At 45.3% G+C, this 56,328-nt stretch carries 57 protein-coding genes, 1 pseudogene and 1 riboswitch; of the genes and pseudogenes, 41 read left to right on the plus strand and 17 right to left on the minus strand.

What is annotated here, in order from left to right:
- The first annotated feature begins 222 nt into the window (after nt 1-222).
- The 5 genes from IGJ05_RS14380 to IGJ05_RS14400 all read left to right on the plus strand — a co-directional run bounded on the left by IGJ05_RS14380 (nt 223) and on the right by IGJ05_RS14400 (nt 4,395).
- Nucleotides 223-537: a rhodanese-like domain-containing protein gene (locus IGJ05_RS14380; RefSeq protein ID WP_081117136.1), complete on the plus strand. Its 315-nt coding sequence runs from the start codon at nt 223-225 to the stop codon at nt 535-537.
- Between the two features lie 2 nt (nt 538-539).
- Entirely contained in the window at nt 540-2,198 is a 1,659-nt protein-coding gene (locus IGJ05_RS14385) for an FAD-dependent oxidoreductase (RefSeq protein ID WP_266166649.1), read from the plus strand.
- The gene (locus tag IGJ05_RS14390) at nt 2,191-2,490 is read left to right on the plus strand and encodes a rhodanese-like domain-containing protein (RefSeq protein ID WP_010748942.1); all 300 of its coding nucleotides are present in this window, start codon (nt 2,191-2,193) and stop codon (nt 2,488-2,490) included. The genes IGJ05_RS14385 and IGJ05_RS14390 overlap by 8 nt, the downstream gene beginning before the upstream one ends.
- Nucleotides 2,487-2,747 carry a metal-sensitive transcriptional regulator gene (locus IGJ05_RS14395; RefSeq protein ID WP_005230585.1) on the plus strand — a complete coding sequence of 87 codons (261 nt, stop codon included), beginning with the start codon at nt 2,487-2,489 and terminating at the stop codon, nt 2,745-2,747. The genes IGJ05_RS14390 and IGJ05_RS14395 overlap by 4 nt, the downstream gene beginning before the upstream one ends.
- A gap of 331 nt (nt 2,748-3,078) precedes the next feature.
- Nucleotides 3,079-4,395, plus strand: coding sequence for an MATE family efflux transporter (locus tag IGJ05_RS14400; protein WP_266166644.1), 1,317 nt, complete (start codon nt 3,079-3,081; stop codon nt 4,393-4,395).
- Nucleotides 4,396-4,460: 65 nt separating this feature from the next.
- Here IGJ05_RS14400 and IGJ05_RS14405 read toward each other — a convergent pair whose 3' ends face one another.
- Both IGJ05_RS14405 and IGJ05_RS14410 read right to left on the minus strand, forming a co-directional pair.
- Nucleotides 4,461-4,667 (minus strand): hypothetical protein, encoded by a 207-nt coding sequence (locus IGJ05_RS14405; RefSeq protein ID WP_005230591.1) that lies wholly within the window; start codon nt 4,665-4,667, stop codon nt 4,461-4,463.
- A gap of 367 nt (nt 4,668-5,034) precedes the next feature.
- On the minus strand, nt 5,035-5,775 hold the full coding sequence (locus IGJ05_RS14410; protein WP_317756172.1) for an SDR family oxidoreductase: 741 nt from the start codon (nt 5,773-5,775) through the stop codon (nt 5,035-5,037).
- 165 nt (nt 5,776-5,940) lie between these two features.
- On the opposite strand from IGJ05_RS14410, the gene IGJ05_RS14415 reads away from it, so the two are divergent.
- A complete protein-coding gene (locus IGJ05_RS14415; protein ID WP_005230594.1) occupies nt 5,941-6,378 on the plus strand; it encodes a MerR family transcriptional regulator in 438 nt (145 codons plus the stop codon).
- A 142-nt stretch (nt 6,379-6,520) separates the two neighbouring features.
- Here IGJ05_RS14415 and IGJ05_RS14420 read toward each other — a convergent pair whose 3' ends face one another.
- The 5 genes from IGJ05_RS14420 to IGJ05_RS14440 form a co-directional block, all read right to left on the minus strand.
- Nucleotides 6,521-7,270: a SagB/ThcOx family dehydrogenase gene (locus IGJ05_RS14420; protein WP_010748947.1), complete on the minus strand. Its 750-nt coding sequence runs from the start codon at nt 7,268-7,270 to the stop codon at nt 6,521-6,523.
- A gap of 351 nt (nt 7,271-7,621) precedes the next feature.
- Complete coding sequence (locus IGJ05_RS14425) at nt 7,622-8,482, minus strand: hypothetical protein (RefSeq protein ID WP_266166642.1); 861 nt, start codon at nt 8,480-8,482, stop codon at nt 7,622-7,624.
- A gap of 14 nt (nt 8,483-8,496) precedes the next feature.
- Complete coding sequence (locus tag IGJ05_RS14430; RefSeq protein WP_266166641.1) at nt 8,497-9,504, minus strand: glycosyltransferase family 2 protein; 1,008 nt, start codon at nt 9,502-9,504, stop codon at nt 8,497-8,499.
- Between the two features lie 170 nt (nt 9,505-9,674).
- Complete coding sequence (locus IGJ05_RS14435; protein WP_096741884.1) at nt 9,675-10,775, minus strand: iron-containing alcohol dehydrogenase family protein; 1,101 nt, start codon at nt 10,773-10,775, stop codon at nt 9,675-9,677.
- On the minus strand, nt 10,711-11,712 hold the full coding sequence (locus IGJ05_RS14440; RefSeq protein ID WP_010748949.1) for a bile acid:sodium symporter family protein: 1,002 nt from the start codon (nt 11,710-11,712) through the stop codon (nt 10,711-10,713). Before IGJ05_RS14440 ends, IGJ05_RS14435 begins: the two co-directional genes overlap by 65 nt.
- Nucleotides 11,713-12,312: 600 nt before the next feature.
- Between IGJ05_RS14440 and IGJ05_RS14445 the strand changes: the two genes are divergently transcribed.
- The 9 genes from IGJ05_RS14445 (at nt 12,313) to IGJ05_RS14485 (ending at nt 23,059) form a co-directional block, all read left to right on the plus strand.
- Nucleotides 12,313-12,948, plus strand: a complete 636-nt coding sequence (locus IGJ05_RS14445) for an NAD(P)H-binding protein (protein WP_438725328.1) — start codon at nt 12,313-12,315, stop codon at nt 12,946-12,948.
- 345 nt (nt 12,949-13,293) lie between these two features.
- Nucleotides 13,294-15,942 (plus strand): HAD-IC family P-type ATPase, encoded by a 2,649-nt coding sequence (locus IGJ05_RS14450; protein WP_081117130.1) that lies wholly within the window; start codon nt 13,294-13,296, stop codon nt 15,940-15,942.
- Nucleotides 15,943-16,136: 194 nt separating this feature from the next.
- A riboswitch (FMN riboswitch) is annotated at nt 16,137-16,275 on the plus strand.
- 112 nt (nt 16,276-16,387) lie between these two features.
- Complete coding sequence (ribD, locus tag IGJ05_RS14455) at nt 16,388-17,464, plus strand: bifunctional diaminohydroxyphosphoribosylaminopyrimidine deaminase/5-amino-6-(5-phosphoribosylamino)uracil reductase RibD (RefSeq protein ID WP_010748953.1); 1,077 nt, start codon at nt 16,388-16,390, stop codon at nt 17,462-17,464.
- Nucleotides 17,449-18,036 (plus strand): riboflavin synthase, encoded by a 588-nt coding sequence (locus tag IGJ05_RS14460; protein ID WP_005230617.1) that lies wholly within the window; start codon nt 17,449-17,451, stop codon nt 18,034-18,036. Before ribD ends, IGJ05_RS14460 begins: the two co-directional genes overlap by 16 nt.
- Nucleotides 18,014-19,225, plus strand: coding sequence for a 3,4-dihydroxy-2-butanone-4-phosphate synthase (gene ribB / locus IGJ05_RS14465; protein ID WP_375352170.1), 1,212 nt, complete (start codon nt 18,014-18,016; stop codon nt 19,223-19,225). Before IGJ05_RS14460 ends, ribB begins: the two co-directional genes overlap by 23 nt.
- A gap of 21 nt (nt 19,226-19,246) precedes the next feature.
- On the plus strand, nt 19,247-19,720 hold the full coding sequence (gene ribH / locus IGJ05_RS14470) for a 6,7-dimethyl-8-ribityllumazine synthase (protein ID WP_005230622.1): 474 nt from the start codon (nt 19,247-19,249) through the stop codon (nt 19,718-19,720).
- A gap of 472 nt (nt 19,721-20,192) precedes the next feature.
- On the plus strand, nt 20,193-21,266 hold the full coding sequence (locus IGJ05_RS14475; protein ID WP_081116440.1) for a FecCD family ABC transporter permease: 1,074 nt from the start codon (nt 20,193-20,195) through the stop codon (nt 21,264-21,266).
- A gap of 4 nt (nt 21,267-21,270) precedes the next feature.
- On the plus strand, nt 21,271-22,053 hold the full coding sequence (locus IGJ05_RS14480; protein WP_010748955.1) for an ABC transporter ATP-binding protein: 783 nt from the start codon (nt 21,271-21,273) through the stop codon (nt 22,051-22,053).
- The gene (locus IGJ05_RS14485) at nt 22,046-23,059 is read left to right on the plus strand and encodes an ABC transporter substrate-binding protein (protein ID WP_010748956.1); all 1,014 of its coding nucleotides are present in this window, start codon (nt 22,046-22,048) and stop codon (nt 23,057-23,059) included. Before IGJ05_RS14480 ends, IGJ05_RS14485 begins: the two co-directional genes overlap by 8 nt.
- Before the next feature lie 149 nt (nt 23,060-23,208).
- On the opposite strand, the pseudogene IGJ05_RS14490 reads toward IGJ05_RS14485, so the two are convergent.
- A pseudogene (locus IGJ05_RS14490) lies at nt 23,209-23,552 on the minus strand (MazG nucleotide pyrophosphohydrolase domain-containing protein).
- An 86-nt stretch (nt 23,553-23,638) separates the two neighbouring features.
- Here IGJ05_RS14490 and IGJ05_RS14495 point away from each other — a divergent pair.
- From IGJ05_RS14495 to IGJ05_RS14530, 8 genes are all read left to right on the plus strand, one after another.
- Nucleotides 23,639-24,199 carry a TIGR00730 family Rossman fold protein gene (locus IGJ05_RS14495; RefSeq protein ID WP_074934167.1) on the plus strand — a complete coding sequence of 187 codons (561 nt, stop codon included), beginning with the start codon at nt 23,639-23,641 and terminating at the stop codon, nt 24,197-24,199.
- Nucleotides 24,200-24,260: 61 nt separating this feature from the next.
- The gene (locus tag IGJ05_RS14500; protein WP_266166638.1) at nt 24,261-24,785 is read left to right on the plus strand and encodes an SWIM zinc finger family protein; all 525 of its coding nucleotides are present in this window, start codon (nt 24,261-24,263) and stop codon (nt 24,783-24,785) included.
- Between the two features lie 134 nt (nt 24,786-24,919).
- Nucleotides 24,920-25,906: a tRNA dihydrouridine synthase gene (locus IGJ05_RS14505; protein ID WP_081116436.1), complete on the plus strand. Its 987-nt coding sequence runs from the start codon at nt 24,920-24,922 to the stop codon at nt 25,904-25,906.
- A gap of 150 nt (nt 25,907-26,056) precedes the next feature.
- The gene (locus IGJ05_RS14510; protein WP_081116435.1) at nt 26,057-26,497 is read left to right on the plus strand and encodes a MarR family winged helix-turn-helix transcriptional regulator; all 441 of its coding nucleotides are present in this window, start codon (nt 26,057-26,059) and stop codon (nt 26,495-26,497) included.
- On the plus strand, nt 26,494-27,930 hold the full coding sequence (locus tag IGJ05_RS14515) for an MDR family MFS transporter (RefSeq protein WP_266166637.1): 1,437 nt from the start codon (nt 26,494-26,496) through the stop codon (nt 27,928-27,930). The genes IGJ05_RS14510 and IGJ05_RS14515 overlap by 4 nt, the downstream gene beginning before the upstream one ends.
- Before the next feature lie 156 nt (nt 27,931-28,086).
- Nucleotides 28,087-28,992, plus strand: a complete 906-nt coding sequence (gene rarD, locus IGJ05_RS14520) for an EamA family transporter RarD (protein ID WP_081116434.1) — start codon at nt 28,087-28,089, stop codon at nt 28,990-28,992.
- A 278-nt stretch (nt 28,993-29,270) separates the two neighbouring features.
- Nucleotides 29,271-30,113, plus strand: coding sequence for a BglG family transcription antiterminator LicT (gene licT, locus IGJ05_RS14525; protein WP_016608476.1), 843 nt, complete (start codon nt 29,271-29,273; stop codon nt 30,111-30,113).
- Nucleotides 30,114-30,251: 138 nt separating this feature from the next.
- Entirely contained in the window at nt 30,252-32,123 is a 1,872-nt protein-coding gene (locus IGJ05_RS14530) for a beta-glucoside-specific PTS transporter subunit IIABC (RefSeq protein WP_081116433.1), read from the plus strand.
- 187 nt (nt 32,124-32,310) lie between these two features.
- Here IGJ05_RS14530 and IGJ05_RS14535 read toward each other — a convergent pair whose 3' ends face one another.
- Nucleotides 32,311-32,982: a cyclic nucleotide-binding domain-containing protein gene (locus IGJ05_RS14535; RefSeq protein WP_005230657.1), complete on the minus strand. Its 672-nt coding sequence runs from the start codon at nt 32,980-32,982 to the stop codon at nt 32,311-32,313.
- A gap of 196 nt (nt 32,983-33,178) precedes the next feature.
- On the opposite strand from IGJ05_RS14535, the gene IGJ05_RS14540 reads away from it, so the two are divergent.
- The 5 genes from IGJ05_RS14540 to IGJ05_RS14560 all read left to right on the plus strand — a co-directional run bounded on the left by IGJ05_RS14540 (nt 33,179) and on the right by IGJ05_RS14560 (nt 37,410).
- Entirely contained in the window at nt 33,179-34,111 is a 933-nt protein-coding gene (locus IGJ05_RS14540) for a phosphate/phosphite/phosphonate ABC transporter substrate-binding protein (RefSeq protein ID WP_266166636.1), read from the plus strand.
- Nucleotides 34,112-34,271: 160 nt separating this feature from the next.
- Complete coding sequence (gene phnC, locus IGJ05_RS14545) at nt 34,272-35,063, plus strand: phosphonate ABC transporter ATP-binding protein (protein ID WP_081116432.1); 792 nt, start codon at nt 34,272-34,274, stop codon at nt 35,061-35,063.
- Nucleotides 35,035-35,814 (plus strand): phosphonate ABC transporter, permease protein PhnE, encoded by a 780-nt coding sequence (gene phnE, locus IGJ05_RS14550; protein ID WP_010748971.1) that lies wholly within the window; start codon nt 35,035-35,037, stop codon nt 35,812-35,814. Before phnC ends, phnE (IGJ05_RS14550) begins: the two co-directional genes overlap by 29 nt.
- Nucleotides 35,811-36,593: a phosphonate ABC transporter, permease protein PhnE gene (gene phnE / locus IGJ05_RS14555; RefSeq protein ID WP_225001153.1), complete on the plus strand. Its 783-nt coding sequence runs from the start codon at nt 35,811-35,813 to the stop codon at nt 36,591-36,593. The genes phnE (IGJ05_RS14550) and phnE (IGJ05_RS14555) overlap by 4 nt, the downstream gene beginning before the upstream one ends.
- A gap of 4 nt (nt 36,594-36,597) precedes the next feature.
- Nucleotides 36,598-37,410 carry a metallophosphoesterase family protein gene (locus IGJ05_RS14560; protein WP_010748973.1) on the plus strand — a complete coding sequence of 271 codons (813 nt, stop codon included), beginning with the start codon at nt 36,598-36,600 and terminating at the stop codon, nt 37,408-37,410.
- A gap of 69 nt (nt 37,411-37,479) precedes the next feature.
- On the opposite strand, the gene IGJ05_RS14565 is transcribed toward IGJ05_RS14560, so the two are convergent.
- On the minus strand, nt 37,480-37,956 hold the full coding sequence (locus tag IGJ05_RS14565) for an ImmA/IrrE family metallo-endopeptidase (protein WP_034858679.1): 477 nt from the start codon (nt 37,954-37,956) through the stop codon (nt 37,480-37,482).
- A gap of 5 nt (nt 37,957-37,961) precedes the next feature.
- Nucleotides 37,962-38,294, minus strand: a complete 333-nt coding sequence (locus IGJ05_RS14570) for a helix-turn-helix domain-containing protein (RefSeq protein WP_015510522.1) — start codon at nt 38,292-38,294, stop codon at nt 37,962-37,964.
- Between the two features lie 162 nt (nt 38,295-38,456).
- Here IGJ05_RS14570 and IGJ05_RS14575 point away from each other — a divergent pair, with 162 nt between their 5' ends.
- Entirely contained in the window at nt 38,457-38,822 is a 366-nt protein-coding gene (locus tag IGJ05_RS14575; protein ID WP_081116429.1) for a hypothetical protein, read from the plus strand.
- Between the two features lie 41 nt (nt 38,823-38,863).
- Here IGJ05_RS14575 and IGJ05_RS14580 read toward each other — a convergent pair whose 3' ends face one another.
- On the minus strand, nt 38,864-40,615 hold the full coding sequence (locus IGJ05_RS14580) for an ABC transporter ATP-binding protein (RefSeq protein ID WP_266166635.1): 1,752 nt from the start codon (nt 40,613-40,615) through the stop codon (nt 38,864-38,866).
- A gap of 59 nt (nt 40,616-40,674) precedes the next feature.
- A complete protein-coding gene (locus tag IGJ05_RS14585; RefSeq protein WP_266166633.1) occupies nt 40,675-41,529 on the minus strand; it encodes a MarR family winged helix-turn-helix transcriptional regulator in 855 nt (284 codons plus the stop codon).
- Nucleotides 41,530-41,731: 202 nt separating this feature from the next.
- Here IGJ05_RS14585 and IGJ05_RS14590 point away from each other — a divergent pair, with 202 nt between their 5' ends.
- The 4 genes from IGJ05_RS14590 (at nt 41,732) to IGJ05_RS14605 (ending at nt 44,557) form a co-directional block, all read left to right on the plus strand.
- Nucleotides 41,732-42,337, plus strand: coding sequence for an NADPH-dependent FMN reductase (locus tag IGJ05_RS14590; RefSeq protein ID WP_010748988.1), 606 nt, complete (start codon nt 41,732-41,734; stop codon nt 42,335-42,337).
- A 36-nt stretch (nt 42,338-42,373) separates the two neighbouring features.
- Nucleotides 42,374-42,895: an NADPH-dependent FMN reductase gene (locus IGJ05_RS14595; protein ID WP_010748987.1), complete on the plus strand. Its 522-nt coding sequence runs from the start codon at nt 42,374-42,376 to the stop codon at nt 42,893-42,895.
- 226 nt (nt 42,896-43,121) lie between these two features.
- Nucleotides 43,122-43,955, plus strand: a complete 834-nt coding sequence (locus tag IGJ05_RS14600; RefSeq protein ID WP_010748986.1) for a glycosyltransferase family 8 protein — start codon at nt 43,122-43,124, stop codon at nt 43,953-43,955.
- Nucleotides 43,956-44,089: 134 nt separating this feature from the next.
- Complete coding sequence (locus tag IGJ05_RS14605; protein ID WP_010748985.1) at nt 44,090-44,557, plus strand: TspO/MBR family protein; 468 nt, start codon at nt 44,090-44,092, stop codon at nt 44,555-44,557.
- A 47-nt stretch (nt 44,558-44,604) separates the two neighbouring features.
- On the opposite strand, the gene IGJ05_RS14610 is transcribed toward IGJ05_RS14605, so the two are convergent.
- Nucleotides 44,605-46,410, minus strand: coding sequence for a M3 family oligoendopeptidase (locus tag IGJ05_RS14610; protein WP_081116426.1), 1,806 nt, complete (start codon nt 46,408-46,410; stop codon nt 44,605-44,607).
- A gap of 399 nt (nt 46,411-46,809) precedes the next feature.
- On the opposite strand from IGJ05_RS14610, the gene arcA reads away from it, so the two are divergent.
- The 8 genes from arcA to IGJ05_RS14650 all read left to right on the plus strand — a co-directional run bounded on the left by arcA (nt 46,810) and on the right by IGJ05_RS14650 (nt 54,344).
- Nucleotides 46,810-48,033: an arginine deiminase gene (arcA, locus tag IGJ05_RS14615; RefSeq protein ID WP_010748983.1), complete on the plus strand. Its 1,224-nt coding sequence runs from the start codon at nt 46,810-46,812 to the stop codon at nt 48,031-48,033.
- A gap of 19 nt (nt 48,034-48,052) precedes the next feature.
- Nucleotides 48,053-49,072 (plus strand): ornithine carbamoyltransferase, encoded by a 1,020-nt coding sequence (gene argF, locus IGJ05_RS14620; RefSeq protein ID WP_010748982.1) that lies wholly within the window; start codon nt 48,053-48,055, stop codon nt 49,070-49,072.
- A gap of 17 nt (nt 49,073-49,089) precedes the next feature.
- Nucleotides 49,090-50,025 carry a carbamate kinase gene (gene arcC, locus IGJ05_RS14625; protein ID WP_010748981.1) on the plus strand — a complete coding sequence of 312 codons (936 nt, stop codon included), beginning with the start codon at nt 49,090-49,092 and terminating at the stop codon, nt 50,023-50,025.
- A 41-nt stretch (nt 50,026-50,066) separates the two neighbouring features.
- Nucleotides 50,067-50,756: a Crp/Fnr family transcriptional regulator gene (locus IGJ05_RS14630; RefSeq protein ID WP_005230704.1), complete on the plus strand. Its 690-nt coding sequence runs from the start codon at nt 50,067-50,069 to the stop codon at nt 50,754-50,756.
- 63 nt (nt 50,757-50,819) lie between these two features.
- Nucleotides 50,820-52,271, plus strand: coding sequence for a YfcC family protein (locus IGJ05_RS14635; RefSeq protein ID WP_266166631.1), 1,452 nt, complete (start codon nt 50,820-50,822; stop codon nt 52,269-52,271).
- Nucleotides 52,272-52,348: 77 nt separating this feature from the next.
- The gene (locus tag IGJ05_RS14640; protein WP_005230706.1) at nt 52,349-52,855 is read left to right on the plus strand and encodes an arginine repressor; all 507 of its coding nucleotides are present in this window, start codon (nt 52,349-52,351) and stop codon (nt 52,853-52,855) included.
- Nucleotides 52,856-53,069: 214 nt separating this feature from the next.
- Nucleotides 53,070-53,585 (plus strand): VanZ family protein, encoded by a 516-nt coding sequence (locus tag IGJ05_RS14645; protein ID WP_010748978.1) that lies wholly within the window; start codon nt 53,070-53,072, stop codon nt 53,583-53,585.
- 63 nt (nt 53,586-53,648) lie between these two features.
- Nucleotides 53,649-54,344, plus strand: coding sequence for a YoaK family protein (locus IGJ05_RS14650; RefSeq protein WP_081116424.1), 696 nt, complete (start codon nt 53,649-53,651; stop codon nt 54,342-54,344).
- A 33-nt stretch (nt 54,345-54,377) separates the two neighbouring features.
- On the opposite strand, the gene IGJ05_RS14655 is transcribed toward IGJ05_RS14650, so the two are convergent.
- The 3 genes from IGJ05_RS14655 to IGJ05_RS14665 form a co-directional block, all read right to left on the minus strand.
- Entirely contained in the window at nt 54,378-54,707 is a 330-nt protein-coding gene (locus tag IGJ05_RS14655) for an SdpI family protein (RefSeq protein WP_016608455.1), read from the minus strand.
- A 161-nt stretch (nt 54,708-54,868) separates the two neighbouring features.
- On the minus strand, nt 54,869-55,351 hold the full coding sequence (locus IGJ05_RS14660) for a VOC family protein (RefSeq protein ID WP_010748992.1): 483 nt from the start codon (nt 55,349-55,351) through the stop codon (nt 54,869-54,871).
- 39 nt (nt 55,352-55,390) lie between these two features.
- Nucleotides 55,391-56,269, minus strand: coding sequence for an aldo/keto reductase (locus IGJ05_RS14665; protein ID WP_371179787.1), 879 nt, complete (start codon nt 56,267-56,269; stop codon nt 55,391-55,393).
- Nucleotides 56,270-56,328 lie beyond the last annotated feature (59 nt).

Raw genomic sequence — 56,328 nt, forward strand, 5'->3', positions numbered from 1 at the left:
ACAATGTATCTTTTCTTTTATTATAGCATTGTGATCGAGGGGAGGGAAATGTGTGATACGGGTCTTTCGCTACTTGATTGGTAGATGTCTAACAGCTGTCGAGAGTATCGAGCGGGGAGCAGCGCAACAGCAAGTTTCTTTTCTTAAAGAAAATCACTTAGTTGACAAATCGCAAAACATCTTGTTTAATATACCCCAAGGGGTATACGAAAGGAGCAAGAAATGTTTTCACTATTTAAGCGCATACCAAGTATGTCAACAGCAGATTTACAAAAAGAAGGAGCCAAAGAATGGACGGTTCTGGATGTACGCACACCGGCGGAGTACCGCAACGGGCACATTGCCTATGCGAAAAATGTACCGTTAAATAAGGTTGCTGGATTTACTCAAAAAGGCGACAAGAAACTGGCAGTCATTTGCCAATCGGGGATGCGAAGCAAACAAGCAGCCAAAATCCTAAGTAAAAAAGGTTTTGATGTGGTCAACGTTCGTGGCGGCATGAATCAATGGCGCGGAACAACCAAAGGAGGAAAGTAATGATGGAAAAAATAGTTATTGTCGGTGGGGTAGCAGGTGGAATGTCGGCAGCCACGCGCTTACGTCGGCTTAAAGAAGCAGCGGAGATCATTGTTTTTGAAAAAGGTCCTTTTGTCTCTTTTGCGAATTGTGGGCTGCCGTATGCCATTTCTGGTGAGATCAAAGAGCGGGACGCCCTATTGGTCCAAACACCTGAAGCACTAAAAAAACGGTTCAACTTAGATGTGCGACCTTTTCATGAAGTACTGGCGATACAGCCAGAGGAGAAAACGGTGACGGTCAAACATGGCGAACACGTCTTCACGGAATCTTATGATGCGTTGATTTTATCGCCGGGGGCAAAACCGCTAGTACCAGCGATCAAAGGGCTAGAAGAAGCAACCAACGCCTTTTCTTTGCGCAATGTTCCTGACTTAGACCAAATCATGGTGCATCTTGAAGACAAAAAGCCTCAAAAAGCGACGATCATTGGCGCTGGGTTTATTGGGTTAGAAGTCGCTGAAAATTTACATAGAAAAGGCCTCGAAGTAACGATCGTAGAAAAAGCACCCCACGTATTGCCACCTTTGGACGAAGAAATGGCTGCGTATATCAAAAATGAATTGATCAAGCAAGGGGTCAAAGTTTTGACCTCGCAGTCAGCGACCGCTTTTGAAAAAGCAGGGCAAGAAATCGTTCTGGAAGATGGCACGGTCCTGGCCTCAGATGTCACGATTCTTTCGGTAGGTGTCCAACCAGAAACGGATTTGGCGAAACGTGCTGGTATTGAACTGGGACACCGGGGGGGTATCCTAGTAGATGAGCAATACCAAACCAGCAAGAAAGATATTTACGCGGTGGGTGATGCCATCGTTGTGAAACAACAAATCACCAACGAAGACACGTTGATCTCCCTGGCGTCACCAGCCAACCGCCAAGGTCGGCAAGTAGCTGATGTGTTGGGAGGACTGGCTCGTAAAAACAAAGGCAGTATTGGGACTGCGATCGTGCGCGTATTTGATCTTGCCGCAGCGTCCACCGGGTTGAGTGAGCGCAGCGCCAAACTGGCAGGGCTAAATCCCCAGGTGGTTCATCTTTCAGGCAAAGACCATGCAGGGTATTATCCTGATGCGACGGATGTTTATTTGAAACTGATTTTTGATGCGAATAATGGAAAAATCTACGGTGCGCAAGGCATCGGTGCCAAAGGGGTCGATAAACGAATCGATATATTGGCAACAGCGATCAAAGGCGGCTTAACGATCTTTGACTTGCCTGAACTGGAATTCACCTATGCACCGCCTTTTGGCTCAGCCAAAGATCCAGTGAATATGCTTGGCTATGCAGCGATCAATCTGGCGGAAGGAATCAGTGAGAATATTCAGTGGCACGAATTGACGGATGCCTTAGAAAACGGTAAGCAGTTGTTGGATGTTCGTTCAGAGATGGAATTAGCCAATAATGGGCGTTTTCAACAGGCGCTCCACATTCCGTTAGATGAATTGAGGGATCGGTTGTCTGAATTGGATCCAAGCGTCTCGTATGTCGTTACGTGTCATAGCGGATTGAGAAGCTACATTGCCGAACGCATCTTAAAACAAGCGGGCATCAATTGTCAAAACCTCGATGGTGCCTTTTCGTTGTATAATACTATTAAGCCGGAGATGATTATTCATGATTAAAGCAATATCTATGGAGGAATTTGCCCAAAAAGAAAAACGTGAACCACTTGAGATCCTTGATGTCAGAGAAGTCGATGAGTTTGCACAAGGACACATCAAAACAGCACAAAACCTACCGTTGAGCGAACTGACAGAACAAATCAGCGACTTAGAGAAGGATAAAAACTACTATGTCATCTGTCATTCAGGGGCTCGTTCGCAAATGGCATCTGAATTTTTGAGCCAGCAAGGGTTTCAAGTGACCAATGTCCTCGGCGGCATGTCAGCATGGAGAGGAGAAATCAAACGATGACCGCATGCAACAAAGATATCTTGAATCGGTTAAAACGAACCGAAGGGCAGTTGCGGGGGATTCAAAAAATGATCGAAGACGAGAAAGAATGCGTCGATGTCATCACGCAATTGTCCGCCGTCAGTTCCAGTGTTAACCGTATTATGGGGATCATTGTCGCTGAAAATTTGAAAAATTGTTTGGAAAATCCAGACAGCGACACGGAAACCCAAAAGCAGAAAATCGATCAAGCCGTTCAGCTGATCGTGAAGAAATAACGGGATTTTTGAAAGGTTTGTCGCGTTTTTTATCATCCCATGGAAAAGGTTCAGAAGAGCAGCATGTTCTTCTGAACCTTTTTACTCTTCATCAGCGATTGCTTGTCGACGCCAATAGAGGAAATAAGCGGAGATTGTCGGTATGTTTTGTTTTTTAATTATGAAGGAATATACACCGAGAAGGCTGTATGGTTAAATGGAGGGAGAAACGTCAAAACGCCTGATGGGTCGTTGCGTATTTATAGCGACCAACGATCGCTTTTCTTGTGACTAAAATCACAATAAGCGAGTGGGTGTTGCGCAGTTATGACGAATGAGAGAGGAGAGCTTTTTGAACAAAAAAATACAGTCTTTTACATTGCCTTTGATTGCTTCCAATTTGTTTCAAATCATTATTGCGCAAGTTTCATTAGCGATTATTTCAAGAAGATCCACGGAAGCGCTGGCGGCGATCGCGCTGATCGACGGGTTTCTCTATGCTTTTGCGGGTATTTTAGGTGCGATTGGCCTTGCTTTTAATATTTATGGCGCAAAGGCAGTCGGACAAAGAGAAGAGACGCAGTTAAATGATTATCTGTCGTCGGTTCTTTTTCTAGTAGTCGCGATCGGCGTGAGCTTTTTCCTGATTTTCCTGCTTTTTGGACGCGGCATTTTGCAGGTTATTTACGGATTTAGTGGGGAGCTGCTAAGGACCGCAACATTGTATCTTGCAATCATGTCTCCCTATATTTTACTTACGTTAGTCACGTTTGTTTTTACTAGCCTTTTAAAAATTGAAAAGAAAACGAACTACATCCTCGGTGTTTCCATTATTAGTGCGTTGGTACAGGTGTTGCTTAGCTATCTACTGATCAACGGCAATCTCGGTTTTCCCGCAATGGGGGTCTTAGGCAGTGGCATCGCAAATATGCTTGCGACTTTGTGCTTGCTGGGGATTTATGGGGTTCTTTTAAGAGAAAGTCTAGCCAGGGGGCTGAAACAAAGACCACGAAAACGCACCTTTTTATTGAAAAAAGCGGTCCCCTTAATGATTCAGGAATGCTTTGAAGGTTTAGTCTTTATTATTGCTTTTGAAGCTTTCGTCTCACGATTGGGTGTCAGTACGCTGGCAGCCTATGCGATCGGCAGCCAAGGATTGATGATCGCACGGTTGCCTGCTTTGATGTATGGCAACGCAGTGACCGTCTTTGCGAGTGAGGCGAATGGTCAGAACAATCGTCAGAAGATTTTAGCAGTGGGGAAAAGTGCCTTCGTTTCTTCTTTCGTGGCTTATGTCGGAATTGCCAGTCTGATCTGGGGCTTTCGTCCTGCTTTTTTTCAGTTGTTTACTACAGATGTCGCTGTTTTAGACTTGTTGCCAGCTATTCTACCAATCATGCTGGGGATAATGCTCGTCAGTCCGTTATATGAAATCACAAAATACCTATTACAAAGCTTGGAGTGCAGTCGCACGGTTTGTGTGTTGACAGGATGCGTCAACAGTCTGGTTTTAATGGGAATCATGGGCTTTTGGCGCAATGGGCAGCTGAACTTTTTCTTCCTCTACTGTCTATACGGCATGAATTTCCTGATTCTCGGTGGTTTCTTTGCAGGGCTGTTTTATTGGACGATCAAGCAGCGTGATCCTCAGGGCAAAGGACGCCTTTGAGGGTTAAAAAAGCGAAGGTGCTGCTGATCCTTCGCTTTTTCGTCGCCTACAATTGGACAGGGGGATTAATTGTGGCTGACTTCTTCGTAAAAAATGGCGTTGCGTTCTGCAATCAGTTGGGTTTCCCTTCGCTCTAATTCAAGAAAGGTTTCGTCTGCCAGCAATTCGGCAGCAGAGTAGCCGGCAGCTAAGAAATTTTCGGCATAGGTCAATTTTTGATTCGTAATGTTTCTTCGTTGCTCGGCAATAATGAGTAGCTGTTTTACATTCATATACACACTCCATTCTTTTATAAAAAGCAAGTACTAAGAAGAGGACAGCTAAGGCAGTACTTGCAAGTCAACGGTGAAGGTAGGGCTGCGCGCTTGCTCGGCTATTCATTGCTCATCAGGAGAACGTTCGGTGGGTTTCCGATCAAACGGGTTTATACGGAAGCTTTGTACTAAGTATAAAAAAATTTCCCCCGAAGCAACAGAACCTAGTCGTTTACATAAAGCAACCATTGGTTTACATTCTTTGGACAAGCGGGTGTTACAAGAAAATCAAGTAATTTTTCCAAGAAAACGGTGGGATTTGACGACAAAAAAACCTGCGACCAGCCTGAAGCGGTCGCAGGTTTCGTAGATAAGTAGAAATAGCTTAAACGGTTTGTTTTGCTGGGCGCAGTAAGACTTCGCTGATCGCCACATGTTTGGGCTGTTGAATGGCATAAACCACTGCATTTGCTACATCTTCTGGCGTTAGGCTGTTGCCTTCTATGCGAGAGGTTTCTTTCAAGGCTGCTTCTAGTTGAGCATTGCCGACGGTTTCAAACAATTCCGTGGAGACCATTCCTGGAGAGACGATGGTGGAGCGAATGCCATGTTCACGTTCTTCTTGGCGCAAGCCTTCCATGATTGCACGAACGGCAAACTTTGTCCCGTTGTACACGGCAGAACCTGGGTAAATGACATGTCCGGCAACTGAGTCAGTGGCGATGATCAAGCCGTCTTGCTGTTTTTGCATGATGGGCAACACAGCGCCGATCCCGTTCAATACCCCCATGATATTGATATCCAGCATTTTTTGCCAGCTGTCATAGTTCAACTCTGCCAAGTTTCCTTGAGGCATGATGCCAGCATTATTGAAAAGGACATCAATCCGACTAAAGGAGGCCATGGCTAAATCAATGACTTGTTGGACTTGTTCGCGATTGGTGACATCAGCTGTTTGATACAAGACATTTTCTGCTAATTTTTCAGCCAGTGCTTTGATGCGCTCTTCACGACGGGCAGCGATCACTACTTTTGCCCCTTGCTCGGCTAGTTTAACGGCAGTTGCTTCCCCAATTCCTGAAGATGCTCCCATAATTACGATAACTTTTTCTTTGATTTCTGTCATTTGTATATCCTCCAGTGAATGATTTTTTCATCGAATCCTGCTACTGACAATGGTGAACCTGTGAGACGATAGGTGATTGACAGTACAGTGCTTGCGGTGTATTTTAATTGTAGAACTTGAAGTTAGGTTTAGGTCAAGCAATAAACAAAATTTTTTTTAGGAGCGATGCAAGTGAGTTACTCGATTGGCGAAGTATCACAAACGACTAATATCCCCATCTCGACTCTGCGTTATTACGATCGAGAAGGGATGTTTCCGAAGCTGGCCCGCAGTAATGGCGGCATTCGGGTGTTTTCAGAAAAAGAAGTAGCGACGATCAAAGTGATCGATTGTTTGAAGAATACTGGCATGCCTATCAAAGACATCAAGAATTTCTTGGATTGGGGCGAGGAAGGCGATGCGTCTTTGCAGAAACGGCAGCAGCTGTTTCATGAACGTCTGGAAGAAGTCACAAAGCAAATGGCAGCCTTGCAAGAAACCATGAATACGATCAAATACAAATGCTGGTACTACGATACCGCGATGGCAGCAGGCACCGAAGCGGTGGTAAAAGAGTTGCCGCTAGAAGAAATACCCGAAGAAGTCCGAGCATACAAACTGTAAGTCCATCGAAAAACCACCTGCTGTTTTTGCAGGTGGTTTTTCGATTCTACTGGTTTTTCTGGGAAAATCAACCTTGCCAGTTGCCGTTTTCTAACGGCAGTTCGTCAGTTCCATGAAAATTGGGTTTCGTTCGTCGGCAGTGTTACTCAATAACGCCTACAGGAATCAAATAGCGGGGTTCATTTTCCGTTGGCAGCTGCAGCAGCTCTGTGAGTTCATGATCCGTGAAGGCGCCGATCGGCACAGCGCCTAAGCCTAACGCTTGGGCTTGTAAAAGGACATTTTGGGCGGAATGACCGACTTCGATATAGGCATAGCGTTCGATTCCTCGGTCCCCATAGCGCTCAATCAGTCGTTCATAAACCACTGTATAAAGCAATGTGGCAGGTGCCCGTTGGATCGCTTGCTGGTCCAACGAACCTTCCGCCAGTGCGGTCCGAAAATCGCCGGCAAGAACTTTTGCTAAGGTATGCTGCTCTGGTTGATACAGATAAAGCCCTGGCTCAAGCCCCGTTACCTGTGTGACCACGACATAGAGGTCTAAGGGATACAAGGCACCAGCCGAAGGCGCTGTCCGGCGACCATCTTCTGTAGTGACACCGGCAGCGGCCCATAAAAGCTGTGCCAGCTGTTCTTGTGTTAGCTCAGTGTCTAGAAAATCCCGTTGCGAGCGCCGCTCGAAGAGAGCTTCCGCCACACTGGTTTCCCCGTCTAAGATTGGTTGCGGCAATGGAAAGGTTTCATAGGAAACTGCTGGTTCAGAAGAAGTGGCGGTGTTAGTAGTCGGTTGTTCTTCAATTGGTGCCGTATCCGCACTGCAGCCAGTGAGGAGTAAGCCCAACACCAAAAGAGCGCCTAAATGAACAAAGCGAAATCGTTTGTAACGGGTCATGAGGGTTCCTCCTTTTTTAAGGACTTCGTGTTATTTATAAGTATAACAAGGATTGCTTTTTCATGCGCTTTTATTCACAAACGGGTGAGCAGTGACAAGCGTATCAGCTCAATCAGGTCATAGGAAAAGCAGACTTTTTAATATTTTCTAAAGGCTTAAAAAGTATTTGCCATCGAGACATCATCAAGATTCTGTTCTGGCTCTTTCCATCAATGATCATTGGAAAAGGATGCAGCAAACGCCAGAGTGTTATCTAAAGGAAGAGAATCATCAGAAGATGGAGAACTGTCCTTTAAGGAGCTTTCTGGAATCAATAAAGCCCCTTTGTCTTTTGCGACAAAGGGGGCGGGGCTAACTATTCATTTCTGCGACTTCTTCCTCCATATCAAATTCCAACTGTTTGGCAGCATTGAGCTGGTCGCTATAGTAGCTGGCAAGCTCTTCAGCAGATTGCGGTGTTAGATTGTTGAAGGCAAAAGTCACATAGGTGCCATGATCCTCCAGACAGATCGAATTGATGGTGAAGCGGTGTTTATCATCGTAAAAGGTATAACTTTCGCCTGGTACGAATAGTTGCTCGGGATGGGTACGGATACGGAAGCCGTTGAAACTCATTTGATACATTTCGAACGTCTTTGCATCATAAGAAAGCTGACGATTGATGGCGATACTCAAGGCTTCACTATCACTTTCGATAAAACGGTTTTTCCCGATCAAAATGGCATAAAACAAGCCATAGAGGTTATAAAGCGACCAAATCAAGGTCACGATATAGCCGAATTCATAGCCTTCTCCTCGGTACAAACGATACCCAGCCACCAGACAGGCAAAGGAAATCCAAGTAAAGAGGATGATGTGGGGCAAGACGGTTCGCCAATCAAAGGCGTTGCTGCCGACGATCTCTTTTTTGGTCACGTTGAATTTTTTCTGTGATTTCATAAATTCTTTGATCAATGCCCCAGTGTGGATAGGAGCGACAAAGCAATCATAGATGTGGGAGCTTGTCAGGTTCCTGATTTTAGGGACATACAGCCGAAACGACAGGGAAATCATAATGAAAGGCGGTAAAAAGAACAGCAACAATTGGTGATTGTTGCTTCTGACGATAAAGATATCAAAAACCATAAATAAGGTTGGTGCCAATAAAAAGATGATTTTTTGGAAAGAGGTAAACCAATACAAATAGGAGTTGTAATAACAAAGTTTTTGCATGAACGACAATCCTTTTAAGCGCGCGGTTTGAAGTGGTCAAAAATTTGTTTCGTTCCTTGCGCCCACCGAGTCCGTTGTGAGGTCAGCTCTTTGGCAGTGTAAGGAGTGATCCCCAAGGCATAGGCTTTATTGATAAAAATCGTTTCATAGCCGGCGTCTTGTAAAAGCATCCCGGTCGCCATATCTTCGGTGATACTGCTGGTAGGAACGCCGCCGATCTCTTCAAGGGCACTGCGACGAATGATGGCATTGGTACCGATATGGATCAAAGCATTCTCACGAGAAAGTGCAGGTTCTAGAAAGCGCATGAATAATTCCTGTTCGTTGTACATGGATTTGCGCAGTAATTGAAAGGGATCTTTGTTATAAAATGTTTGTGGATATTGCACCAATGCGACTTTAGGATTGCGGAAATAGTCGACAGCTTCAAAAATAATGTTCTTTTTGACGATAAAGTCAGCATCCAGAAGCAAAATCAAGTCACTGCTGGTTTGAGACAAGGCATAGTTGATATTCCCAGCTTTAGCATTGGCATTTCCTTCGCGGGTCAAATAGCCGAGGTTCATTCGCTCGGCCATTTCCTTTAGTTCCTCTCGATGGCCATCATCGCAGATATAGATTTTTTTGTTGGGGTATTTCAAGGCTTTGACAGCCAGTGCGGTGGCGATCACCAGTTTGATGTCTTCATTGTAAGTACAAATAAAAGCGGCGACACTTGGTAAGAATTCTTCTGCTTCATCCCCCTCGTAGCGGTATTCTTTTGAGAGCTTATTGGAAAAAAGGTAAACAAAAAAGCCATAGACAAACAAACCAATGACTTCCGCAATATAGAGAATGATCCCAAATACTAGTGAAGCAGAACTATCCATAGGGATCGTGAAAAACAAACGCCAAACCAAGTAAATAAGCAGAAAAGCAATCGTAATCTTCGAAAACAGCTGTTTGATGCGGTTATTTTTCTTTGCCAGAAAATACAACAAGAAAATGACCAAAAACAACCCAGATAAATAAACCAATTCCAAACCAATCTCCTCCTTTGTTATACTAAAATAGTAATAAGTTTTTAAAAATAAATCAAAGTAAACGATTGCATGTTTTTTAACATGTAAGAAAGAAGAAGGAGGACAAGTACGAAGAAGCGAAAAAAGGCCATACAAAAACCCTCCAGCAATTCGTTGCTGGAGGGTTTCATTTAATTGGCAGCTGCCAATGCTGCTTGGTTTTGTTTGGCATGATAGGCTTCCACGTCTAGGATTGCCTGTTTAAACATTTCTCGCGTGATCTCATAAGGCACGTGGACGATGTCATTGGTGGTCATTGCTTTGTCTAAGATTGCCTCAAGGTCGCTGGTGTCGTTAAGGCCCATATCCGCTAGGCAAACCGGCAGTTTGTTTTCCTTCATAAAGGCGTAGATGCGCTGGAAGAGGGCATCTTGCTGATCGAGCTGCAACAAGGCCAAAACGCCGTAACTAACGGATGCGCCGTGTAAATAGTCTTCCATTTTTTCCAAAACGGTCGTTCCGTAGTAAAAGGAATGGGCAAGGGCGGAGTTGTAATCATTGATGACTAAGACGGAAACTAAGCCGGTGGTCACGATGATATCCAAGACGACTTGCTCAATGGCATAAGACGGCTGATTGGCGGCACTGTCTTTCAAGGCTTGTGTGCCGTATTGCAATAAGCGTTCCGTACACATTTTGCCGATTTGGATGCCTAACCCATCGGTGTAATCTAGCTGATCGCCCCGCGCTGAAAATGTCGATTCGATCTCTTTGGAGAGGGCATCGCCGATTCCTGCCCATAAGTACTTGTCGGGGGCTTGGGCGATGATCTCACTGTCGATAAAGGCATGGGTCGGCGGTTGCGAAGGGAAAAACAACCCTTGCATCTCGCCGTTTTCTTTATAGATGACACAAACCGCGGTGACTGGTGAGCAGTTGGAGCCGATCGTTGGGAAGGTGAAGACTGGTTTGCCAGCTTTTTCCCCAACCACTTTGACGGTATCGCAGACGCGGCCGCCACCAACGGCGAATAGAACATCGGCGGCTTGGACACTTGGAGTAGCTAACAGCTGATCGACGTTTTCATAGGTCGAGTTGCCGCCGTACCACAAGGTATCCGTCACTTGGACTGCTGACGTTAACGCGGCTTTGATCTTGTCTTCGGCTTTTTCAAGGGCGGTTTTTCCGCCGATGATCACGGCATTGGTGCCGTATGGTTTTACGATGTCATTTACTTTTTCGTAGGCGTCCGCCCCGATTGTGTAGTTTGGCAAAAAGATACTTTGACTCATACTTTTCTCCTTCTTTCTTGGCCACGAGATTGGCTAAAATTGGTCCGGTAATTTGATGGATCACCATGCCGACTGCGGCAGGGGTAACGGCTGCAGCAATGGCGGCAAAGTGGGCATTGGCTAACGAGATCGCTAGGCCAGTATTTTTCATTCCTAATTGAAACATGATGGATTTGGCTTGGGTGGCACTGACGCCCATCACACGGCTCAGACCATAGCCGGCGCCGTAGCCGATCAAGTTATGGAGCAAGACTAAGAAAATCACGATCAAGCCAGATTGGACGATGACGGCGCCGTTGCGAGCGACAGTTCCTGCAACGATCAATAAGATACTGACGGAAGAAATCAACACAAATGATTGCAGAAATCGCTCGATGTGCTTGGCAATGAGTTTGTGGACGATCACCCCTAAAATGATCGGCAAAAGCACCATCTGCAAGACAGACAAGAGCATTTCCCAGAAGGAGATCTCGGTGTACTGACCAGCCAAGACATAAACCAAAAAGGGTGTAACGACGGTCGCTAACAAGGTCGATACCGTGGTCATGGAAACGGTGAGGGCGACATCGCCTTTGCCGATGAAGGTCATGACATTGCTGGCGGTTCCGCCAGAAACGCAGCCTAGTAAGACAAAACCGATGATCAAACCGGAAGAAAGACCAAACAGCTGTGCTAAGCCGTAAGCCACCAAAGGGCTGATGGTGAACTGGAAAAGCACCCCTAAGATGAATGCTTTGGGCTGTAAGACGACCATTTTAAACGCAGCAACGTTTAGAGTCATCCCCATACAAAACATGATGATGCTCAAAAGAATCGTTGTACGAGGCGGAATCCATAAGAAGGGTTGCGGGAAAAAATAAGAGACGATCATCAATAAAATCATGATGTAGATCAAATACTTGTTTACAAAAGCAGCGATCGTGTTGACGGTTTTCATAATAAAAAATCATCCTTCCTTTTTTCTGCTTGACCAATCAAGTGTCCAAACAGAAGGGGTCTTTAGAATAAGTGCAGTGCATAACCGCGGGGAATCGGCAGCAGTTGGTCAACGAGCGTTTCGGATCTATCTGACATCAAGGTGTCAGCTTGCAAAAGGCCGCTTTCTTGAAAATGGGTATAAAAAAACACTCCATCTCAAGAAGCTGTTCTTCTTTTTGGATGCAATGTGAATAGGGACTCTTTGAATGTATAAAATCAAACAGTCCCGACTATAATAATAAAATAATTCGTTTGCTAACATTGGTGCGGGTCATATACGCCACCGTCCTTTTCTTTATTTTGAATTTTCTAAATATTTAAATTATTTCTACCTAGTCTACAAAAGAGTCAACGCTTTGTCAATCGTTTGAGAAAATTTTTTTCATTTTTTTGGGTGTTTTTTAAAAAACATGGGTTTCTATGGGGAAAAACAGCAAGAATTGGTTTGTGCTGTGCTTTTTTCCCCATCGTTTAGAAACAGAATAGTTGTTGGATCTTGGTTTTTGTCCTACGATGATACTAGCAAGAGTTGGAAAAAGAAACGAGAGGAGCAAAGAAAATGAAAATTTTTGTCGTTGGTGCTACTGGACGAGTAGGCCAAAAATTGATCACCTTTCTAGAAAAACAAGGACACATCGTTTATGCTGGTGCGCGCAGCAGTGAGAAAATCACAGAAACGGAGACGATCAAGCCCGTGTTCTTTGATTTACACACGGAACCGGAAGAGATGGCGGCGAAATTCGCAGATGCGGAAGCGGTATACTTCGTGGCGGGTTCCCGAGGCAAAGACTTGCTGCAATCTGATCTGTATGGTGCGGTCAAAGTGATGCAAGCCGCTGAAGCAAAAGGAATCAAGCGCTACATCCACCTTAGCTCAGCCTATGCCTTAGAACCTGAACAGTGGCAAAGGGAAGGCATGGCGTCATTGATGGATTACACGATCGCCAAATTTTTCTCTGATCGCTGGCTGATCGACAACACCGCACTAGACTATACGATTTTGCAGCCGGATGCGTTGAAAGAAACACCAGGATCTAGTTTGATCGAGATCAGTGAAACGACCTCTGGTGCGATCCCCATCGAGGATGTCGCCGTCTTGTTAGGTGAAATGCTGGAACGTCCAGCAACTTATCAAAAAGTCATCAAAGTCCAAGCTGGGGAAACCCCCATCAGCGAGGCACTGGATCAGCTTTAAGGCGAGCCTTTGGGCTTGAAGAGAATGTACTGAAGGAGCTGTACGGCAATGAATCGTTGGCGTGCGGCTTTTTTTTGTGAAGAAGCCAGTCACTTTTCATTTTTGAAAGCGGTGACTCTTGACTTTGGAAAAATAGTTTGTTACGCTTATTGCTAACTTTAGAGGGGGTGGTAAACGAATGTCAAGCGACTCGAGTGACGGTGAGCAGAAACACTATTTTGACTTGCCTTACTTTTTAATTGAATAGGAGACCAACCAATAGTAGCGCGTTATTTAGGAGCAGTTTCTAAATAAGGGGCTTATTTGTGTTATCCATCAATGAAAAAGAAAAGGAAGAAGAAAAAAATGAATAAAAAAGAGTTTCAGTTATCAGTGTCAGAAACAATCGAACAGTATCAGGTGCCGTCAATCGATCAAGGGTTGACTGAGGCGCAAGTAACCAAGCGGTTAGAAACCTACGGATTGAACCAATTAGCGGTCAAAAAAACCGCCAAGTGGCGGTTGCTGCTGCGACAATTCCATAACACGATCATCTACATTTTGATTTTCTCTGCCATCTTAACGCTGCTGATGGGGCATTTCTCTGATGCCGTGATCATTGGCATCGTCGTGCTGGTCAATGCGTTGATCGGTTATTACCAAGAAGCCAATGCTTCCGATGCATTAGAACGGATCAAAGAGATGCTATCAGCAGAAGCCACGGTCTATCGGAATGGGATTCGTCAAGATATTCCAGCTGCCGAAGTCGTTCCAGGGGATGTCGTATTCCTAGAAGCTGGTGACAATGTGCCCGCAGATCTGCGAATCATCGAAGCCGACAACTTGCGTATCCAAGAATCCGCCTTGACTGGTGAAGCCGATTCGGTGGAAAAAATAACAGATGCCTTAATGGATGAAGCAACTCCATTAGCGGAACAACGGAATTTGGCGTTTGCTTCGACTTCCGTGACATCAGGAAGCGGGAAAGGGATCGTGATCGCTACTGGCGTCACGACTGAGATCGGGAAAATCTCAGCTGAAGTCAATCAAACGGAAGAACGAAAAACGCCGTTGATGAAAGAGATCGATGGACTGGGGAAAGGCATCACCTATGTGATCATGGGCGTGGCGGTCTTGCTATTTGTCGTCAGTTTGTTCCAGCAAACCTATGCGATCTCTGTCTTATCCTTAGCCGTTGTCACCATGATCGTCGGCTCGATCCCAGAAGGATTGCCAGCAACGACCTCGGTGGTTTTGGCGATGGGTGTCAGCGACATGGCAAAAAACAAGCACACCATCATCAAAACGCTACCAGCGGTTGAAATGCTAGGCTCAGTCGATGTGATCGCGACGGATAAAACAGGTACCCTGACCAAAAACGAAATGACGGTCAAAGACATCGTATTGGCTGAGCAGGAATATGAAGTGACGGGTGACGGCTATGCGCCGGTGGGAGAAATTCGTCCAAAGCAGGAGGACGTCCACGCGCAAGACACCTTGCAGTTGTTTTTGGAAGCTGGTTACGAAGCCAACGATACGGTATTGGTCCCAGAAGGAAATCACTGGACGATCAATGGGGAACCAACAGACGGCTCCTTTTTGACGCTTTATCATAAGCAATTTGCCTATCCGCAAGCACCTGCTTACCAAGAGCTGGATATGCTGCCCTTTGATTCGGACAACCGCTACATGGCGAAACTAGTGGCAAACCCTGCGGGGGAACGTTTGTTATTTGTTAAAGGCTCCCCAGATAAATTGTTTGAAATGGTGCAAAAACAAGCGGCGCCTTTTGATGAAGCCTATTGGACAGGCCATGTCCGCCGCTTGTCGGCAGAAGGCAAACGAGTGGTAGCGGTGGGCTATCAGAAAGTTTCGATCGATCACATTGATGAAACGATTTTTGAGCAAGGGCTGCAATTACTGGGAATCGCTGGGATCATCGATCCGCCGCGAGAAGAAGTGATTGCCTCCCTGAAGGAAATGAACCAAGCCGGTGTTCAAGTGAAAATGATCACTGGCGATCACCCTCTGACCGCCAAAGCGATTGGGGAAAAGCTTGGCTTAGCGGATGAGATTCACGTCGTGACTGGTGCCGAGTTGGATCAGATGAGCGAAGCCGAATTTCAAGATGCTGCCTTGACGAATCAAGTCTTTGCACGAACCACGCCGAAAAACAAATTGGACATTATCAAAGCGCTACAAGCCAAAGGCAAAGTCACGGCGATGACAGGGGACGGCGTTAACGATGCCCCGGCGTTGAAGCGGGCGGATATCGGTGTAGCGATGGGGATCAGCGGCACGGATGTAGCCAAAGATTCTGCTGATATGATCTTGACCGATGACAATTTCGGTACCATGTCCTTAGCGATTCGCGAAGGACGCAGGATCTATGACAACATCAAAAAGAGCATTCTGTTTCTGTTGCCGACATCTTTTGCCGAAGGGCTGATCATTGCCTTTACGATCATGATGCAAAAAGAATTGCCGCTGCAGGCGACACAACTGCTGTGGATCAACATGGTTTCTGCTATTACGATCCAGTTTGCGTTTATCTTTGAACCAGCAGAGTCTGGGATCATGAGCCGCAAACCGCGAAAGACAGGCAATAAATTGTTGAATCGTCACGATATTTGGCAGATGGCGTATGTATCGATCTTGATGGCAGTCATCAGTTTGATCGCCCATGACTGGCTCTTGCTGCAAGGCGTCAGCGAAGCCGTTGCTAGTACCATGATGGTCAATATCGTGGTCTTAAGTAAGATTTTTTATTTGTTCAACATCCGTACCAGTGCACCAGCGTTTTCTAAAGCTTCCTTCACCAATCCAAAAGCGTTCGTGATCATTGGTGTGATGCTGGTTCTGCAACTGTTATTGACCTATGTTCCATTTATGCAAAGCGCCTTTCATACGGAGGACATGTCCTTGATCGGCTGGGTCATCTCAGCAGCTTCCGGGATGGTCGTCTTACTCGTGACGGAGTTCGATAAATGGCTTCGCTCGAGAAAAAATATTTAACCTAGGTTTTCTTGTATTTTTTTTCAGGCAAAATCGCCTTGCTGCAGCTTAGGAAAATGGCGGAACGACAAGGGATTTCTGCTGTCGCTGCTTTGGGGTTGCCAAAAGAAAAAACCAAGAGGAATTCCTATCGGCTCGTGATCAGGCCTATTGACAAACAAAAATGGTCGGGCTAAAATGCACATGAATTTAATAGTATTCTTCGGGGCAGGGTGTAATTCCCGACCGACGGTGACAAGCGTAATGCTTGAAGTCCGTGACCCGCATAGCTATGCGGTGGAGCCAGTGTGAATCTGGCACCGACAGTGAAAGTCTGGATGGGAGAAGAAAAACCACAAAATTTCAAGGGGCGCAGTGCGTCTAAAATTGATTTTTTGCCGGTCTTGTTTGTCTATGCCTCGTGAGATTCTCACGAGGCATTTTTTTATTGAAAGGAGGAAGGAAGATGCATAACGAATACATGCGTTTGGCGATCGCAGAAGCCAATAAAGGGCGTTACCAAACCTTTACCAATCCGTTAGTGGGCGCCGTGATCGTCAAAGAGCAACGGGTCATTGCTAAAGGGGCTCACTTAGTCTATGGGCAGCCCCATGCGGAACGAAACGCCATCGAACAATGCCATTCCTCCGAAGACCTAATCAATTCGACTTTATACGTGACGTTAGAACCTTGCAACCACCAAGGAAAACAGCCGCCTTGCACCCAGCTGATCATCGACAGCGGCATCAAAAAGGTAGTCATCGGCCAGTTAGACCCTAACCCGATCGTGGCTGGACAAGGCAAGCGCTTTTTAGAAGAACAGGGCATCGACGTGTTGGTGGGCATCGAAGAAACAGCGGTGCGCCGTTTGAATCCACACTATAATTTTTACCATCAGCATCAGCGACCTTACGTGGCGTTGAAGCAAGCGATCACTTTAGATGGCCGGATCGCTCATGATGCGTTAACCCGCAGTGCGATCACTGGTTCAGCGGTTTGGCAAAACGTCCATCAAGAACGTGGAGACTATCAAGGAATCTTAGTGGGCAGTCAGACGGTGTTGACGGATGATCCCACGTTATTGACCACGGTTGAAACCAGCTTTCCGCCGATTCGCATCGTGTTAGACCGTCGGGGGCGAACGCTGTCGCAACCCCATTTGGCACTGTTTGCCGATGATTCGGCACCTGTGTGGATTTTTACGCAGCAGACAACTGTCAGTGATTTGCCAGCTCATGTGTCAGTGATCCAGCTGGAAGAGTTGACAATTGTTTCATTGCTGAAGGAGCTTGCCGAACGACAGGTCCAATCGCTTTACGTAGAAGGAGGCGCTGCGATCCATGATGCCTTTTTAGCCAGCGGACTGTGGCAAGAAAGCATTACCTATGTGGCGCCAAAGTTTCTTGGGGGCAATAGTCTCGCAAGTTTTACCAGTGAGCGTACCCCGAAACAGCTGCAGCAGCTAACAGAGGTGACGGTGACTGCAGTTGGGGAAGATGTTTGCATCCGAGGAAGGAGACCAGAGGAATGTTCACAGGATTGATTCAGGAAAAAGGCCGCATCAAAGAGATCCGCAAGCAAAGCCGCACGATCCAGCTAACTTGCAGTGCGTCCGAAGGATTACTGGCGGATTACCAGATCGGAGACAGTATGGCGATCAACGGGACGTGTTTGACGGCGATCGCCAAACAAGCGACGACGTTTACGGTGGATATCATGCCAGAAACCTTTCAACGAACCACCTTTAAACAACTCTCGGTGGGTGCCGAAGTCAATTTGGAGCGAGCGATGGCAGCGACGCAGCGTTTTGAAGGCCACTTTGTCGCAGGCCACATTGATGTAACGACCCGTTTGATCCAGAAAAAGCAGTTGGAAAATGCCTTGATCTTGACGTTTGCTTATCCTGTCAGTGTGCAAGGGGAAATCATTCCGCAAGGGTCGATTGCGATCAATGGCGTCAGTTTGACGGTTACCCAGACGACGGCACAGGCATTTTCCGTTAGCTTGATCCCCCATTCCAAAGACCAGACGACGCTGGGGCAGTTGAAACAAGGGGAGTGGGTCAATATCGAGACGGATATGATCGGGAAATATGTCAAATACCAACGAAAATGAAAGAAGGCAGACGATGCATAAAGTAGAACAAGCAGTGGAATGGTTAAAAAAAGGCGGCTTAGTGATTGTCGCCGATGATGAAAATCGGGAATCAGAAGGAGATTTGATTGGGATCGCTGAATACGCAACGCCAGAATCTGTCAATTTTATGGCGACTTATGGCCGCGGCTTGATCTGTGCACCCATCTCACAAGCGATCGCTGAAAAGCTGGCATTGCCTGAGATGACCGCCAATAATACGGATGCCTTTGGCACCGCATTTACCATCAGTGTCGATCACGTGACGACGAGTACGGGAATTTCTGCGAAAGACCGGGCAGTGACGATTGAAAAGTTGGCTGATCCTGCGTCACAGGCTGCGGATTTTTATCGCCCTGGCCATATCTTCCCATTGACCGCTCAACCTGGCGGCGTGTTGGAACGCAGAGGACATACAGAAGCGGCTGTGGATTTAGCAAAGCTTGCTGGCAGCGTGGAAGCAGCCTACATTTGTGAGATTTTAAATGAAGATGGCACGATGGCTCGGGTCCCAGAATTGAAAAAATTAGCAGAAAAATGGCAGCTGCCGTTTTTGACCATTGATGAGTTGGCGGAATATCTACGAGGAACCACGCCTATCACGGTGGATCTGCCAACGGCTTATGGGGCGTTCCAATTGTCCTTATTTGAAGATGAGTTCGGCAATGAACACCTTTTACTAGCCAAAGGCGAGATTCAACATACTACCGAGCCGCTGTTACTACGGATCCATTCAGAGTGTTTAACAGGCGACGTCTTCGGCTCTCATCGCTGTGATTGCGGCGAACAGCTGCAAGAAGCGATGCGGCAGATCGAAGCAAAAGGCCGCGGTGCGATTTTGTATCTACGCCAAGAAGGTCGCGGTATTGGCTTGCGGAACAAGCTCCGTGCCTATCAGCTGCAGGAACAAGGCATGGATACTTATGAAGCAAATATTGCATTAGGGTTTGCAGCAGATGCTCGTCATTACACGTTTGCCGCCGATGTTTTACGTTCCTTAGAAGTGCAGGAGATTCAACTGATGACCAACAACCCTGACAAAGTGAAGGAATTAGAAAGCTTAGGAATTAAGGTAGCAGAACGAGTACCGCTGGAGATGCCTGCGCATAAAGAAAACAGAAGCTATTTGAAAACGAAGAAAGAAAAGTTTCACCATTACCTATCTATTTAATCAGCCAAAGGAGAATGAACGATGACAGTATTTGAAGGAACGTTTCAGGGAGAGGCAGTCAAAGTAGGGATCGTAGTCTCACGATTCAACGAGTTTATCACTTCCAAGTTAGTGGAAGGCGCCAAAGACAATTTGTTGCGTCATGGAGTCAAAGCAGAAAACATCGATGTGTATTGGGTTCCAGGGGCTTATGAGATTCCGTATATTACCAAAAAAATCGTTGACCACAAACAATACGATGGGATCGTGACATTAGGTGCCTTGATTCGCGGAGCAACGACCCACTATGAATTGATCTCAAATGAAGTGGCGAAAGGCGTAGCCCAAATTGGTCTGAATGCCGACATTCCGATCATGTTTGGTGTGTTGACGACTGAAACGATCGAACAAGCCATTGAACGGGCGGGAACCAAAGCTGGCAACAAAGGCAGCGAAGCCGCTCAAGGTCTTTTGGAGATGATTTCGTTGAATCAGCAAATCCTTGGCAACGCATAGGTTTCACGTTCGAACAAAGGGAAGCTAGCAAGAACAAGCCTGCCTGAGCATAGGCATCAGACTGGAGACAGACTTTGTACAAAATGAAGTCTGTCTTTTTTTCATCATAAAAAAACACTTGATTATTATGCCAAAGGATTCGCTTCTTCACGGGTACCGTATTTTCGATAGGTCAATGGAGAGGAAAACGCCCAATCAATCACGAACATTAGAATAACTCTTATTTAAGGAAATTTTCAGAAAATTATTTACATTTCACAAAAGGTTCCTTATAATGACTCTATTCATTGAGAGTGATTCTCATTTGCAAATAGATGTCAAAGCAGCACATGGCTTTGGCGCTTTTCATGAGAAGAACTGTTATAAGCGAAAAAACGCACAGATGCTTCTTTTATGATGGCGGCGAGGCAACAGTCAAGGTTGTTTTTGCTGTGAAATTAGGAGGGGGTCGTGCTGAATAAAGGAGAATCACATGTCGATAGGGTTGATTAAATCAAATCGTTGGATGGTTTCGACAATCATTTGCTGTGTTTTAGTTGTCGCCATTCTCTTATCTGCAGGAGTTGCTTTGGCAAACGGTCAAGCCAATATCACCCTTGGCGAAGTTTACCAAATTCTCTTCTATAAAATCAGCCATGGATTGGTTGGTGATCTTTCAGGCATTTCAGACGCAAACATCAATATCGTCTGGTTTGTTCGGGCACCGCGGGTCTTACTGTCTATTTTTGTGGGCATGGGGTTAGCGATCAGCGGGGCAGTGATGCAGGCAGTGGTCCAAAATCCGCTGGCAGATCCCTATATCCTTGGGATCTCTTCTGGCGCATCCTTAGGGGCGACCTTCGCCATCTTAGTCGGTTTTGGCGGCTCGGCGCTAGTCTTGCAGCTGGGCTTATCGTTTGGTGCCTTTGCAGGAGCGGGGATTGCGACCATTTTGGTGCTGCTGCTTGCTAGTATCGGTGGGAAAATGACTTCCACAAAACTCGTGCTGTCGGGGACGATCGTCAGTGCCTTATGCAGCTCTGTTTCAAACTTGATCATCTATCTGGCTAGCAATGCAGAAGGGATGAAGACTGTGGCGTTTTGGTCGATGGGCAGCTTAGCCTCGGCTTCTTGGAACAAATTAGGCTTTATCGTGGTTCTGGTTTCTTTGATCACGCTGTTCTTCCTGACGCAATACCGTGTTTTGAATACGCTTTTGCTGGGAGATGAAGTTGCCTCCACCTTAGGGGTCAAGCTGACCTTCTATCGTCGTTTTTATATGCTGCTAGCAGCGCTATTAACCAGTATCATCGTTGCGAATTCTGGTATGATCGGCTTTGTCGGCTTGATCATTCCTCATATCGTACGTGGAGTCAGCGGGTCGGATCATCGCCTGTTGATGCCTTTGACCGCTTTGACAGGCGCGTTGTTTTTGATTTGGGCGGATGTGATCGCCCGCTCGACCCTGCAAGGAGTCGAACTGCCGATCGGGATCATTACAGCGCTGATTGGCGCACCGATCTTTATCTATATCATTGTCAAACGGCAATACAACTTTGGGGGGTGACGGAATGAAATTAGCAGTTGAAAAGCTCAATCTGACGATCGGGGATCAGCAGATACTAAAAGACATCTCCGTCCAAACCGCACAGGGGCAATTTGTCGGCTTGATTGGGTCCAACGGCAGCGGCAAATCTACATTGTTAAAAGCTATCTACAAAACGTTGAAACCTGACAGCGGCGACATTTATTTGGGTGAGATGAATATTTTGAAAAGTTCCGAAAAAAAAGTCGCCCAGCAAGTCAGCGTCGTCAGTCAGTTCAATGAGTTGAGCTTTGATTTAACAGTAGAACAGATGGTGCTTTTAGGCCGCACGCCCCACAAGGGTTTATTGGAACAAGACACCAAAGCCGATCATGAGCTGGTCACCGAAGCCTTAGCCAAAACAGGGCTAAGTGCCTACAGAAAACGCAGCTACCTCTCATTATCAGGAGGCGAAAAACAGCGGGTCGTCCTTGCTCGTGCCATCACCCAAGAACCGAAATTTATGATTCTCGATGAGCCGACCAATCATTTGGATATCCGATATCAACTGGAAATCTTAGAGACCGTCAAGCATCTGAAGATTGGCTTGTTGGCGGCGCTGCATAATTTGGAACAAGCAGCCAACTATTGCGACATCATCTATGCCTTAAAAGATGGGCGGGTCGTAGGGTATGGCGAACCAGAAACGTTGCTGACAGAAGAACTGATCGAAGAGATCTATGGCGTGAAATGCAGTATTTACCATCATCCGATCACAGGCGGATTAGGGTTTCATTATTATTTTGAAAAGGAGCAAACAGATGAATAAATGGGGAAAAATGATTGGGGTAGGATTGGCAGTCTTTACATTAAGCGCTTGCGGCAATACGAAGGATGAAGGAACTTCGGCTTCTTCTTCACAGACAGAAAGTACGTATCCCTTAACCATCAGCAACTACACCAAAGCAGAGGGCGGCACGCAGTGGACTGCCAAGGACCAAACCTTTAATGAGGCACCAAAAAAAGTCGTAGCCAACACACGACCAGCAGCGGAATTGCTGCTGCATCTCGGCCTCAAGGATCAGATTGCGGGTGTCGGTGCAACCTTTGGTGCCGCTGATGAGGAAGTTGCTGCTGATTATGCAGAACTAAACGACCTGGGCAGCGACTATATCAGTAAAGAAACGGCGCTCAGTGTGGATCCGGATTTGATTTTTGGCCGTGGGGGACTTTTCGATAATCAAGATTGGGGCGTCGGCACCGTTGATTCCTTGAACGAGATGGGCATTCCGACTTACGTCCAAGAAACCTCTGTCACTGGTGCAACATTTGATTCCGTTTATCAAGACATTGAAAACCTTGGTAAGCTCTTCAATGTCCCTGAAGCAGCCGCTGCTTTTGAAAAAGAATTAAAGGATCGCCAGAGTGCCTTGGAAGAAAAAGTAGCAGACAAAGAAGAGCAAACCTTTGCCCATCTCTTTATGTCTGATCCAAGTGTGGTCAGTGTCTATGCCGCTCAAGATGAGTCTTTTTTCAACAGCAACTTTGACATGATCAAACTGAACAATGTGTTTCAAGACTATTCAGGAGAAGTCAGTGTCGAAACCTTGATCGAAACGGATCCCGATGTCTTGATCGTCGGTGACTGGTCAACGATCGAAGGCAGTGTTTCTGGTCAAGAAATCATTGAAGGCTTGTACAAAAATGACAAACTCTCCAGCATGAAAGCCATCAAAAACAAACAAGTCTACAGCATGGACTACAATTATCTCTTTGGCTACGGCTACCAAGCCTTGACTGGATTGGAAGAACTGGTAGAGCAAATGGCACAATAAACACCTCTATTCCCATAAAAAGGAGAACCAACTTTTTATATAATAGAAGAAAACCAACGTTTCACTGGCCAATTGACCACAGAAACGTTGGTTTTTTGTATTTAAGAAAAGCAACCTTTGCCGCTGCCCGTTCCGCAACAAGTAACCCGTTAGCTGTTTTTTTCTGTCATATGGTCCATTTGATAGCGAGACAATAGCTTCTCTTTGTGTTTTTGCATGATCGTCTCTAGAGAAATATCGTATTTATCGGCGAGAATAAATAAGTTATCCAGTACATCGCCCAATTCTTCCGTCAGGTTTGCCAGTTTTTCTTCTGGCAAAAGCCTTCTTGTTCATCGGGACGGTCACGACCGATCTCCAATGTCCGAATGGCGCGGCTCACTTCCCCAACTTCCTCTGCTAAAAAATTCGCCCGAATAAACGGATCGTACTGATACCAGTTGCGGGCTTTGTAGAAGTCACTGATAGATCGTTGATACTCCTCAATGTTCATAAATTTTTTTCCATCCTTTCCCAGAACCTTTATCAGAATCATGATATACTATTTCAAAATGATTGAGAAGGATGATGGAGAGTTTTATGAAAATTGCAGTCTATTGTGGTGCCAGTGTCGGTAATGAACCTAGTTTTGCAACAGCCGCTCAAGAATTGGGGCAGTGGATCGCTTCACGGAAAAATACGCTGGTTTATGGTGGCGGAAAAGCGGGCTTGATGGGCGTGCTGGCAGATGCTGTCTTAGAAAATGGCGGTCAGGTGATCGGGGTGATCCCAACCTTTTTAAAAGATCGGGAACTAGCACATCCTGGATTGACCGAACTCCATGTCGTCGAGACGATGTCAGAAAGAAAACGAAAAATGTTCGAATTGTCGCAGGCCTTTGTCGCACTGCCAGGTGGTCCGGGTACGCTGGAAGAAATCACGGAGATGATCTCGTGGTCAAGAATCGGTCAAAACCCGAATCCGTGTGCTTTTTATGATGTGAACAACTTTTACCGCGCAACGAGAGCCTTGTATGACAACATGGTGGAAAATGAGTTCTTGACGCAAGCCGATCGCGAGAAAATCGGTTTTGCACAAACAACGAAGGAGCTGGAAGCCTTTATTCAAGCCTACGAACCACCAGTTATTCGGCAGTATTAATAAGCAATCGATTAAATCCTATTATAGTTCTCTAGTTTAATGAATGCGGAGGAGAGAAGTAATGCTAGAATGGCAAGATTATTTTGAATCCCATATTTTGGAAAGAGGAAAAGAGTATTATTTAAGCGGTTGTGTGGCGCGACTGAGAGCGGATGATCAGCTTATTCTGGCCGAAGTATTCGGCACAGAGCTTTATGAAGTAGAAATTGCGCTAAAACAGGGCAAGGTCGTGGAGGAATTTTGTAATTGTCCTCACTTTGCGGCTGGTTTTAATTGCAAACATCTTGCGGCTGTTTTATTCGCCTATACGAGAGCGAAAGAAAAGAATAAACCGCTGACTCCCCCGAAACGTAAAAGACGCCGTGAGGTCTATCAGAAGCTGGTGGATCAGCTAGATGAAGCAGATATGCGGCAGATTTTACTCAGTTTGATGGTTGACGATACTTCTGTAGCCCTTTTTGTGAAGAACGTTGTATCGGATAGCGAAGATGATTTCGCTGAGGAGGAAGAAGTAGAAGCTTGGGATGACTGGGATGAAGAAGAGGAAGATTGGGAAGAAGAATGGGAGGATGACTGGGAGGCTTAAAAGAAATTTCGTACTAGGTCTGATACACGTATCTTGCTCTTTTGCTTCTTTGACGCATTCTTAGTATAATGGGGTTTGTTTTGCAAGTGGGGTCATAAAAGAAGATCCTTGGACAAAGAAATGGAGCGTAAATCATGACAACAAATTTGTGGGCTGAATTGCCGAAGCCTTTTTTTATCCTAGCACCAATGGAAGATGTCACCGATGTCGTTTTTCGACATGTCGTTCAAGCTGCCGGCGCACCAGATGTTTTCTTTACGGAATTTACCAACTCCGATAGTTACTGCCATCCAGAAGGACGCGACAGTGTGCGGGGACGTTTAGTCTTCACCGAAGATGAGCAACCGATGGTGGCACACATTTGGGGCGATAAGCCAGAGTATTTCCGTGAGATGAGTATCGGTTTAGCGGAGATGGGCTTTAAAGGGATCGACTTAAATATGGGCTGCCCAGTGCCGAACGTTGCTGGACGAGGCAAAGGCAGCGGCTTGATCTTGCGACCAGAAGTTGCTGCTGAGCTGATCCAAGCAGCCAAAGCTGGCGGTCTGCCGGTCAGTGTCAAGACTCGTTTGGGCTATACCGAACTAGGAGAAATGGAAGCTTGGTTGACCCATGTCCTGCAACAGGATATCGCCAACCTTTCGATCCATTTGCGAACCCGCAAAGAAATGAGCAAGGTCGATGCCCATTGGGAATTGATTCCTGAAGTGGTTGCCTTGCGGGATAGAATCGCCCCACAAACGAAACTGACGATCAACGGCGATATCCCTGATCGTACCAAAGGTTTAGAGCTAGCAGAAAAATATGGCGTAGACGGAATCATGATCGGTCGGGGTATTTTCAAGAATCCCTATGCCTTTGAAAAAGAACCGAAAGAGCATACCTCAGAAGAGCTATTAGGCTTGTTGCAGCTGCAATTAGACTTGCAGGACCATTACGCCAAAATGGTACCGCGCTCGATCGCAGGATTGCATCGTTTCTTTAAAATCTATGTCAAAGGCTTCCCTGGAGCCAGTGATTTGCGGGCAAAATTGATGAATACCAAATCAACGGATGAAGTTCGGCAACTGCTGGCAGAGTTTGCTGAGAAAAAGAACCACGAGGAAAGTATTGAAGCGTAAGTTTCAATGCTTTTTTTGTTTTTGGTTGCTGTACCCGCTCTCATTGTCAATCCTTCCTTGACAATAGATAGGTACCTATGTAAAATGGAGAGCGGACTTTTAACTAGGTACCTATCTAAATAGTGAAGAGGCGAAAGGAGCTGAAGGTCGATGGTTTCCGAACAAGAAATCGTGGAACGATTGTTTGAAGTGTATAAATTAAATCGGCGGTATGCGGAACAAAAATATGGGCGTTTTATGCCAGGTCGGGGACAGTTCAATTGCCTACTGGTATTGGACGAAAAAGGGACGTTGACCCAAAAAGATCTCGCCGCGTATTTAGCGATTCGCTCGACATCCACTGGCGAACTACTAAAAAAACTGGCTGAAAAAGGGCTGATCCAAAAAGAAGTCGATCCGAAAGATAAACGCAGCCATCTGATTTCGCTGACGGAAGCAGGCAAGGAAGAGGCACAGCGAATGAAAGAAAAACGCAGTAAGGCGCACCAAGAAATGCTGACCTATTTGACGGCAGAAGAAAAACAAGCCTTTGGTCAAGCCTTAGCAAAAATCGAACAGTTTTATCTTGAGAAGGAGGCGGACGTTGAGTGAGTGAAACAGTCCAACGAACGGAACGTCAGCGGACGCTGATTTTTATTAATTTAATGATTACATGTATTGCCGTATCCATGTTGGCGACCGCCTTGACGACGGCTTTACCCGCCATCGTCACTGACCTGCAGATTTCTGTCACTACGGGACAATGGCTGACTAGCGGTTATTCCTTGGCGATGGCGATCGTTATGCCCTTGACGGCATATCTTATGAATCGTGTGCCAACCAAAAAGCTGTATCTCGCTGCCTTAGGAATTGCGTTGGTGGGCTTGCTGCTTTGTGCTGCAGCGCCCAATTTTTTAGTCATGATGCTTGCGCGTATTTTGCAGGCCGTGGGTAACGGGATCTTGACCGCAATGGCACAAGTGATCCTCTTATCGATCTATCCGATCAATCGTATCGGTGTCGTGATGGGCTGGTATGGATTATCGATCACCGCGGCGCCCGTGATCGCACCGACTCTTGCTGGGGTGATCGTGGACCGCTTGAACTGGCATGCGATTTTTTATATCGTTGCCGTGATTGTTTTGATTTCACTGATTTGGGCCATAAAGGTTTTTGATGATGTGTTGCCAGTAAGCAACAGCAAATTTGATCAGACCTCTTTTGTTTTGAGTGCCTTCGCCTTTGGTGGGATCACTTTAGGCTTTGGCAATATCGGCAGCTATGGCTTTCTCAGCTTGCCCGTTTTAGGAACCTTAGGGATCGGTTTGGTAGCAGGGGTCTTCTTTGTCTTCCGTCAGTTAAGAGCGGAAACCCCATTTTTGGATCTGCGGGTCTTAAAAACAAAAGAGTATGCCATCAGTGTCTTTGGCAGTATCATGCTTTACTTGGTCTTGATGGGTTCGGCGATGCTGATGCCGCTTTACGTGCAGTCAATTTTAGGCAAATCAGCGACGATCTCGGGATTAGTCGTTTTGCCAGGCTCTCTGGTCTCGGCTTTTTTAAGTCCCGTGGCTGGGCGAATCTATGACAAAGTCGGCATCCGTTTGTTGACGCTTTTTGGCGGCGGCTCACTGGTCTTGAGCAATATCGGCATGTATTTTATCCATATGCATACGGGTATTTGGGTAGCAGTGGTTTTGAACATGCTGCGCTGTGCCGCCACAGGCTGTTTGTTGATGCCCTTCGTGACGTGGGGAAATAAACATATTCCGCCGCAACTGACGGCGCATGGAACAGCGTTATTGACTTCTTTGCGGACGGTGGCAGGCGCCATCGGGACAGCATTATTTGTCGGGATCATGAATAGTGTGGCGCAAAAAAGCACGACCTTAACAGGAACAAGTGCACTGCTTCATGGGATGAATGTTTCTTTCTTATTGATGACGATCGCTTCTGGACTGCTGTTTGCAACGGGGGTATTCTTGATTCGTGATCAGAAGCCAGAAGCCGTTTGGCTAGAAGGGGCAGAAGAACCACTGGAATAAAGAGGGGCACCTTTCTTTGAAGGATGCTTTTCTTGATTTATTTCATGAAACTCTATGAAAAACCAAAAAATTCGATATAATAAGATAACTTATGGTTTAGGAGGAGTATTTTTTTTCATTAAAGGCTTGCTTTAATGGAAAAAAATCAGGGAGAAAATGAAGAATAAAGGCGTTTATTTTGGGTTGTCTGCCTATGTCTTGTGGGGCTTGGTCACACTATATTGGAAAATAATCGTTGGGGTTTCGCCATTAGCAACGATGTGCTACCGAATCGTGTGGTCCTTTGTTTTTATGGTGTTGTTTATCGTGCTTTCTGGGAAGAAAACGCAATTTTTACAAGAAGCGCGTCTACTATGGAAGAACAAAGCATTTGCTGGACTGATCGTTTTAGCTTCTGTGCTGATCTCCATCAACTGGTTCACCTTTATCTTCGCGGTGAGTGCGGGCCACGTGATGCAAGCCAGCTTAGGCTATTATATCAATCCGCTTGTCAATGTCTTGTTAGCGACCGTTTTTTTGAAGGAACGTCTTAGTCGTACTGGCATGCTGGCGTGTCTGCTGGCAAGTATCGGGGTGATCTTATTATCGATCCAAACAGGAACGATTCCTTATGCCTCACTGATCATGGCCTTTTCCTTTAGTACGTATGGCTTGATCAAAAAAAGAATCCCCATTAGTTCGGTTACTGGGTTAACAATCGAAACGATGGTGATTTTCCCCTTTGCCCTCGTGTATATTTTAGGATTTTCAACCGTCGGCTTTATGAACTATCCCTGGCAAACCAATCTCTTATTGGTGGGTGCTGGGATCGTGACGGCTATTCCGCTGCTGCTGTTTGCGGAAGCAGCGAAAAATGTTTCTTACATTACGCTTGGGTTTATTCAATACGTCAACCCGACGATCATGCTTTTGTTAGCCATCTTTTTGTTTCACGAAACCTATTCACTGGCCCAATTTTCCGCCTTTGCGTTTATTTGGCTGGGGATCGCGGTCTTCACCTATGGTACGCTAGGGACGGCGATGAAAGAGCGGCGCATGGGACAGCAAAGAAAGCAACTTTGATACATCAGGAATGGCTGCAGCTGGGCCGTTCCTTTTTTTATTAAAAAACAAAGCATTTTAGGTAGTGAAGGATGTTGCAAGGAGAACGTTTCAATGGTATAACAAAGGAAAAACCCGTTGTAGAAATTTTGTTTGAAAAGGGTTGCATCTGCCACAGGGGTGTGTTATTATTCTTTCAGTTACAAGGATTGTTACTGTTCGGCAGGCAAAACCAGAATTGACCGCAGCGCGCTAACGGGGAGATTCTAGGTTTTTTTATTTTGGAGTGAGGGAAAGCGATGATTATTGGAAAAATTTTAAATAATAATGTCGTCATCTCGACTAATGATGCCGGTCAGGAAGTGATCTATATGGGCCGCGGCATTGCGTTTAAGAAAAAAGTCGGCGATCCAGTGGATGAAGCCTTTGTCGAAAAAGAATTTGTGTTAAAGGATACCTTTACTGCAAATCAGTTTCAGCAATTGTTTTCAGACATTCCTGTGGAAGAAGTCGAAGCTGTCAAGCAAGTGGTGGATGATGCGGAAGCATCCTTGGGGATCGAGCTGTCGCCAAATATTTATTTGACCCTGACCGACCATATCCATTATGCGCTGGTTCGGGCACGTGAAGGCATTGAGCTGCCGAATCCATTGTTGTTTGAGACCCGCAAGTTTTATCCGAAAGAGTATGCGGTTGCAGCAGATGCCGTTGCTTATTTTGAAAAAGTCTTCGGGATTACATTGCCAGAATCGGAGATCGGCTTTATCGCCTTTCATATCGTCAATAGCGAACAAGCCAATGGCACGATGGAAACCACGATGCAAGCGGTAGAAATCGTACGTGACGTACTGGCGATCATCAGTCGCTTTTATGGACGAGTCTTTAACCCAGATTCCTTGAATTATCAACGGATCACCACGCATTTGCAGTATTTTGCGCAGCGTTATTTAAGCGATGAACTTTCAGGGGAAAAAGATGAGTTTTTATTTGCCCTTGTGCAATCGAAGTACCCTAAAGCGTTTCAAACGGTCCAACGGATCAACGAGTACTTGATCAAAACCTACGACAAATCGATCGGTGAATCAGAAATGATCTACTTAACGATCCACATCGAACGTGTCGTCAATGATCAAACCAATTAACATTCAATCATTAACGGATTGTTACTGTCAGGCAGGCAATACCCAGATTGAAAAGACAACAGTCAGCGAGGAAAAAACTCGTTAGACGGTCGTTTTTTCAATCTGGGTTTTTTTATAAAAAAAAGGAGTGTTGAAAAAATGAGTTCAAATAAAGAAATTGCCGTTCGCGTCCTTGATGCGGTGGGCGGCAAAGAAAATGTCAACAGCGTGGTGCATTGTGCGACCCGCTTGCGTTTCAAATTAAAAGATGAGAACAAAGCGGATACGGCACGCTTGAATCAAGACGACGATGTGATCCAAGTCGTTCAAAGCGGCGGTCAATACCAAGTGGTGATCGGCAGTCATGTCAGCGACGTTTACCGTGAATTGAATGGAGTAGCGAACTTTGATGGCGAAGCAGACAGCAAAGGCGACAAAGGCAACCTCTTGAATCAACTGGTGGATATTATTTCGTCGATTTTTACGCCATTTTTAGGCGCAATGGCAGGTGCCGGGGTCTTAAAAGGATTCTTGACGCTGGCAGTAACCTTGAATTGGTTAGCAGCTGATTCTGGGGTCTACACCGTATTGTATGCGATTGCTGATGGGTTATTTACCTATTTACCAGTGATGTTGGCTTTTACTGCAGCGAAAAAGTTTCGCACCAATGAATTTCTAGCGGTTTCCTTAGCGATGGCGTTGGTTCATCCAGACATTACTGCTTTGGCTGGACAAACTTTGAGTTTCTTAGGCCTTCCGGTCATTATTGGTGCGAGTGCTTATACGTCTTCCGTCATTCCGATTATTTTAGCGGTCTTTTTACAAAGCTATGTGGAGCGTTTCTTTAAAAAAGTCATTCCTAGCTTCTTACAGATCATCTGTGTACCTTTAGCGGTCTTCTTGATTATGGCGCCATTGACCTTTATTGTCGTCGGTCCACTAGGAACGATTTTAGGAAACTTGTTAGGTAGTGCTTACGACAGCATTTACCACTTTAGCCCACTGATCGCTGGGGCTGTCATGGGTGGTTTATGGCAAGTCTTTGTGATGTTTGGCATGCACTGGGGCTTTGTACCGATCATGATGTTGAATCTCAGTCAAACCGGTGTCGATACCATGGTGCCGATGCTGTTGCCAGCTGTCCTTTCTCAAGGGGGTGCAGCGCTAGCAGTGTTCTTTATGACAAAAAATGTGAAATTGAAAGGGTTGGCCCTTTCTTCAACGATCACCTCAATTTTTGGGATCACAGAACCGACGGTGTACGGGGTGACCTTACCTCTGAAAAAACCATTTATCGCCGCGTGTATCAGTGGTGCCATCGGGGGAGCCTTCATCGGCTTCAGCCAAGTCGAAAACTATACCTTTGGGTTAGTCAGCTTACTAAGTCTACCGTCCTTTATCCCACAAGATACGAAAGATCTAAGTGGTCTGATCGCAGCTTCGATCGGCACGGCTATCGCTTTTGGCGCCGCGTTTGTCTTGACCTTCTTCTTACGTTTTGAAGATCAGCCAGCAACCGATGCCAGTGTAACACCAGCGAAAGAGCCAGCAGCACCCACAGATAGTTCGTCTAAAGAACGTGTGATCCTCAGCAGTCCGTTAGAAGGCAAAGTGGTTCCCTTAGCAGAAGTCAAAGACCAAGTCTTTTCTTCTGGTGCATTAGGAAAAGGTATCGCTATCGAACCAACTGTCGGGGCTTTATATGCGCCAGCAGATGGCACCATCACGACGCTCTTTCCTACTGGCCATGCCGTTGGTTTGACCACCACGGATGGAGCCGAAGTTCTGATGCATATTGGTATGGATACTGTGGAACTAGACGGCAAAGGCTTTGAGGTCTTTGTTAAACAAGACGACCAAGTCAAACGCGGCGATTTGTTAGTGAAGTTTGATCTAGATACGATCAAAGCAGCTGGCTTATCCACGATCACACCGATCGTTGTGACGAACACCCCGCAATATTTAGATGTGATGGATATGAATCAAACCGATGTCTTCCAAGGAGAAGACTTCTTAGCCATCGTAAAATAAGCAAAAGAAACCCGATCCTCGACTGAATATCAGCAAGGATCGGGTTTTTTGTAAGAAAATAAGGCGCAGTTGCCCTTCTCGCTTGCCTTCTTCGGTGGCAAATGCTTGTCACAACGCTAGTTAAGGGCAAGACCAACAGCAGGAACGCCTACTCAGGGAAAACCCGAACATTCTTGGAGACTGCTCCTTACACATGGCTTAAATTTTCGGCAAGCGACTCTAAAGCGGGGAAATCGAGAATCGCATAGCCTTGTTTTTGTTTTTCGATCAGCTTGTCTTCACGAAAGCTGGTAAAGGTTCGCAGCAGGTGGCGATAGCTGACATTCAAGATCGCGGCACAGGTGGTCAACTGAAAGGAAAAGTGTTGATTTTCTTGATGCGCAAGAATAAATTTGGCCAACCGTGTCTCTACAGGTTCCGTCAATGAATTCGCTAAGTTGATCCCCGAATTCAAGCGGGAACTGAGCAACTGACAGATGGTTTGCAAAAAGCGGACGTCTTGTTGCAAGGTGTTGCGGTAGCGATTCAAAGGGATGCAGACACAGACGCAAGCAGAAGCGGCTTTGACACTGCTTTTCGGCAAGAGTTCCCATAAAGAGGAAGCTTCTCCTAAAGGTGCAGCTGGCTTGGCGTAATCAATACAAATCGTTTGGGTATCCGAAGAGAAGGAATAGACCATCACGGTTCCTTCTACGAGAAAATACAAGTATTCAGAAGGCGTACCCGTTCGAATCAGGTGCTCTTCTTTTTCAAAGGAATGCAAAGTGGCCATCGCTAACAAATCATTGTCCATATAAGATTGCAGATCGTATGTGTCAATGTAATTACTGAGGCGTGCGGTATCATCGATTTTTTTCATGGAAATCAGCCACTCCTGAATGGTTTTCTTTAAGTATAGCTTAGTTCCCCTTTTGACTCAACACGAACGATAAATAAAATCTAATGTAAATTGTATGTAAAAATAAGGTAAAATAGGACATGTGTCACTTCATTTTGACGGGATACTTGGTATGATTTGAATGTAAGAAAGCTTCAAACCATTAGGAGGAGAAAAAATGCCATTGAAACGAATTGTTAAAGGAATGTTAGGAATTGCGTTAGTTGCCGCATTGACCGGCTGTGGGAATGGGAGCAGCAGCAGCGACAGCAGTTCCGCAGCCGAAAAAGAAAAGCTGGTGGTACAATTCGTACCGACCAATAATGACGGCTCGATGCAAGCCAAAGCAAAACCGTTTGCTGAGTATTTATCAAAAAAATTAGACCGTGAAGTAGAAGTAACGTTAGCAACGGATTATTCGACGATCGTAGAAGCGATGGCTTCTGGACAAGTTGATTTAGGGATCATGCCGCCAGCCGCTTATGTTCAAGCCAAAGATATGGATGCAGCTGAAGCGATTTTGACTTCTCAATTAGGTGCTTATGATCCAGAGACGGGCTTGCCATTAGAAGGGGAAAAAACCAATACCTTCAAAGGGGAAATCTTGGTCCGTGCGGATAGCGACATGACAGAATTGACGGACTTAAAAGGGAAAAAAATCGCCACATTGAGTCCAAACTCTGCCAGCGGCTATATTTACCCAGTTGCCGAGTTGAAAGATGCAGGAGTTGATCCAACGACGGATGCTACATTAACGACGGTGAATGATATTCCAAGTGAGATCACTGCAGTCTTGAATGGTCAGATGGATGCCGCCTTTGTGTTCCAAGGGGCACGAAATGTCTTTGCGTCAAGCTTTCCAGACAACGACTTATTCAAAGACCTAAAAGTCCTTTACTTGACTGAAGGGGATATTCCAAATGACGCCATTGCCGTCCAACCATCAATGGATGCTGAACTAAAAGAGCAGATCAAAGAAGTGTTCTTGAACATGGCAGATGATGAAGAGGGTGCCGAAGCAATGAGCTTGTGGGGACACCAAGGGTATGAAGAAGCAGCAGATTCTGCTTACGATACCATTCGCGATTATACACAACGAGCAGCAGAGTAAAAAATCAGGGATTGCGGTAGAAGGATAACGGGACACGGAGATGTGCAGCGATTTACTAGGGGAATAGGTGGAATACGCATTACCAGTGCATTTTTTAGTGAAATAGACCGTGACCGATTGGGGAAACTTTGCCGCGGTCCCTACATAATGGAGAAAACAGATGATAACTTTTGAGAATGTATCCAAAGTCTACCCAAATGGGGTCAAAGGATTACAGAACATAGATGTAACGATTGAGCAAGGTGAATTTGTGGCCATCATTGGCTTGAGTGGTGCTGGTAAGAGTACCTTTTTACGCTCGATCAATCGCTTAGTGCCAATCACTGAAGGAGATATCCGGGTAGACGGCAAATCAGTCACGAAAGCCAATAAAAAAGAATTGCGCTTGATTCGTCGACAAATCGGATTGATCTCGCAAAGCTTCAATTTGGTCAAACGCAGTACCGTTCAAAAAAATGTTTTGTCTGGGCGTTTGGGATATTACGGGACCTGGAAAAGTATTTTAGGGTTGTTTACGAAAGAAGACTACGAAAGAACGAAAGAAGCGCTAGCGACGGTCGGATTGTCAGACAAACTGCAAACGAGAAGCGACCAGTTGAGTGGTGGGCAACAGCAGCGGGTATCCATCGCCCGTGCCTTGGTCCAACAAGCGCCGGTGATTTTAGCAGATGAACCTGTGGCATCACTAGATCCCATCACGACAGAGAAAGTGATGGAGGATCTGAAGAAGATCAATCAAGAAATGGGCAAAACGATTGTCATCAATCTGCATTCGATACCCTTGGCTCGTCAGTATGCGACAAGGATCATTGCCTTAAAAGCAGGTGCGATCGTTTTTGACGGCAACGCAGACGCTTTGACAGATCAGCGTTTAGAACAAATCTATGGCAAAGCAATTTTTGAAGAAAAGGCAGGAGAAATCGATGAAACTGAAAGAAACAGTTCATTTTAATTGGTACAAGCACCTGCTGCTGGTTCTTTTATTGCTGCTCTTTTTTCAAAGCAGTGCCTGGATCACAGGGGCTGATTTTGCACAAGTGTGGTCGAATCGCAGCCAGATGACGGCTTTCATGGCTCGCTTTTTGCACCCAGATTTTAGTTATCTACCGCAACTGATGATGCCCTTGATCAAGACATTGCAGATGTCCTTTTTAGGCACCGTTTTAGGAGTAGTCGCAGCGATACCGGTGAGTCTGTTGGCGACAACAGTCGTGACAGAAAGCCGTTGGGTCTCGGTGCCGATGCGTTTTCTCTTAGGTCTGGTGCGGACGATCCCCAATCTATTGTTGGCGGCATTGTTCGTAGCGATTTTTGGAATCGGTGAAGCCACTGGTGTTTTGACCATCGCGGTCTTTACCTTTGGTATGGTTTCACAGCTGATGTTCCAAGCGATCGAAACCATTGATTTTGCGCCGATCGAAGCAGCAGCAGCGGTAGGAGCGAATAAATTTCAAGTGACCGTTTGGGCGATCATTCCCCAAGTCATCAGCCAGTTTGCCAGCTATACTTTTTATGCCTTTGAAGTCAATGTTCGAGCTTCGACGGTGTTAGGGTATGTGGGTGCCGGCGGGATCGGGGTCATCTTGAACGCCTCATTGGCATTGTTGAATTATGAGCGGGTCTCGATCATTATCTTGACGATTTTGCTGACGGTAGCGATCGTTGATTTTCTCAGTGAGCGGGTAAGGAGGTCTTTCCTATGATGATCAGAGAAGTGAAGAAAACGACTTGGCTGTTATGGGGACTCTTTGCTGTTTTACTAGTTTTATCCGCTGCGACGCTGGATTATTCTGGATTAAGCACCTTTTCCTTAGCGATGGGAAGAGATGTCTTGCAAGGGCTGAGTCAGCCAGACTGGTCCTTCTTTTATGACGGCAGTGGGGAAGATCTGTGGAGCTTGTTGTTACTGACGATCGGGATCGCTTGTCTAGGAACGATGATCGCAACAGTCTACGCGATTCCAGTGACCTTGCTGAGTGCCGCCAACCTATGGACCTCGACACCCTGGGTCGCAAAAATCGGCAAAATGATCTGCAATATCTTGCGGGCATTTCCCGAGCTGGTTTATGCGATTATTTTTGTCCGTGTGGTAGGTCCAGGACCTTTTGCTGGAGTTATGGCGATCGGTGTCCACCAGATCGGTATGCTGGGCAAGTTGTTTACCGAAGAAATGGAAGCCATGGATGAGCGCTTGACGGAAGAGATGCAAGCCGTCGGTGCCAACTTTTGGCAGACGATGTTTTTCGTGCGGGTCCCTTACTTAGCACCTATCTATAGTTCCTTTGCACTGAATCATTTTGAAATTGCGGTCCGCAGTGCGGCAACGTTAGGGTTAGTCGGTGCTGGCGGGATCGGTGCACCATTGATTTTTGCTATTCAAACCAGAACCTGGAGCAAGGTAAGTATTATTTTGTTGGGCGTCGTTGTGACCGTCTTCTTATTAGACCAGTTGACTGGAATCATCAGAAAGAAATTGAGATAAACCTATGAATGTATTGCATATATCAGATATCCATTTTCGAGAAAGTTACCTGCCTTGTGAAGAAGGGTATCAAGGAATGCTGGCAGCCATGCAAAATCCTTTGATTCCTCTTGAAGAGTGTATCCAAGATGCCAAGGCGCGAGCAGCGATCGATTTGGTGGTGATCAGCGGCGATTTGACCGAAGATGGCGCGCCTGCCGATTATGCCTCTTTGAAGCAATATTTAGAAAAAGCCTTTGGCTCAGTGCCCATCGTAGTAACGCTAGGTAATCATGATATCAAACGGCATTTTCGCCAAGGCTGGCAAGGCAAGTCAGTAGAAACCGCCAGTGATACACCTTTTAATCAAGTCTATGAAACGGAGACATTGGCGATCGTGACTTTCGATAATTCCTGCTATGGCTATGCCGACGGTATCGTAGATGAGCGACAGTTTGAATGGCTGCAAGCCACGCTGGCGCAGCTCAAAGAGAAAAAGATCGTTTTTGTGACGCACCATCATTTGTTGCCCGACCAAGCAAGCACGCCGGCATGGGCCGGTGCCAATCGTTTGGTGGCATTATTGCAGCAGTATCAAATCTCTTGTATTCTCAGTGGACATACCCATCATGCGTTTACGGGAACGATCGCAGGGATTCCTTACTATACTGTGGCAAGTATGTCGTTTGTCGGGGAAGATGAAGGCGATGGGATGGTCCGTTTTGAAGAACGCTATGGATACAATTTGTATCGTTTTGAGGAAGGTGCATTGGTTCATCAATCCTCAGAAAACTATCGACCGAACCGTGTATTGATGCGGGTCAACATGCAAGGATAAAAAACAGACGTTCCGTCAACGCTGCCTTTAGCAGCAGAAAAGGAACGTCTGTTTTTGTGTGAAAAAGGCTTAGCCTTGATTGCCAAAGGTTTTGACAACTTCAATCGTGCCGTCGATATGAAAAAACAAGGTATAATTTTCTTCGGTTTTGATACCGTCAAAACGTCGGGCATAATAGGTGACCGCGTCTTTGAAGGTTTGTGGGGGAACCCCTAAAAAATCAGCGCATGCCGCCAATGTTTTGCATCCTTCTTCAAAACAAGCGATGATATCATAGGGCGTGACCACGATCGCAGAACCAATGTCGCGGGCTTTGCGTTCTTGTTTGCGTTTTTCGTTGGTATCTTGGGCGGTAATGTCGCCAGCACTGGTCAGATAATGACCGATTTCTTCACCGATGGTGCTCAAGAGGTCTTCTTGTGACTGGTCAGGGTTCAAGTAAATATGGTGATCGATGTACAATCCTTGCTGACCATCAGGCATATTTTTATCGAAAATAAAGTGCAAGTCTGGGTAGGCGGCCATCAGTTCTTCTACTTTATCCATTTCCATCATTCCTTTTGGGCGTGCCGCTGTTTTATAAATTCAATATAGCTGAGGATATCTTCCATCTGCTCATCGGTGACGTCATCATCAATATGGGCCGCAACGGTTTGAACTTTTGCAGAGGGCTGCGTAAAGCCTGCCGGGACTTGTCTGCCTAATAAAAAATCGGTGGATACTTGAAAAATCTCCGCGAGTTTGACGATGGTCTCGCCATCGGGTTCGTTACGATCATTTTCGAAATGAGAATACGCTGCGCGGGTGATTCCCAGCTGATCTGCGATCTGCTGTTGGGTTTGATTGGTTCGTAGTCTGAGTGTTCTTAGCCGTTCGCCAAGCATGAGTGATCGCCTCCTTTTTTGTAGTATAGCACGTTAGATATAATTTGTATCTATTTTTGTATTATTTGATATAAAAAATATCACATCAGTTGACGATACGAATCGTATCTTTTATACTGGAAACAGATGATATGAATCGTATCGAAAGAATGGGGGAGGATCATGGATACATCGATCGTAACAGTTGTCTTGCCGTCACTCATTACTGGTGTACTTACTTATTTGGCTACCCGAGTATCCAGCAAAGCGAATTTGGAACAAACGAATATCGAAAATGCCCAGAAGCTTTACCTTAAATATGAACAGATCAATCAAGAATTGACCCATAAAATCGATCAGTTAGAAGAAGAAGTCCAAAAGACCGCCAAAACCTACCAAGAAGAAGTCTTAGTTTATCAAGGAAAACTTGCTACTGCCCAAAGCGAACGGGATTTTTTGCGGGCAGAAAATCAGGTGTTGAAAGAATTGCAGCGAGTAAATCAAGTGCCTGGGACGCGTGAAGAGAAGCAACATTCAGCCGTTGGTTAATAGAAAAAAACTGCTTATCCGTCAATAAGCAGTTTTTTCGATTAGTTGATCATTTGTTCATTGACATAGGCAGCATAAAGCGGGTGGTTGTTGATCAATTGTGCATGGGTACCTTGACCGGTAATGGTGCCTTTTTCTATAAAGTAGATTTGGTCGGCATCCACGATGGTCGATAAGCGATGAGCGATCACTAATGTCGTACGTCCTTCCATCAGATGATCCAACGCCCGCTGGACTTTTTCTTCTGACTGAGAATCTAGGCTGGCAGTCGCTTCATCCAGCATCAGCAGCTTGGGATCCCGCAAGAATGCTCGAGCGATGGCGATTCGTTGTTTTTGACCACCAGATAGTTTGACGCCGAGTTCACCGATTTGTGTTTCTAGTTTTTCGGGGAACTCTTGGACGAACTGATCGGCATAAGCCAACGCCAGTCCTTGCCACAATTCCTCCTCTGACAGCGTCCGGCCCAATCCGTATTGCAAGTTTTCCCGAATCGTACCAGCAAAGACCGCACTGTCTTGGGAAACATAGCCGATCTGTGCCCGCCAGTTTTTCAGATCAATGTCAGCTATCGGCTGATCTCCAATCAGCAAGCGCCCGCTGGTGGGCTCATAAAAGCGTTCCAGTAAAGCAAAAATCGTGGATTTTCCGCCGCCGCTTGGTCCTGCAAAAGCAATCACGGTGTTGGGTTTGGCTTCAAAAGAAATGTTTTGCAAAATCGGCCGTTTGGGATCGTAACTGAAATCGATTTGTTCTGCTCGTAAGACTGCGCCATCGATGGCGGCTTTGGGTGCTGCCTGGATCGGCTCCAGCGGCGTATCCAAAATTTCTTGGATCCGTTCCGTAGCACCCATCGCTTTTTGGACTTGTGAAAAGAACATCGCAAACGTCGTTACAGGCGCAACAATATTAAAGAGATACAGTAGAAAAGCGATCAATGCGCCGCTCGTCAAGGTGCCGGCTTGCACACGGATCGCGCCATAACCGAGGATTCCTACGAGTAAGCCCAGCATGGCTGTCGTCATGATTGGCTGCAAAATCGCACTGACTTTCGCATCCTTGACCCCGAGGGTAAAAATTGCCCCAATGTTGCGCCGACCGTTTTCTTGTTCACTGGCTTCTCCGTTGCTGGCTTTGATCAAACGGATCTCTGAGAGCTTTTCGCTGGCATCCGCATTGAAATCGGCGGTCGCTGCTTGCAACTGGCGTCCCAGTTTTGACATGATCTTGCCGATTGGCCACATGATCAAGGTGATCAAAGGCACCGCACTGAACATGATCGCAGCCATCTTCCAGTCCATCAAAAACAAGATGATCATCGAACCGATCAATTGGATCAAGCCAGTGACAAAGCTGGGAAATTGCGAGGTGACTAGTTCTTTGATCACTGACGTATCATTGACGAGTCGCGAACTGCTTTCCCCCGACTTGTGGTCATCAAAATAGCTGACTGGCAAATGCAGCAGATGTTTCCAAAGACGTTCCCGCAACGTTTTCACAGCACTTTCTCCCACATAGCGCAAGAGAAAGCCGCCTAAAGTCCCTACGCCTAATTGCAGCACAAAGGCTAGGATCAAAACGACCAGCATGGAGGTGCTGAACGTGGGGGTGCCGCTGGCATCGACCAGTGTTTTCGTCAGCTGCGGCACGACCAAACTGGCGGCACTTGTGATCAGGCTAAAGAGCATCCCTAAAAGAAACAAGCCTTTTTTAGGATTGACACTGACGATCAGGTGGATAAAGTCTTTCATTTTAAATTTGTTTTTGTTCACTGTTGGTGTCGTTGTTTCCATTCGTTTTCCTCCGCAGCAAGCAAGATGGCTCACCGCTTTTTCTTTTTAATTAGGTGTTATTAGAAATCCTGCCAATCCTCCTCGGCTGCTTCGTCTTTAGAAGCGGAAGTCGGTCTTGCTTTGCGGTCTTGTCCAAACCCGTAGGCATCAAAAAAGTTGCCTTTTACCCATGTGTACCGTGGATCATTCGCCTCGCTATTATCAAACGGCCCAAACGGCCCAAACGGCTCAAATGGTCGATTGCCAACCATGCCGCGATGTCCAGGAAACGGCATTTGCCGCATGGCTTCCTTGATCTGTTTGTTCATTTTGCGTCGCTCATCAACGCCCATTTCTTGCCAAGTATCTTTCATTTGTTGCCTCATTTTTCGACGATCCTCATTCGACATTTCCTGCCAATTTCCGTCCCATTGCTTCATCATTTCTTCCCGAATCTCTTGCATGGCTTGCAAACGATCCATTGGGTCAATAAAGCGTTGTGCCTGCTGTTGGAAGTCCGTCTCCCACCCAGCGGCGATGTTTTCAAGCAGACGAGCAAATTCGGTTTGTTCCTCCTCTGAGAGCCCAGCAAAAAACGACTGACTGCTGGTGGCTTCTTTTTGTGCTAGTAATTTTTCCGCTTTTTTTCTTCCAGTTTCTGTCAGGTAGATTCGTTTGATCCGTTTGTCAGCAGCATCTTCTTTGCGATGAATATCGCCACTATTTTCCATTTTCTTCAATAGTTCCGCTAGAGAGCTTGGCCGTAGGTCTAAGACTTCTGCAAGATAACTTTGCACCAAGCCGTCTTCTAAATTTAAAACGGCCAGGACACGTTGCTGTCCCGAAAGGCGCTGGTTGTTTTGACTCATAAAGGCATTGCTGGCTTCGCTGATAAAACGAAGCTGTTTCATTAAGTGGTCGGTCATTGTACTCATGGTGTACACTCCTTTTGGTTTATCGTTCGGTACCTAACGATATCGATGAGTTGATTATAGTTCGGTACCGAACGAATGTCAATAAGAAGCAGCTGAGAGTTTTTTTCTAACAAAAAGTAAGCAGAATGATTGACTTACTAAAAGTAAGTTTGGTATGCTGAGTCCATCGTTAAAGAAACCACAACAAAAGGAGTACAAAAGAATGGTCTTTGGATTTGGGAAAAAAGAACAAATAATTGAAAAAGAAGTAATTAAAGAGGTGTATCGCACCCCTGAAAAGAAAAAAGCGCAAAAAATCGGGATCATCGTTGGCAGTACGAGAGAAGGCCGCGTGAGTCCGCAAGTAGCCAATTATGTTTTACAAACAGCACGCGCGCATAGCGACCGCTCGTTTGAAATCATTGATATCAAAGACTATGACTTGCCATTTATGGGTACAGGTGAAGTGAACCAAGCGTGGAACGAAAAAATCGCTGAGTTAGACGGCTACCTCTTCATCGTACAAGAATACAATCATGGCATATCAGCTTCCTTGAAAAATGCGTTGGACAGCGCTCGAGAGGAATGGTTCAACAAAGCAGCAGCGATCGTCAGCTATGGTTCGGCAGGAGGGATTCGTGCCGCTGAGCAAGTTCGCTTGATTTTGGCGGAACAAAAAGTAGCCACGGTGCGCACCAATCCTGCCTTCAACTTATTTACTGATTTTGAAAACTTTGCCACCTTTACCCCTGGCGAGCATATGACTGCAGGAATGAACGACATGTTGACGGAATTATTGGACTGGGCAGACACATTTGCCAATCGTTAAAAAAACAAACGAAAACAATCTTAGGAGGAACCTATCATGAAATTTGGTATTATTTTAGGCAGTACAAGAGAAGGACGCGTAAGTCCGCAAGTCGGAGCATATATTCAAGAAATTGCTAATCAACGGTCAGAGCATCAGTTTGAGATCGTTGATGTAAAGGCATTTGATCTACCGTTTATGGGAACAGCTGAGCCAAACCTGGCATGGAACAAAAAAATTTCTGAATTAGATGGCTATATCTTCATCGTGCAAGAATACAACCACGGTTTTGCAGCTTCCTTGAAAAATGCCGTAGATTCTGCTCGGGAAGAATGGTTTGATAAAGCTGCTGGGATCGTCAGCTACGGTTCTGGCGGTGGGATTCGGGCCGCTGAACAATTGCGCAACGTATTAGCTGAACAAAAAGTTGCCACCGTGCGGACCAACCCAGCCTTCAACTTATTTACTGATTTTGAAAGTTTCAGTACCTTCAAACCCGGTGCGCACATGGCGGCGGGTGTCAATGATATGCTAGATGAATTGTTGTTGTGGTCAAAAGCTTTTGCAACGATCCGCTGATCTGTTTTTAAGACACAATCATTTATAAGCGATCCTTTGCTGTTTCATCCCATGGATGGAACAGCTTTTTTGGCGTCTGCCAAGCAAGGGTTCGATTGGCAAGGGTGTTTCACTGAAAGAAAGACCAAAAATCGGGTATACTAGAAGAACAGAAGCTGCGTGCAACAGCAATCGATTTTTTTCCAAAAACCTGCACGCTGCCAGTAACAGAGGAGTGAACAAGAGCATGAATCTACTTTTTGCGATTGATGATCGATTCAGTGAACAATTAAAAACAACGTTATATTCAATCAAACGTCATACGACAGCAGCATCCTTTGATGTCTATGTCTTACAAGAAAAAGAATTGAGCCATGCTGCAGAGCTGGAGGCTTTTTGTCAAAAGCTGGCGATGACCTATCATCCCATCATCATCGGTTCTGGCTCGATTTTTAAAACCGCGCCAGTCAGTGATCGCTACCCTGAGTCGATCTACTATCGATTATTGGCACAAAATTACTTGCCGCAGCAAGTGGAAAAAATCCTGTATCTGGATGCGGATATTTTGTGCATCAATGATTTGCGCCCCTTGTATGAGCTGACGTTAGGGGATTTTCTGTATGCCGCCGCCAGCCATTCTAAGCTGACAGAAGTAACAACAGTCATCAATAAAGTCCGTTTGCGCAATTATGAGTCGGAAGGCTACTATAATTCAGGCGTTTTGCTGATGAATGTGCACCAGCTGCGGCAAGAGGTCAAAGAAGCAGAGATCGCAGCGTTCATTGAGAAAAATCATTTGAACCTCTTTTTGCCAGATCAAGACATTTTGAATGGGTTGTACGGCGATCGGGTGCTGGCGATCCCTGATCAGCTCTACAACTATGACGTGCGAAAAAACCGTACCTATGAAACGATCAGTTTAGGGGAATGGAGTTTGGATTGGGTCATCGAGCATACCGTTTTGTTACATTTTTGCGGCAAAGAGAAGCCATGGAAAAAAGGCTACCGCAGCCGCTACGGGGCGCTATACAAGTATGTGGAAAATGAACGACGGAAGTTTGAAGAAAAACAATCAAAGTAGCTGTCATTGAATATAATTATCTTGAAAGAAACGTCCACACGGGCGTTTCTTTTTTAAGCGTTCTATTCTGCTTTTTTTCGATTCGATGGTACGATGAAATGAGAGAGTCATGAAAAAAAGAAGGAGTGGAGAACATGAAATTTTTGATTTGGCTGGTCTGTGTGATCGGCATCGAAGCAACAGGAATCATCTCGAGTTTGTTTGCAGGAGACATCGCTGGAACGTATGCGCAAATGGAAAAACCCTTTTTAGCCCCTCCTGGTGGGATCATTGGGATCGTTTGGACGATTTTGTATGCCTTTATGGGAACAGCATTGTATCTGTTGATCGTAGCCAAAGTCAATCCAGCGCTTAAAAAGAATGCCTATATCTTCTTTGCGATCCAGCAAGTACTAAACTTCTTGTGGAGTATCGTTTTCTTTGGCTGGAATGCTTACTGGGCAGGAACGGTCATTATTGTCTTGTTAGTCCTATCAGTGATTATTTGTATGATCCTCTTTGCTCGCATCGACAAAAAAGCAATGTACTTGTTTATTCCTTATTTGATTTGGTGTCTGTACGCAGGCTACTTAACGATTGGCTTAACTTTATTGAATGCCTGATAGAAAAACCCTCTTCCAAGCGTCGTGTTGGAAGAGGGTTTTTTCTTTTAGATATAGTCTTCAGTCAATTCCATAAAGCTGGCAACATCTTTTAGGACCATGTCGATCCCTGCTTGCCAGAAGTCTGGTTTTGTTAAATCAACACCAAGGTGTTTTTGCGCCAGTTCTTCCGTCGTCATTGAAGCAGTATCTTGCAATAAAGCAATGTACTCTTCTTCAAAGCTAGACCCTTTTTCATTGGCATACGCATAGATCCCCATGCTAAAGAGGTAACCAAAGGTGTAAGGGAAGTTGTAAAACGGCACATCATCAATAAAGAAGTGCAATTTGGCTGTCCAGAAATGTGGATGATAAGTTGCTAACCCATCCGCATAGCTTTCTTTTTGCGCCGCTGTCATCATTTCCGTGATTTGCTCCGCTGAAACTAAGCCGTTTTGACGGGCTTGGTAGAAGCTGTTTTCAAAAATAAAGCGTGCATGGATGTTCATGAACATCGCGATCGCATTTTGCATTTTGGCATCCAATAGATTGATTTTTTCTTCCTTCGTTGTCGCTTCTTTGAGGGTTGCATCAGCAACGATCAATTCAGCAAAGGTACTTGCTGTTTCGGCGACGTTCATGGCATAGTTGCGGTTTAATTCTGGTAGCTCCCAAAGAACGCTGCTGTGAAACGCGTGACCTAACTCATGGGCAAGCGTCGCTACTTCGTTGACTGAATTGCTGTAGGTCATGAATATACGTGACTCTTTGGTTTCTGGCAAGCTGGTGCAATAGCCGCCAGGACGTTTGCCAGGACGATCTTCTGCTTCGATCCAGCTTTTTTCAAAAGCAACTTGGGCAAAGTCAGCCATTTTCGGACTGAACTTACGGAAGTTTGTCAAAATAAAGTCAGCTGCTTCATCAAAGGTGTAGGTTCTTTCTTCCATGTCCCCAAGGATGATCGGCGCATCTTGATCTTGCCATTCCATTTTTTCTTTGCCGAAAAGCTGGGCTTTGCGGGTCAAGAAATCAACGATCGGCTGTTTGTTCTTTTGGATCGTGCCCCACATAGCATCCAATGTCGCTTTTTGCAGACGATTGTATTCTAATGGTTCTTTCAAGTAATCAGTGACACCGTGAAGCTTGAAGGTAGAAAGGCGGAAGCCGTCTAAATGGTTCAAGGTATCTGCAAAGAGGTCTTCTTTTTCTGCCCAAGTCTTTTCCCAAGTGTCAAATAAACGTGCACGAACTTCTGGATCTGGATCACCCATCATTTTATTGAAGGCTTGACCAGCGGACAAGTTGATCGTCGTGCCGTCTTCTTGAAGGAAAGGAATTTCGATCGAGGCAACGATCGTATCGTAATGTTGGCTCCAAGCATTTAAGCCATCTAAATTTAACGTGTTGATGATGGTTTCTTCTGCTTCAGATAACAATTCTTTGCCGTCGCGACGAATCTCGCTTAGACGAAAAGCGATTGGTGCTAAGTTTTCCGCGGTAAGTAAAGCGGTCCAATCATCCTCAGAAATTTCTGTCAATTTTTTCGAGAAAACGGTTTGTGCTGCTTGCAATGCTGGCAGTTTTGCGTAGAGGTCGCCTGTCAGGATTTTGGCTTTGCTGTCGTTGACATTCGCTGAAAGCAAGGCATTGATAAAGCTGCCACATTGTGAAAATCCCTGATTGATTGTGCCAGAAAGTTCGATTAATTCCTCTAATTTTGTCGCATTGTCTGTAGCGTTTGGTGCCCAAGCGTCAACTTTTTCACGGTAAGTTTTGATTTCTTCTTCCAGCTGGCTCATGCGTTCTTTTAATTGAACAGAATCACTGCCTCCTGGAAAAATTGTTTCTAGATCCCAATTGATTGAATAGGTCATTCCTATCAAACCCCTTTCTTTTCCTACGATCTTATTAAGTATAGCATAGCCACATTTAGTCGCAACCATCGGATTTTTTTAATCGAAAAAGGAAAGCTGTTGGTTGAAAAAGTTCTTTTCTTTCGCAAGCTTTGCCTGCATTGGTCGGGGACGTCAAAATCAAAGAAAAGAACAAAATCGATCATTTTTTCATTCTCATCAAATTCTTATTTAAAAATTGCTGAATAAATATTACATAAAAAAAATAACAACGAGTAAAAAAACGCTCGCAAGAAGATATTCACTCTTTATTGCATAATGACAAATGCTTTGCATAATGAAGGCGAAATACGTCGCTTGGTAAGCGCATACATTCTTGTACTATGTAGGCGTAATCAAAACAAAGGAGGATGTAAAGAAATGTCAAATGCTATTCATGTTTTTTCAGAAATCGGCCGCTTGAAGCAAGTCATGCTCCATCGCCCTGGTCGAGAATTAGAAAACCTCGTGCCCGATCATTTAAATCGCTTGTTATTTGATGATATTCCCTTTTTGGAACAAGCAAGGGCTGAACATGATCAATTTGCCGATGTATTGCGTAATAATAATGTGGAGGTGTTATATTTAGAAGATTTAGCAGCAGAAGCGTTAACTAGTCAAGAAATCAAAGAGCAGTTTATCAAGGAATATTTAGAAGAAACAACGTTACAAAGCCCAGAAATCATTGCTGAAATTACCGATTATTTCTTATCTTTTGAAGATAACCGTCAATTCATCGATAAAACGATGGCAGGTCTAGCGAAAAATGAATTGAAATTGCCCCATAGTCAAAGCTTAGCTGGTGCTGTGGATGACCAGTATCCGTTTTTGATCGATCCAATGCCGAATTTGTATTTCACTCGCGATCCGTTTGCGACGATCGGTAACGGGGTTTCCTTGAATCGTATGTATTCAGAAACAAGACGTCGTGAAACATTGTATGGCAAATACATTTTTGCTCATCATCCAATGTTCCAACAACAGCCACCGCACTTGCTTTATGACCGTGATCAGCCAACACGAATTGAAGGTGGCGATGAATTGGTTCTGTCAAAACGAGTGTTAGCGATCGGGATCTCCCAACGAACAGATGCCACTTCCATTGAACAGTTGGCTCGTAATGTGTTCCAACATGAACCAAGTTTTGAGTACGTCTTAGCTTTTGATATTGGTCAAGAACGCAAATTCATGCATTTAGATACGGTATTTACAATGGTTGATTATGACAAATTTACGATCCATCCAGAAATTGAAGGCGAACTGACCGTTTATTCAATCTCACGTGACGGGGATGGCGTAACCATCAAAGAAGAAAAAGATACGTTAGAAAACATTTTGTGCCGCTACTTAGAATTAGATGCAGTGGAATTGATTCGCTGTGGGGGGAACGATTTGGTCGCTGCAGCTCGGGAACAATGGAATGACGGTTCCAATACCTTGACGATCGCACCTGGTGAAGTCGTGGTCTATGACCGTAACACGATCACCAATCAAAAATTAACTGAAGCCGGCATCAAATTGCATAAAATCTCCGGCAGTGAATTGGTTCGCGGCCGTGGGGGCCCTCGCTGCATGAGCATGCCATTTATCAGAGAAGATATTTAATCTAGAGGAGGAATTACTAATGAAACAAGTATTTAAAGGAAGAAGCTTCTTAGCAGAAAAAGATTTTACGAAAGCCGAGTTAGAATACCTTATTGATTTTTCCATCTATTTGAAACAGTTGAAAAAGCAAAATATTTCTCATCGCTATTTGGAAGGCAAGAACATCGCCCTCTTATTTGAAAAAACGTCGACTCGGACACGGGCGGCATTTACGACGGCTGCCATCGATCTTGGTGCCCATCCAGAATTTTTAGGTGCGAATGATATCCAGCTAGGCAAAAAAGAATCCGTTGAAGATACCGCCAGAGTTTTAGGCAGTATGTTTGATGGCATTGAGTTCCGCGGGTTCAGCCAACAAGTCGTTGAAGATTTAGCCAAATTCTCTGGCGTTCCTGTTTGGAATGGCTTAACCGATGAATGGCATCCAACCCAAATGATCGCTGACTTCATGACGATCAAAGAAAACTTCGGTACATTAGAAAACATTACGTTAGTCTATGTGGGCGATGGCCGAAACAATATGGCGAATAGTTTGTTAGTGACGGGGGCGATTTTAGGTGTCAATGTTCGCATCTGTGCACCAAAAGAACTTTTCCCAGCTGAAGAAGTGACAGACTATGCCAACAAATTTGCCAAAGAATCTGGCAGTCAGCTGATGGTAACAGACGATATTCAAAAAGGCGTCAAAGATGCCGATGTTCTGTATACCGATGTTTGGGTTTCAATGGGGGAAGAAGACCAGTTTGAAGAACGGGTGAAGCTGTTGAAAGCTTACCAAATCAACCGCGAAATGGTAATGGCTACTGGAAAACAAGACGATGGCTTGATCGTGCTTCACTGCTTGCCAGCGTTCCATGATACGAATACGACGTATGGAAAAATGATCGAAGAAAAATTCGGCATTTCTGAAATGGAGATCACAGACGACATTTTCCGCAGTCAATGGGGCCGTCAATTTGAAGAGGCGGAAAACCGAATGCACTCGATCAAAGCAATCATGGCAGTAACCTTAGGCGATCTCTTTATTCCTAGAGTGTAAGAAGGAGCAGTGAGCAGATGAGTGAAAAGAAACCAACGATCGTTGTCGCCCTTGGCGGCAACGCTATCCTAGCAGATGATGCCAGTGCCAAAGGGCAAAAAGAACGGCTTAAACAGACCGTCGAGTATTTAATTCCCCTGATCCAAAAAGATGTTCATTTGATCATTACCCATGGGAATGGGCCTCAAGTGGGAAATTTGGTTTTGCAGCAACAAGCCAGTGATTCTAGCAAAAACCCAGCGATGCCTTTAGATACCTGTGTGGCAATGACGCAAGGCAGTATTGGCTATTGGTTACAAAATGAGCTGAGAATCCAGTTGAAAGAAGCCCAAATGGCTAAGCCGGTGGTGACAGTGGTGACGGAAATTACAGTCGATGCCCAAGATTCAGCATTTGCCCATCCGACCAAACCGATCGGTCCTTTCTTAACGGAAACAGCTGCCAAAGAAGCCATGGCGGCAACAGATGCCATCTATCGTGAAGATGCTGGTCGTGGTTGGCGGAAAGTCGTTGCCAGTCCAGCACCACAAGCGATTCAAGAAGTTGCCAGCATCAAGGCGCTGATTGAACAAAACACGATCGTTATTTGCGCAGGCGGCGGGGGCATTCCCGTGTTAGATAATGGGCTGGGGGTTGAAGCCGTGATCGATAAAGATTTTGCTTCTGAAAAATTGGCTCGTTTAGTCGATGCGGATCAGCTGATCATTTTGACGGGCGTGGAAAAAATCGCTTTGAACTTTGGCAAGGAAAATGAGCAGTGGTTGGATCATGTGACCGCCGCTGAATTGGAAACCTATGTCGATGAAGGGCATTTTTCACCGGGAAGCATGTTACCGAAAGTACAAGCAGCTTTGAATTTTGTCAAAATGGGCACGGAAAAACGGGCAGTGATTACTTCCTTAGATAAGCTGGCAGAAATTGAAGACGCTGGTACACAGATCACCTGGAAATAAGCGAAGTAGCAAAGCAAGTCCAAAACATTGGAGTGAGAGAAATGATCGACTACCAAATAAAAGATCCATCAACAAGAGCGAATAGCTTTCAATGGCTGGAAGAAGAAAATCAACAGCGGTTGAAGGAGCATATTTACTGCCGTACGTACAAAAAAGGCCAAGTGCTTTTTTATGAAGGCGACGTAAGAGATCGGATATTCCATGTGATCGAAGGTCTCGTACGGATCGAAAAAACCGACGGAACTGATTCCTATTGTTATGTAGATTTTGTTGGGCCTGATCAGTTATTTCCTTTGATTGGCTTGTTTGAAAGAGACAACTATGATGTATCGGCATTCGCTGCAACAGACATTGTCGTGCAGTTTGCAGCGATGTCGCTGTTTGAACCGCTGGTTGTTTCATCTACAAGTCAGTTGCTGTGGCTGAATCAGCAAATGAGCCAGCAGTTGGAGAAGCAAAGACGCCGAGTGGAGTACTGTGTCACCTCTAGCGCGCAGACAAGAGTCGTCAATACGATCGGTCTCTTGATGATCGAGCACGGACAGTCACAAGGAGAGCAGATTCGTATTCCTTTTCCAGTTTTTATCAATGATATCGCTAAATACAGTGGAACGACGCGAGAGACGGTCAGTCAAACCATCAAGGCGCTCGTGCACAAAAGAAAGATTTATTATCGTTACAAAGAACTCATTATTTATGACAAAGATTATTTTTCCCATGTTGCGAATTGACCACAGACAGACTAGCTGTTGGCAATTTGCACCTAAGATTGATTCAATAGAGGAGGAACGAAGATGAAAAAAAAGCAAAAAGAAAAAAAGTCGCTGACATCGTTCAGTATCTTATTTCTGATCATTATTGCGTTGACGGTCGCTTCTTGGCTACTAGCTGGTCAGCCCTTTGCACCTTCATTACCAGTAGGCCAAGAAGAGATGGTCAGCCAAGTCGTCGGTGCCAAGTTTTCTGATTTCTTTATGGCGCCTTTTAACGGATTTCGTGATGCGATCGAGATCTGTGTGTTTATTCTTTGTTTGGGTGGCTTTTTGAATATTGTCACACGAACAGGCGCTTTAGAAGCTGGTATTCAGCATTTAGTCAAAAAACTCAAAGGCAACGAGTTGATTTTGATCCCGATTTTGATGGTGTTGTTTTCAATTGGTGGCTCAACTTATGGAATGGCGGAAGAAACGATTCCGTTCTATTCCTTATTAGCAATCACAATGGTGGCATCGGGCTTTGATACGATCGTCGCAGCAGGAACCGTCATGTTGGGGGCGGGTGCCGGTGTGATCGGCTCCACCGTTAACCCTTTCGCTACTGGGGTGGCAATGGATGCCTTACGAAGCATTGATATTGCTCCGAATAATGGCACGATCCTAGTAGTTGGCGCATTGCTTTGGTTAGTCACGACCGCGTATTGTATCTTTGTGGTGATGTCTTATGCAAAAAAAGTCAAAGCCGACAAAGGCTCCACGATCTTATCGCTGCAAGAGCAAAAAGAAATGGAAGAGCATTTTGTCAAAGACACGAACGAAGCCTTGGCGTTTACGCAAAAGCATCGCCTGATTTTGACGATTTTTGGCTTATCCTTTGTGATCATGGTGGTTTCCTTGATTCCTTGGGGCGACTTTGATATCCATGTGTTTGACGGTTGGACCGCCTTTTTGACCGGGAATAGCTTCGGTGAATGGTATTTTGGTGATTTGGCTATGTGGTTCTTCTACGTCAGTATCATCATTGCATTGATTCAAGGATTCTCAGAAAAAGAAATCGTGACCAACTTTATCGATGGGGTCAAAGACATTTTATCCGTTGTCTTGATCATCGTTGTGGCACGGGGGGCTTCCTACATTATGCAAACGACGTACTTGGATCTGTTTATTTTGGATCGGGCTTCCCATCTTTTAGAAGGGTTATCACCTGTCCTGTTCGTAATTGGCGCCTATATTTTGTATCTGCTCTTATCGTTCTTGATTCCATCGACTTCAGGACTGGCATATGTATCGATCCCTATCATGGGTGCCTTGGCGCAAAGCATCGGACTCAATCCGAACGTCATGGTCATGATCTTTACTGCTGGTTGCGGATTAGTGAATTTGATCACACCAACTTCTGGCGTCGTGATGGGCGGATTGGAGCTGGCGCGGGTCAACTATTCTACTTGGACTCGCTTTATGCGCAAACCGTTACTGGTTATCGGAATTTCCAATCTTTCCATTTTAATCTTCTCGATGTTGTTCTTGTAAGCTGCGTTTCAAGAAGTGAACGAGACGGATCAACTATTTCAGTAAGCGAGGCGACTTGAGAGGAGCGGATCAAGTAAATGAAAAAAAAAGAGCGACAAGCAATTATCAAAAAACTCTTTGTCCTACATCGGATTGAGTCTCAAGAAGAATTGATGAATTTATTAAAAAAAGAAAATGTTTCAGCTACCCAAGCCACGATTTCTAGAGACATGCGGGAAATGAACATCGCTAAAACGTATGCCAAAAATGGCCGACCGTATTATTCGATCTTTGAATCCAAAGAGCAGGATCTAGAAGACAGAATTGCGTTTTCGATGTATGAGTATCTAAAAAAGATTACGCAGATTGACTTTTTAGTTGTCGTTCATACGGCTGAAAACGGCGCCGATGTGATCGCCAATTATCTTGATGAAATGGAGCTGCCAGAAATTGTCGGCACGATTGCAGGGTTTGATATTTTATTGATCATCACGCCGTCACAAGAAGCGGCAGCAGAGGTCGTCGAGCGGTTGAATCATTATGTAGAAGGCTACGAGATGGGTTCGTCATTGTTTACTGGAGAAAAAAACGCAAAACAGCCCTGAGAATCGTTGAAGGAGCTGAACGTCACAAGCCCCAAGATCTCACAACCAAACGGGTGACGGCTTTTCATACCGATGGCTATTTTTAAAAAGAAAGAGTGCTTCTAATCTTGACGGAAGCACTCTTTTTTTGTGTGCAATGTCTCCATGGTTTGCTGGAAAAACAGTTGCATCACCAAATGAAAATGGTAAGATAGGAAAATGAGGAGTGAAAACTATGAAAAAATTACTGAAAGAACCGAATTTTTACTTTTGTATTGCAATTGCGGTAATGGTCATCCTCTTTATCAGCTCTTCACAAACCTATGAGCAGCAATCGCAAATTGGGTTGCTTTCACGAATCTTAAAAAACGAACCATTGAAAGAGTGGCTAGAGAAGATTTCTTTTTCCTATGCTGGTTCGGAGATCAGCATTGCGGAAAAAGGCTATTTCTCATTTGTGGAATTTTTCATTCGTAAAGGCGCGCATTTCTTTACCTATTTTGTCCTAGGTGGCAGTTTGTTCTTAACGCTTGTTTTTCGAAAACAGCCGTATTGGCTAGCCGCTTTTTTTGCTTGGTTGGCAGCCACCGGCTACGCTGGGATCGATGAATACCATCAAATGCTGACGGGAGGACGGACGCCGCTTTTTCAAGATGTCATGCTGGATTCAGCTGGAGCACTGACCGCCGTTCTTTTGGGCTGGTTGATTTGTCAGCTATCGAAAAAGTCACCTAAACGCCGCAAAAGATAACGAGTTTTCGGCGTTTTTAAGCGTTAAGCTGTCAGAAAGTATAAAAAACAAGAGGCGAAACCAATGGAAAAAAGTTTGAGTAGTGCCAAAAGAAAATCGGAGTTTGTCGTGCATGAAAGTTTACCGGTGGGGATTCTTCTTGCTATGGCGGGCGGTTTTTTAGATGCGTATACCTACTTGTTTCACGGGGAAGTGTTTGCAAGTATGCAGTCGGGGAATGTCATTTTGTTAGGGATCAATCTTTCAACGGGGCAGTTTGAACAAGCCTTTCGATATCTGCCACCAATCTTCATGTTTTTAGTGGGGATCGTAGTGACGAATTATCTGCAGCATCATTTTCCGACAGGGGGCTGGATCGTTTGGCAAAATGCCGCATTGATCTTTGAAGCAATCGGTATTTTGGTTCTGGGCTTTTTTGCTCGATCATTACCCAATGTCATGATCGATTCGGGGTTATCTTTTTTTGCGGCGATTCAATATGCCGCCTATCGTCGATTGGCAGGGATGCCCTATGCCACCACGATGACCACCGGCAACTTACGTTCACTGGCTGATTATGTGTACATGCGCTGGTTTAAAAAGGACCGATCAGTGACGCCCAAGATTATTTCTATTTCCTTGATCATCGGCGGCTTCTTTTTTGGTGCAGTCTTAAGCAGCTTGCTAGGGATTTTCTTATTCCACCGCACTATCTGGGTGGTTTCAGGGATTTTAGCCTTGGTGTTGGGGATCACGATCCATCATCAAAATAAACAATAGAAAAAAGACATTCGCTGGAATGTCTTTTTTGTCTTACTTTTTGGTGCTTGTGCGTGAATCTTTGAGATACAGTGCCGTTTCTACGAGTAGCGCTGCTAGAAGATAGCTGCCAAAAACGGCTACTTGGTAAAAAGCCTCTGCGATCAGCTCGTTGCGCTGCAATAAAACGACCCCGCCTAGAAAGAGCATCGCTAACAGGGAGAACCACTGCTGGGCAAAACGCCAATTGCTGACACTGGCTGTACTGCGCTTGGTGCGAAAGCCGAATACATAATTGGGTTCTTCTCGGTAAAAGCACCAGAAGACGATGAAAAAAATACCCGTAAAAATCAACAACAAAAGTCCAATATCGATCGAGATCACTACCTTTCACGTGCGATTTGTTGGATAAGTAAGTGAAGCCGCTAAAGATGAGTACATACTTATTGTATCCGCTATGAACGCTTCTATGAAGGGGAACAATCGAAAAATACGTGCTTCTAGCAAAAAAAAACGGATGGCGATTTGCAGCGCCATCCGTTTTTTTATCCCCGTTGAAAAGGGCCTTTTGGTGCAATCAATTCAAGATTGGTGCCGTCTGGATCTGTAAAGTAAGCGACGCCTGTCCCAAAGCCGCTTTTCAAACCGTCTTGTGCTTCAAAAACGATGGGGGTGCCGTCAGGCTCAACGCCAATGGCTTTTAGACGAGCAACGGCTTCATCAATATTTTCGACTTCAAAACAAAGATGCATCGCGCTGATTTGCTCATTGGAATAGCTAGCTTTGTTGGATCTTGGTTCGACGTATTCTAAAAGATCGATGTTGAGATTGTCTAAATGAAGATTGGCATATTTGATCAGTGTATCTGCTAATCCTTGCGTTTGCGCCATGCGTTTGCCGCCGATCGTATCTTGATTGGCGATTTTCTTTCCCGTTAATGCTTCATAAAATTGGATGGAACGTTCGAGATTGCTGACGGTGATTCCAACGTGGTTGACCATTGAAAAGCCTGTGTTTGTGTTTGTCATTATACTTCCTCCTAAGGTTTTGTTTAGTATATCGTTTGGTTAATGAAAATCGAATGTGTCTGGATCTGGACCCACTCGTAAGTCTTCATTTAATGCGTTCAAGCGGTCCATGTCAGCTTCTGATAAATGGAAATCAAAAATCGCTGCATTAGCGATCATTCGCTCAGGGTGCGTCGATTTGACATTGACTAAGATCCCTTGTTGAATAGCCCAGCGTAAAAGCACTTGTGCCGCTGATTTTTGCTGTGCATCGGCGATCGCCAAGACGGTGTCATCTTTCAGCAGTTTGCCTTGCATCAATGGCGACCAAGCTTGGATCGCAATTGCTTTTTCGCCACAAAAAGCCCGCAGGTCTTGTTGCGTCAGTTTGGGGTGCAGCTCGATCTGATTGATAACAGGAACGACCTTAGCAATGGCCAATAATTGCTCCAGATGATGGATCTGGAAGTTGCTGACCCCGATCGCTTTGATTTTTCCAGCCGCATAGAGGTCTTCCAAGGCACGCCAGGACTCTTGAAATGCTTGATTTCCTGGCCAATGGATCAAGTACAAGTCGAGATACTCGAGGTTTAAGCGGGCCAGACTTTCATTGAAGGCGTGGATCGTTTCATCATAAGTTAAATGATCGTTCCAAAGTTTGGAAGTGACAAAGAGTTCTTCACGAGCCAACCCCGTTTCTTGTAAGCCTTGTTTGATTCCTGCCCCTGTTCCTGTTTCATTGCCGTAAATCGCTGCTGTATCAATCAGGCGATAGCCATTGATAATCGCTTGCTTCACGACCTCTGCTGTGTCAGCTTCAGGGATTTGAAAGACACCTAACCCCAACCCGGGGATTTCGCTGCCATTGTTCAGGGTAACGGTATCTGATAATTTTCCGATCATAAAAACATCTCCTTTATTTTTTTCTGGTATCATCATATAATGAGGAGGTAAGGTTGTATAGTACGTACTTTTTTGTTTGATACACACCTTTTGGT

Origin of the sequence: Enterococcus sp. AZ167, assembly GCF_051714025.1 — a bacterium.
In the GTDB taxonomy this organism is placed as follows: Bacteria; Bacillota; Bacilli; order Lactobacillales; family Enterococcaceae; genus Enterococcus_D; species Enterococcus_D casseliflavus.

Excerpts from the sequence above, each read along its gene's own strand:
- IGJ05_RS14565 (WP_034858679.1), bottom strand. The coding sequence starts at position 37,956 with ATGGATAAAGTAGAAGAACTGATGGCCGCCTACCCAGACTTGCACTTT.
- IGJ05_RS14580 (WP_266166635.1), bottom strand. The coding sequence starts at position 40,615 with ATGGAAACAACGACACCAACAGTGAACAAAAACAAATTTAAAATGAAA.
- IGJ05_RS14500 (WP_266166638.1), top strand. The coding sequence starts at position 24,261 with ATGCTAGAATGGCAAGATTATTTTGAATCCCATATTTTGGAAAGAGGA.
- ribB (WP_375352170.1), top strand. The coding sequence starts at position 18,014 with ATGTCAAATACCAACGAAAATGAAAGAAGGCAGACGATGCATAAAGTA.
- IGJ05_RS14410 (WP_317756172.1), bottom strand. The coding sequence starts at position 5,775 with ATGACAGAAATCAAAGAAAAAGTTATCGTAATTATGGGAGCATCTTCA.
- IGJ05_RS14535 (WP_005230657.1), bottom strand. The coding sequence starts at position 32,982 with ATGAAAAAAATCGATGATACCGCACGCCTCAGTAATTACATTGACACA.
- IGJ05_RS14510 (WP_081116435.1), top strand. The coding sequence starts at position 26,057 with ATGGTTTCCGAACAAGAAATCGTGGAACGATTGTTTGAAGTGTATAAA.
- IGJ05_RS14495 (WP_074934167.1), top strand. The coding sequence starts at position 23,639 with ATGAAAATTGCAGTCTATTGTGGTGCCAGTGTCGGTAATGAACCTAGT.
- IGJ05_RS14440 (WP_010748949.1), bottom strand. The coding sequence starts at position 11,712 with ATGAAAACCGTCAACACGATCGCTGCTTTTGTAAACAAGTATTTGATC.
- ribH (WP_005230622.1), top strand. The coding sequence starts at position 19,247 with ATGACAGTATTTGAAGGAACGTTTCAGGGAGAGGCAGTCAAAGTAGGG.
- IGJ05_RS14585 (WP_266166633.1), bottom strand. The coding sequence starts at position 41,529 with ATGAGTACAATGACCGACCACTTAATGAAACAGCTTCGTTTTATCAGC.
- IGJ05_RS14390 (WP_010748942.1), top strand. The coding sequence starts at position 2,191 with ATGATTAAAGCAATATCTATGGAGGAATTTGCCCAAAAAGAAAAACGT.
- ribD (WP_010748953.1), top strand. The coding sequence starts at position 16,388 with ATGCATAACGAATACATGCGTTTGGCGATCGCAGAAGCCAATAAAGGG.
- IGJ05_RS14420 (WP_010748947.1), bottom strand. The coding sequence starts at position 7,270 with ATGACCCGTTACAAACGATTTCGCTTTGTTCATTTAGGCGCTCTTTTG.
- IGJ05_RS14590 (WP_010748988.1), top strand. The coding sequence starts at position 41,732 with ATGGTCTTTGGATTTGGGAAAAAAGAACAAATAATTGAAAAAGAAGTA.
- IGJ05_RS14595 (WP_010748987.1), top strand. The coding sequence starts at position 42,374 with ATGAAATTTGGTATTATTTTAGGCAGTACAAGAGAAGGACGCGTAAGT.
- IGJ05_RS14385 (WP_266166649.1), top strand. The coding sequence starts at position 540 with ATGGAAAAAATAGTTATTGTCGGTGGGGTAGCAGGTGGAATGTCGGCA.
- IGJ05_RS14415 (WP_005230594.1), top strand. The coding sequence starts at position 5,941 with ATGCAAGTGAGTTACTCGATTGGCGAAGTATCACAAACGACTAATATC.
- IGJ05_RS14480 (WP_010748955.1), top strand. The coding sequence starts at position 21,271 with ATGAAATTAGCAGTTGAAAAGCTCAATCTGACGATCGGGGATCAGCAG.
- IGJ05_RS14575 (WP_081116429.1), top strand. The coding sequence starts at position 38,457 with ATGGATACATCGATCGTAACAGTTGTCTTGCCGTCACTCATTACTGGT.
- IGJ05_RS14560 (WP_010748973.1), top strand. The coding sequence starts at position 36,598 with ATGAATGTATTGCATATATCAGATATCCATTTTCGAGAAAGTTACCTG.
- IGJ05_RS14650 (WP_081116424.1), top strand. The coding sequence starts at position 53,649 with ATGGAAAAAAGTTTGAGTAGTGCCAAAAGAAAATCGGAGTTTGTCGTG.
- IGJ05_RS14395 (WP_005230585.1), top strand. The coding sequence starts at position 2,487 with ATGACCGCATGCAACAAAGATATCTTGAATCGGTTAAAACGAACCGAA.
- IGJ05_RS14630 (WP_005230704.1), top strand. The coding sequence starts at position 50,067 with ATGATCGACTACCAAATAAAAGATCCATCAACAAGAGCGAATAGCTTT.
- IGJ05_RS14540 (WP_266166636.1), top strand. The coding sequence starts at position 33,179 with ATGCCATTGAAACGAATTGTTAAAGGAATGTTAGGAATTGCGTTAGTT.
- phnE (WP_010748971.1), top strand. The coding sequence starts at position 35,035 with ATGAAACTGAAAGAAACAGTTCATTTTAATTGGTACAAGCACCTGCTG.
- arcC (WP_010748981.1), top strand. The coding sequence starts at position 49,090 with ATGAGTGAAAAGAAACCAACGATCGTTGTCGCCCTTGGCGGCAACGCT.
- IGJ05_RS14460 (WP_005230617.1), top strand. The coding sequence starts at position 17,449 with ATGTTCACAGGATTGATTCAGGAAAAAGGCCGCATCAAAGAGATCCGC.
- IGJ05_RS14425 (WP_266166642.1), bottom strand. The coding sequence starts at position 8,482 with ATGCAAAAACTTTGTTATTACAACTCCTATTTGTATTGGTTTACCTCT.
- IGJ05_RS14530 (WP_081116433.1), top strand. The coding sequence starts at position 30,252 with ATGAGTTCAAATAAAGAAATTGCCGTTCGCGTCCTTGATGCGGTGGGC.
- rarD (WP_081116434.1), top strand. The coding sequence starts at position 28,087 with ATGAAGAATAAAGGCGTTTATTTTGGGTTGTCTGCCTATGTCTTGTGG.
- IGJ05_RS14660 (WP_010748992.1), bottom strand. The coding sequence starts at position 55,351 with ATGACAAACACAAACACAGGCTTTTCAATGGTCAACCACGTTGGAATC.
- IGJ05_RS14505 (WP_081116436.1), top strand. The coding sequence starts at position 24,920 with ATGACAACAAATTTGTGGGCTGAATTGCCGAAGCCTTTTTTTATCCTA.
- IGJ05_RS14640 (WP_005230706.1), top strand. The coding sequence starts at position 52,349 with ATGAAAAAAAAAGAGCGACAAGCAATTATCAAAAAACTCTTTGTCCTA.
- argF (WP_010748982.1), top strand. The coding sequence starts at position 48,053 with ATGAAACAAGTATTTAAAGGAAGAAGCTTCTTAGCAGAAAAAGATTTT.
- IGJ05_RS14450 (WP_081117130.1), top strand. The coding sequence starts at position 13,294 with ATGAATAAAAAAGAGTTTCAGTTATCAGTGTCAGAAACAATCGAACAG.
- IGJ05_RS14635 (WP_266166631.1), top strand. The coding sequence starts at position 50,820 with ATGAAAAAAAAGCAAAAAGAAAAAAAGTCGCTGACATCGTTCAGTATC.
- IGJ05_RS14435 (WP_096741884.1), bottom strand. The coding sequence starts at position 10,775 with ATGAGTCAAAGTATCTTTTTGCCAAACTACACAATCGGGGCGGACGCC.
- IGJ05_RS14570 (WP_015510522.1), bottom strand. The coding sequence starts at position 38,294 with ATGCTTGGCGAACGGCTAAGAACACTCAGACTACGAACCAATCAAACC.
- phnE (WP_225001153.1), top strand. The coding sequence starts at position 35,811 with ATGATGATCAGAGAAGTGAAGAAAACGACTTGGCTGTTATGGGGACTC.
- arcA (WP_010748983.1), top strand. The coding sequence starts at position 46,810 with ATGTCAAATGCTATTCATGTTTTTTCAGAAATCGGCCGCTTGAAGCAA.
- IGJ05_RS14405 (WP_005230591.1), bottom strand. The coding sequence starts at position 4,667 with ATGAATGTAAAACAGCTACTCATTATTGCCGAGCAACGAAGAAACATT.
- IGJ05_RS14380 (WP_081117136.1), top strand. The coding sequence starts at position 223 with ATGTTTTCACTATTTAAGCGCATACCAAGTATGTCAACAGCAGATTTA.
- IGJ05_RS14610 (WP_081116426.1), bottom strand. The coding sequence starts at position 46,410 with ATGACCTATTCAATCAATTGGGATCTAGAAACAATTTTTCCAGGAGGC.
- IGJ05_RS14600 (WP_010748986.1), top strand. The coding sequence starts at position 43,122 with ATGAATCTACTTTTTGCGATTGATGATCGATTCAGTGAACAATTAAAA.
- IGJ05_RS14665 (WP_371179787.1), bottom strand. The coding sequence starts at position 56,269 with ATGATGATACCAGAAAAAAATAAAGGAGATGTTTTTATGATCGGAAAA.
- IGJ05_RS14485 (WP_010748956.1), top strand. The coding sequence starts at position 22,046 with ATGAATAAATGGGGAAAAATGATTGGGGTAGGATTGGCAGTCTTTACA.
- IGJ05_RS14645 (WP_010748978.1), top strand. The coding sequence starts at position 53,070 with ATGAAAAAATTACTGAAAGAACCGAATTTTTACTTTTGTATTGCAATT.
- licT (WP_016608476.1), top strand. The coding sequence starts at position 29,271 with ATGATTATTGGAAAAATTTTAAATAATAATGTCGTCATCTCGACTAAT.
- IGJ05_RS14445 (WP_438725328.1), top strand. The coding sequence starts at position 12,313 with ATGAAAATTTTTGTCGTTGGTGCTACTGGACGAGTAGGCCAAAAATTG.
- IGJ05_RS14475 (WP_081116440.1), top strand. The coding sequence starts at position 20,193 with ATGTCGATAGGGTTGATTAAATCAAATCGTTGGATGGTTTCGACAATC.
- phnC (WP_081116432.1), top strand. The coding sequence starts at position 34,272 with ATGATAACTTTTGAGAATGTATCCAAAGTCTACCCAAATGGGGTCAAA.
- IGJ05_RS14605 (WP_010748985.1), top strand. The coding sequence starts at position 44,090 with ATGAAATTTTTGATTTGGCTGGTCTGTGTGATCGGCATCGAAGCAACA.